The sequence below is a fragment of the Methylobacter sp. genome (assembly GCF_030680395.1).
Classification (GTDB): domain Bacteria; phylum Pseudomonadota; class Gammaproteobacteria; order Methylococcales; family Methylomonadaceae; genus Methylobacter_A.
Window position 1 is genome coordinate 1 of record NZ_JAUXVR010000042.1, and the last position, 57,093, is coordinate 57,093.

General features: G+C 47.0%; 58 protein-coding genes, 1 pseudogene and 2 riboswitches (1 of these 61 only partly in view). Of the genes and pseudogenes, 29 read left to right on the plus strand and 30 right to left on the minus strand.

All coding sequences use genetic code 11. From position 1 onward, the window contains the following. Positions 1–469: pseudogene (locus Q8L79_RS16940) on the plus strand (hypothetical protein); the annotation flags it as partial. Positions 470–516: 47 nt separating this feature from the next. Here the strand turns inward: Q8L79_RS16940 and Q8L79_RS16945 are convergent. Further along, complete coding sequence (locus tag Q8L79_RS16945) at positions 517–1,104, minus strand: hypothetical protein (RefSeq protein WP_305273663.1); 588 nt, start codon at positions 1,102–1,104, stop codon at positions 517–519. A 169-nt stretch (positions 1,105–1,273) separates the two neighbouring features. Here Q8L79_RS16945 and Q8L79_RS16950 point away from each other — a divergent pair, with 169 nt between their 5' ends. From Q8L79_RS16950 to Q8L79_RS16960, 3 genes are all read left to right on the plus strand, one after another. Further along, positions 1,274–1,423, plus strand: coding sequence for a hypothetical protein (locus Q8L79_RS16950; RefSeq protein ID WP_305273664.1), 150 nt, complete (start codon positions 1,274–1,276; stop codon positions 1,421–1,423). A gap of 200 nt (positions 1,424–1,623) precedes the next feature. Continuing rightward, positions 1,624–3,075 (plus strand): sensor histidine kinase, encoded by a 1,452-nt coding sequence (locus Q8L79_RS16955; protein ID WP_305273666.1) that lies wholly within the window; start codon positions 1,624–1,626, stop codon positions 3,073–3,075. Further along, the gene (locus Q8L79_RS16960; RefSeq protein WP_305273668.1) at positions 3,072–4,502 is read left to right on the plus strand and encodes a sigma-54 dependent transcriptional regulator; all 1,431 of its coding nucleotides are present in this window, start codon (positions 3,072–3,074) and stop codon (positions 4,500–4,502) included. The genes Q8L79_RS16955 and Q8L79_RS16960 overlap by 4 nt, the downstream gene beginning before the upstream one ends. Before the next feature lie 5 nt (positions 4,503–4,507). Here Q8L79_RS16960 and Q8L79_RS16965 read toward each other — a convergent pair whose 3' ends face one another. After that, a complete protein-coding gene (locus Q8L79_RS16965) occupies positions 4,508–4,891 on the minus strand; it encodes a VanZ family protein (protein ID WP_305273670.1) in 384 nt (127 codons plus the stop codon). Between the two features lie 20 nt (positions 4,892–4,911). On the opposite strand from Q8L79_RS16965, the gene Q8L79_RS16970 reads away from it, so the two are divergent. The 9 genes from Q8L79_RS16970 (at position 4,912) to rsfS (ending at position 12,722) form a co-directional block, all read left to right on the plus strand. Further along, on the plus strand, positions 4,912–5,706 hold the full coding sequence (locus tag Q8L79_RS16970; RefSeq protein ID WP_305273672.1) for a ferritin-like domain-containing protein: 795 nt from the start codon (positions 4,912–4,914) through the stop codon (positions 5,704–5,706). Between the two features lie 40 nt (positions 5,707–5,746). Further along, positions 5,747–6,886 carry an ABC transporter permease gene (locus Q8L79_RS16975; protein WP_305273674.1) on the plus strand — a complete coding sequence of 380 codons (1,140 nt, stop codon included), beginning with the start codon at positions 5,747–5,749 and terminating at the stop codon, positions 6,884–6,886. Continuing rightward, positions 6,883–7,680 (plus strand): ABC transporter ATP-binding protein, encoded by a 798-nt coding sequence (locus tag Q8L79_RS16980; RefSeq protein WP_305273676.1) that lies wholly within the window; start codon positions 6,883–6,885, stop codon positions 7,678–7,680. Before Q8L79_RS16975 ends, Q8L79_RS16980 begins: the two co-directional genes overlap by 4 nt. After that, positions 7,673–8,587, plus strand: coding sequence for an MlaD family protein (locus Q8L79_RS16985; protein ID WP_305273678.1), 915 nt, complete (start codon positions 7,673–7,675; stop codon positions 8,585–8,587). Before Q8L79_RS16980 ends, Q8L79_RS16985 begins: the two co-directional genes overlap by 8 nt. Continuing rightward, entirely contained in the window at positions 8,584–9,129 is a 546-nt protein-coding gene (locus Q8L79_RS16990; protein ID WP_305273680.1) for a hypothetical protein, read from the plus strand. The genes Q8L79_RS16985 and Q8L79_RS16990 overlap by 4 nt, the downstream gene beginning before the upstream one ends. Before the next feature lie 660 nt (positions 9,130–9,789). Further along, positions 9,790–10,137: a small metal-binding protein SmbP gene (gene smbP / locus Q8L79_RS16995; protein ID WP_305273682.1), complete on the plus strand. Its 348-nt coding sequence runs from the start codon at positions 9,790–9,792 to the stop codon at positions 10,135–10,137. Between the two features lie 324 nt (positions 10,138–10,461). Then, complete coding sequence (locus Q8L79_RS17000) at positions 10,462–11,700, plus strand: glutamate-5-semialdehyde dehydrogenase (protein ID WP_305273880.1); 1,239 nt, start codon at positions 10,462–10,464, stop codon at positions 11,698–11,700. Then, a complete protein-coding gene (gene nadD / locus Q8L79_RS17005) occupies positions 11,701–12,333 on the plus strand; it encodes a nicotinate-nucleotide adenylyltransferase (protein WP_305273684.1) in 633 nt (210 codons plus the stop codon). It abuts the gene before it with no gap. Positions 12,334–12,359: 26 nt separating this feature from the next. Next, complete coding sequence (gene rsfS, locus Q8L79_RS17010; RefSeq protein WP_305273686.1) at positions 12,360–12,722, plus strand: ribosome silencing factor; 363 nt, start codon at positions 12,360–12,362, stop codon at positions 12,720–12,722. Positions 12,723–12,861: 139 nt separating this feature from the next. On the opposite strand, the gene Q8L79_RS17015 is transcribed toward rsfS, so the two are convergent. The 3 genes from Q8L79_RS17015 to Q8L79_RS17025 form a co-directional block, all read right to left on the minus strand. After that, complete coding sequence (locus tag Q8L79_RS17015; RefSeq protein WP_305273688.1) at positions 12,862–13,452, minus strand: hypothetical protein; 591 nt, start codon at positions 13,450–13,452, stop codon at positions 12,862–12,864. A gap of 18 nt (positions 13,453–13,470) precedes the next feature. Then, positions 13,471–15,303, minus strand: a complete 1,833-nt coding sequence (locus tag Q8L79_RS17020; protein WP_305273690.1) for a TonB-dependent receptor domain-containing protein — start codon at positions 15,301–15,303, stop codon at positions 13,471–13,473. Positions 15,304–15,415: 112 nt separating this feature from the next. Continuing rightward, positions 15,416–15,628, minus strand: a riboswitch (cobalamin riboswitch). Between the two features lie 48 nt (positions 15,629–15,676). Then, entirely contained in the window at positions 15,677–17,743 is a 2,067-nt protein-coding gene (locus tag Q8L79_RS17025; RefSeq protein WP_305273692.1) for a TonB-dependent receptor, read from the minus strand. Between the two features lie 113 nt (positions 17,744–17,856). Beyond that, a riboswitch (cobalamin riboswitch) is annotated at positions 17,857–18,069 on the minus strand. 196 nt (positions 18,070–18,265) lie between these two features. Here Q8L79_RS17025 and Q8L79_RS17030 point away from each other — a divergent pair. Beyond that, complete coding sequence (locus Q8L79_RS17030) at positions 18,266–19,039, plus strand: hypothetical protein (RefSeq protein WP_305273693.1); 774 nt, start codon at positions 18,266–18,268, stop codon at positions 19,037–19,039. 222 nt (positions 19,040–19,261) lie between these two features. Further along, the gene (locus tag Q8L79_RS17035) at positions 19,262–19,621 is read left to right on the plus strand and encodes a DUF805 domain-containing protein (RefSeq protein ID WP_305273694.1); all 360 of its coding nucleotides are present in this window, start codon (positions 19,262–19,264) and stop codon (positions 19,619–19,621) included. A 120-nt stretch (positions 19,622–19,741) separates the two neighbouring features. Here the strand turns inward: Q8L79_RS17035 and Q8L79_RS17040 are convergent, their stop codons facing one another. From Q8L79_RS17040 to Q8L79_RS17055, 4 genes are all read right to left on the minus strand, one after another. Beyond that, a complete protein-coding gene (locus Q8L79_RS17040; RefSeq protein WP_305273695.1) occupies positions 19,742–21,553 on the minus strand; it encodes a GspE/PulE family protein in 1,812 nt (603 codons plus the stop codon). A 70-nt stretch (positions 21,554–21,623) separates the two neighbouring features. Beyond that, positions 21,624–22,214: a CDP-alcohol phosphatidyltransferase family protein gene (locus tag Q8L79_RS17045; protein WP_305273697.1), complete on the minus strand. Its 591-nt coding sequence runs from the start codon at positions 22,212–22,214 to the stop codon at positions 21,624–21,626. Then, positions 22,211–22,960 (minus strand): endonuclease/exonuclease/phosphatase family protein, encoded by a 750-nt coding sequence (locus tag Q8L79_RS17050; protein WP_305273699.1) that lies wholly within the window; start codon positions 22,958–22,960, stop codon positions 22,211–22,213. The genes Q8L79_RS17045 and Q8L79_RS17050 overlap by 4 nt, the downstream gene beginning before the upstream one ends. A 24-nt stretch (positions 22,961–22,984) precedes the next feature. Beyond that, on the minus strand, positions 22,985–23,488 hold the full coding sequence (locus tag Q8L79_RS17055) for a CDP-archaeol synthase (protein ID WP_305273700.1): 504 nt from the start codon (positions 23,486–23,488) through the stop codon (positions 22,985–22,987). Between the two features lie 201 nt (positions 23,489–23,689). Here Q8L79_RS17055 and Q8L79_RS17060 point away from each other — a divergent pair, with 201 nt between their 5' ends. The 7 genes from Q8L79_RS17060 (at position 23,690) to recJ (ending at position 30,702) form a co-directional block, all read left to right on the plus strand. Continuing rightward, positions 23,690–23,881 (plus strand): Trm112 family protein, encoded by a 192-nt coding sequence (locus tag Q8L79_RS17060; RefSeq protein ID WP_305273882.1) that lies wholly within the window; start codon positions 23,690–23,692, stop codon positions 23,879–23,881. Further along, positions 23,878–24,648: a 3-deoxy-manno-octulosonate cytidylyltransferase gene (gene kdsB, locus Q8L79_RS17065; protein WP_305273703.1), complete on the plus strand. Its 771-nt coding sequence runs from the start codon at positions 23,878–23,880 to the stop codon at positions 24,646–24,648. Before Q8L79_RS17060 ends, kdsB begins: the two co-directional genes overlap by 4 nt. 102 nt (positions 24,649–24,750) lie before the next feature. Further along, entirely contained in the window at positions 24,751–25,935 is a 1,185-nt protein-coding gene (gene alaC / locus Q8L79_RS17070) for an alanine transaminase (protein WP_305273705.1), read from the plus strand. 71 nt (positions 25,936–26,006) lie between these two features. Next, positions 26,007–27,317 (plus strand): homoserine dehydrogenase, encoded by a 1,311-nt coding sequence (locus tag Q8L79_RS17075; RefSeq protein WP_305273706.1) that lies wholly within the window; start codon positions 26,007–26,009, stop codon positions 27,315–27,317. An 8-nt stretch (positions 27,318–27,325) separates the two neighbouring features. After that, complete coding sequence (gene thrC, locus Q8L79_RS17080; RefSeq protein ID WP_305273708.1) at positions 27,326–28,405, plus strand: threonine synthase; 1,080 nt, start codon at positions 27,326–27,328, stop codon at positions 28,403–28,405. A gap of 66 nt (positions 28,406–28,471) precedes the next feature. Further along, on the plus strand, positions 28,472–28,858 hold the full coding sequence (locus Q8L79_RS17085) for a cyclic nucleotide-binding/CBS domain-containing protein (protein ID WP_305273710.1): 387 nt from the start codon (positions 28,472–28,474) through the stop codon (positions 28,856–28,858). 98 nt (positions 28,859–28,956) lie between these two features. Then, positions 28,957–30,702 carry a single-stranded-DNA-specific exonuclease RecJ gene (recJ, locus tag Q8L79_RS17090; RefSeq protein WP_305273713.1) on the plus strand — a complete coding sequence of 582 codons (1,746 nt, stop codon included), beginning with the start codon at positions 28,957–28,959 and terminating at the stop codon, positions 30,700–30,702. Positions 30,703–30,744: 42 nt separating this feature from the next. On the opposite strand, the gene Q8L79_RS17095 is transcribed toward recJ, so the two are convergent. The 5 genes from Q8L79_RS17095 to Q8L79_RS17115 are packed head-to-tail and all read right to left on the minus strand — an operon-like array spanning position 30,745 to position 33,221. Further along, positions 30,745–31,749 (minus strand): peptidylprolyl isomerase, encoded by a 1,005-nt coding sequence (locus tag Q8L79_RS17095; protein ID WP_305273714.1) that lies wholly within the window; start codon positions 31,747–31,749, stop codon positions 30,745–30,747. Beyond that, positions 31,750–32,028: a BolA family transcriptional regulator gene (locus Q8L79_RS17100; protein WP_104428150.1), complete on the minus strand. Its 279-nt coding sequence runs from the start codon at positions 32,026–32,028 to the stop codon at positions 31,750–31,752. It lies immediately after the preceding gene. Continuing rightward, positions 32,025–32,327 (minus strand): YciI family protein, encoded by a 303-nt coding sequence (locus tag Q8L79_RS17105; protein WP_305273715.1) that lies wholly within the window; start codon positions 32,325–32,327, stop codon positions 32,025–32,027. The genes Q8L79_RS17100 and Q8L79_RS17105 overlap by 4 nt, the downstream gene beginning before the upstream one ends. Before the next feature lie 3 nt (positions 32,328–32,330). Next, positions 32,331–32,867: a septation protein A gene (locus Q8L79_RS17110; RefSeq protein WP_305273716.1), complete on the minus strand. Its 537-nt coding sequence runs from the start codon at positions 32,865–32,867 to the stop codon at positions 32,331–32,333. Positions 32,868–32,888: 21 nt separating this feature from the next. Next, complete coding sequence (locus Q8L79_RS17115; RefSeq protein WP_305273717.1) at positions 32,889–33,221, minus strand: hypothetical protein; 333 nt, start codon at positions 33,219–33,221, stop codon at positions 32,889–32,891. Positions 33,222–33,338: 117 nt separating this feature from the next. On the opposite strand from Q8L79_RS17115, the gene Q8L79_RS17120 reads away from it, so the two are divergent. The 3 genes from Q8L79_RS17120 to Q8L79_RS17130 are packed head-to-tail and all read left to right on the plus strand — an operon-like array spanning position 33,339 to position 35,631. Further along, positions 33,339–33,638: a DUF1244 domain-containing protein gene (locus tag Q8L79_RS17120; RefSeq protein ID WP_305273718.1), complete on the plus strand. Its 300-nt coding sequence runs from the start codon at positions 33,339–33,341 to the stop codon at positions 33,636–33,638. After that, the gene (locus tag Q8L79_RS17125) at positions 33,638–34,378 is read left to right on the plus strand and encodes a class I SAM-dependent methyltransferase (protein WP_305273719.1); all 741 of its coding nucleotides are present in this window, start codon (positions 33,638–33,640) and stop codon (positions 34,376–34,378) included. Before Q8L79_RS17120 ends, Q8L79_RS17125 begins: the two co-directional genes overlap by 1 nt. Positions 34,379–34,386: 8 nt before the next feature. Beyond that, a complete protein-coding gene (locus Q8L79_RS17130; RefSeq protein ID WP_305273720.1) occupies positions 34,387–35,631 on the plus strand; it encodes a hypothetical protein in 1,245 nt (414 codons plus the stop codon). A 175-nt stretch (positions 35,632–35,806) separates the two neighbouring features. On the opposite strand, the gene Q8L79_RS17135 is transcribed toward Q8L79_RS17130, so the two are convergent. Then, positions 35,807–36,262, minus strand: coding sequence for a hypothetical protein (locus Q8L79_RS17135; RefSeq protein WP_305273721.1), 456 nt, complete (start codon positions 36,260–36,262; stop codon positions 35,807–35,809). A gap of 639 nt (positions 36,263–36,901) precedes the next feature. Here Q8L79_RS17135 and Q8L79_RS17140 point away from each other — a divergent pair. Then, positions 36,902–37,408 carry a hypothetical protein gene (locus tag Q8L79_RS17140; RefSeq protein ID WP_305273722.1) on the plus strand — a complete coding sequence of 169 codons (507 nt, stop codon included), beginning with the start codon at positions 36,902–36,904 and terminating at the stop codon, positions 37,406–37,408. A gap of 160 nt (positions 37,409–37,568) precedes the next feature. Here Q8L79_RS17140 and Q8L79_RS17145 read toward each other — a convergent pair whose 3' ends face one another. The 9 genes from Q8L79_RS17145 to Q8L79_RS17185 all read right to left on the minus strand — a co-directional run bounded on the left by Q8L79_RS17145 (position 37,569) and on the right by Q8L79_RS17185 (position 48,585). Beyond that, positions 37,569–38,276, minus strand: a complete 708-nt coding sequence (locus tag Q8L79_RS17145) for a DUF2490 domain-containing protein (RefSeq protein ID WP_305273723.1) — start codon at positions 38,274–38,276, stop codon at positions 37,569–37,571. A 93-nt stretch (positions 38,277–38,369) separates the two neighbouring features. Continuing rightward, positions 38,370–38,885 (minus strand): NADH-quinone oxidoreductase subunit B family protein, encoded by a 516-nt coding sequence (locus Q8L79_RS17150; RefSeq protein ID WP_305273724.1) that lies wholly within the window; start codon positions 38,883–38,885, stop codon positions 38,370–38,372. A 9-nt stretch (positions 38,886–38,894) separates the two neighbouring features. Beyond that, positions 38,895–40,469, minus strand: a complete 1,575-nt coding sequence (locus Q8L79_RS17155; RefSeq protein ID WP_305273726.1) for an NADH-quinone oxidoreductase subunit C — start codon at positions 40,467–40,469, stop codon at positions 38,895–38,897. After that, positions 40,466–41,929, minus strand: a complete 1,464-nt coding sequence (locus Q8L79_RS17160; protein WP_305273728.1) for a hydrogenase 4 subunit F — start codon at positions 41,927–41,929, stop codon at positions 40,466–40,468. The genes Q8L79_RS17155 and Q8L79_RS17160 overlap by 4 nt, the downstream gene beginning before the upstream one ends. Then, positions 41,926–42,603 (minus strand): formate hydrogenlyase, encoded by a 678-nt coding sequence (locus Q8L79_RS17165; RefSeq protein WP_305273730.1) that lies wholly within the window; start codon positions 42,601–42,603, stop codon positions 41,926–41,928. Before Q8L79_RS17165 ends, Q8L79_RS17160 begins: the two co-directional genes overlap by 4 nt. Positions 42,604–42,704: 101 nt before the next feature. Further along, positions 42,705–43,649, minus strand: a complete 945-nt coding sequence (locus Q8L79_RS17170; RefSeq protein WP_305273732.1) for a respiratory chain complex I subunit 1 family protein — start codon at positions 43,647–43,649, stop codon at positions 42,705–42,707. Beyond that, positions 43,649–45,775 carry a hydrogenase 4 subunit B gene (hyfB, locus tag Q8L79_RS17175; RefSeq protein WP_305273734.1) on the minus strand — a complete coding sequence of 709 codons (2,127 nt, stop codon included), beginning with the start codon at positions 45,773–45,775 and terminating at the stop codon, positions 43,649–43,651. Before hyfB ends, Q8L79_RS17170 begins: the two co-directional genes overlap by 1 nt. Before the next feature lie 39 nt (positions 45,776–45,814). Next, positions 45,815–47,500, minus strand: coding sequence for a SulP family inorganic anion transporter (locus tag Q8L79_RS17180; RefSeq protein WP_305273736.1), 1,686 nt, complete (start codon positions 47,498–47,500; stop codon positions 45,815–45,817). Positions 47,501–48,078: 578 nt separating this feature from the next. Next, positions 48,079–48,585, minus strand: coding sequence for a hypothetical protein (locus tag Q8L79_RS17185; RefSeq protein ID WP_305273737.1), 507 nt, complete (start codon positions 48,583–48,585; stop codon positions 48,079–48,081). Positions 48,586–48,814: 229 nt separating this feature from the next. Between Q8L79_RS17185 and Q8L79_RS17190 the strand changes: the two genes are divergently transcribed. Further along, positions 48,815–50,149 (plus strand): hypothetical protein, encoded by a 1,335-nt coding sequence (locus tag Q8L79_RS17190; protein ID WP_305273739.1) that lies wholly within the window; start codon positions 48,815–48,817, stop codon positions 50,147–50,149. Here Q8L79_RS17190 and galU read toward each other — a convergent pair. The 6 genes from galU to htpX all read right to left on the minus strand — a co-directional run bounded on the left by galU (position 50,146) and on the right by htpX (position 55,390). Further along, on the minus strand, positions 50,146–51,027 hold the full coding sequence (gene galU, locus Q8L79_RS17195) for a UTP--glucose-1-phosphate uridylyltransferase GalU (protein ID WP_305273741.1): 882 nt from the start codon (positions 51,025–51,027) through the stop codon (positions 50,146–50,148). The two genes, Q8L79_RS17190 and galU, sit on opposite strands and share 4 nt — an antisense overlap. Positions 51,028–51,270: 243 nt before the next feature. Continuing rightward, complete coding sequence (locus Q8L79_RS17200; protein ID WP_305273743.1) at positions 51,271–52,047, minus strand: alpha/beta fold hydrolase; 777 nt, start codon at positions 52,045–52,047, stop codon at positions 51,271–51,273. Then, entirely contained in the window at positions 52,047–52,772 is a 726-nt protein-coding gene (locus Q8L79_RS17205) for a DUF445 domain-containing protein (RefSeq protein WP_305273745.1), read from the minus strand. Before Q8L79_RS17205 ends, Q8L79_RS17200 begins: the two co-directional genes overlap by 1 nt. Beyond that, on the minus strand, positions 52,769–54,178 hold the full coding sequence (lpdA, locus tag Q8L79_RS17210) for a dihydrolipoyl dehydrogenase (RefSeq protein ID WP_305273747.1): 1,410 nt from the start codon (positions 54,176–54,178) through the stop codon (positions 52,769–52,771). Before lpdA ends, Q8L79_RS17205 begins: the two co-directional genes overlap by 4 nt. A 60-nt stretch (positions 54,179–54,238) precedes the next feature. Further along, a complete protein-coding gene (locus tag Q8L79_RS17215; RefSeq protein ID WP_305273748.1) occupies positions 54,239–54,469 on the minus strand; it encodes a DUF2835 domain-containing protein in 231 nt (76 codons plus the stop codon). A gap of 45 nt (positions 54,470–54,514) precedes the next feature. Further along, complete coding sequence (htpX, locus tag Q8L79_RS17220) at positions 54,515–55,390, minus strand: protease HtpX (RefSeq protein ID WP_305273750.1); 876 nt, start codon at positions 55,388–55,390, stop codon at positions 54,515–54,517. A 113-nt stretch (positions 55,391–55,503) separates the two neighbouring features. Here htpX and Q8L79_RS17225 point away from each other — a divergent pair, with 113 nt between their 5' ends. Together Q8L79_RS17225 and Q8L79_RS17230 are read left to right on the plus strand one after the other, a co-directional pair. Further along, positions 55,504–56,631, plus strand: a complete 1,128-nt coding sequence (locus Q8L79_RS17225) for a sorbosone dehydrogenase family protein (protein ID WP_305273753.1) — start codon at positions 55,504–55,506, stop codon at positions 56,629–56,631. Continuing rightward, a protein-coding gene (locus Q8L79_RS17230) for an NUDIX domain-containing protein (RefSeq protein ID WP_305273755.1) crosses the window boundary here: on the plus strand, positions 56,624–57,093 show its 5' portion. Its footprint extends 154 nt past the window's final position; the window shows 470 of its 624 coding nt (coding positions 1–470); the start codon lies at positions 56,624–56,626; the stop codon falls past the right edge of the window. The genes Q8L79_RS17225 and Q8L79_RS17230 overlap by 8 nt, the downstream gene beginning before the upstream one ends.

The following is a 57,093-nucleotide window of genomic DNA, read 5'->3' on the forward strand; positions in this document are numbered from 1 at the left end:
TTTATTCGATCAACGGCTTTTTCCATGCCCCTGCGTGGTCGATCTTTATTATCGTCGTTGGGCTATCGAGAACCACTACCGCGACGAAAAAGTCGGTTTCGAGATCGAACGATTTCACAGTAAAACCGTTAATGGCATCCCGCAAGAACTGTTTGCCATTCTCATCGTTTGCGTCATCGCCAGTGTAGTGACCGCACTGTTTGTCTCCTCCGAAGCGCTGGAAACCGAACATTGCAACCAAGCTCCGCAACTTAAAAACGCCGCTAAAGCCTTTGCTCGCGAAGCGGCCATTCTGACGGCCATGAATCCGGACCGTGCCTTTGCCATTTTTCAAGAATTATTAGACGATATTCGACGGGTCAAATATTACCAACCCCATGAGCCTAAGCCCTCAACGCCACGTATTAATAAAGCCTCAGCTAATAAATGGCAAGGGCGCCGATCTCAAAAAATAACAGTGGCGGCTTAAGTCAACAGCATTGACCTCAGAGTATGACCCCATTGATTCTCCATTGATTACTCATCCGTCTTTTGTGTTCTCACCCACAGCGCAAAAGTCATCATAGCCCAACCGCGGATAGCTATTTCGATATTTAGGCATAGGGATATAAACCAGCCTTCCCCGGTAGGCCATTGCTTCCAGATTAAAAGTCCCATGATGATCGATATTAATCCGCCGAACGAGGTAACTAAGATATGGGATAACTGCAAAGCATGAGCCAAGGTGATTCGCACAATACCGCGTACGATTAAAAATGTCGCGATCATCATGCTTAGCCGGGCGGGTTCTTCGGTCACACTGAGGATAATCAGGCCGCCGATAACCGCATCCAGCACCCCGACTTGCAGGTTTTGGAGGAAATCGCGCGTCTCCTTGGCTAAAGCAGCATCAAGACATTCCAGCAAGCCGAGCGATAAAATCACCATGCCGCTGACCGGAAGCCAGGAAAGATGCCGCGCGGTCATCACAACAGCAGTAGGGTTGAGTGCGCTGGCTATTGCCAGAGTAGCGCCGGTCAGTATGATAAGTGCGCCTTGTACCAGCAAACGCCGCCAATCCATTTCGAAGCGTTCGTAAGAAAATAGTTTTTCAAGTAAATTCATGCGGCTTTTCCTCCTAAATAAAGGGGTTGCTGTCGGTTTAATTATGTGCCGATTTTTTATGGCGCTCCATTAAACCATATTGCTTATTTAAATTCGTTAACATCCAATTAATCTATAATGCTTCATTCACTCTAATTCAATTTAAAGTCATTGAACACGGAAATAACTTATGCGTATTGTCTGTATTCTTGCCCTTGCGATTCTCTCAATTCTTGAGATTAGCCCCATTCCCATCACTCCGATATTGTTGATTTACGTCGTGGTGTTTCGTCCGGTATGGTTTTATGAGTTGGTTCTCAAGCTCTATGGCAAACATTAAAATCAGCGACAATGTAAAAAAACACCGCCTTTTCTGAGTTGGAATCCGCCAATATAGGGACGTGTTAACAGCTTTACTCCAAAGCCGGGCTTAGCTGATCGATCCTGAAGATGGTAGGATTAGAGCGTAAAATCTCCGCCCGGCAGAATTTGGAAATAGTAAACTTTCCAATATCTTGAAGTAACTTATATGAATTTAAAATGAAACCGATTTTTTACCGTCCTGCTCAGCTGCGCGGCTTGGCTTTTTTGGGCTTATTGTTGCTGGCTCTGGCCATACTCGGCGGCATGATCTGGCGAAATGTACATCACTTTGAAACGGTTTTTTCTTATGTTAACTATTCGCATCGCATCCAGAATGTATCGGTGGGCCTACAGCAATCGCTGATTGAATATCTGACCGAAACCGCGTCGGATACACATCCCGAGGCGTTAACCAAGACCCTGAATGACATGGATGTTTTGATGACTGATAAACGTTATTTGTCGCCGGAAACCAGAACGAGCCTGGAAACGGTCAGAAATATGTTGGCCGATTTGTCCGCACTAAAAAAAGAAGAAAAACACAATCGATTGTTAACGGCGCTTAAATTGATGAGCGAAACGCTGGATAACGAGGCATTGCAGCGTGAAGAATCGCTGGAGGACATCAGCCGGAATACCCAAACCGAATTGTATATGGCTCTGGCTATATTCACGGCGATATTGTTTGTAGCGGCATTATTTTTACGCTTTAGAATCCTGCACCCGCTTAATGATTTGAGAGAACTGCTGCAACGTTTGACCGAAGAAAACTTCACCCCGATCACTACTGATCATCTTGATCCGCTGCTATTGCCGGTGTTTAACAGCTATAACGAGATGGTCAAACATCTTGCCGAACTCGAAGATGTCAACCGCCTACATGCGCAATCGTTGCAACATGAAGTCAGGTTAGCCACGCAAGCCTTGCTGGAACAGCAATACAGCTTGGCGAAAACCGACCGGTTGGCGGCAATAGGTGAAGTGGCAGCGGAATTAGCGCATGAGATACGTAACCCGCTGGCCGGAATTCAAATGGCATTTAATAATTTACGTCGCGAAATTGAGGACAGAGATCAGCTGGAAAGACTGGATTTGATTAATGCCGAACTGAAACGGATGGCAAGATTGCTTAACGACATGCTCGATCAAAGTCGTCATTCGCCGGAAGTGGCTACCGCTTTTGATGTGCGGACGTTAATTCGTGATTTGGTGGCGCTGACCCGTTACCAGATTGCCGGATCGATACATTTGGAAATAGAGGCTCCCTGTGCGTTGCCGGTACATCTGCCTGAGAGCGGGGTGCGACAAGCTTTGTTGAACCTGATACTGAATGCGGCCGATGCGCTTGAAGGCAATCCCGGTACTATCCGTATCAAGGCTCGAACTGACAAACAGGGATTACGTATCGACGTGCAGGATGACGGCATCGGTTTTTCTCAGGATATACTGGAACATGGCATCCTCCCATTTCGTACCAGCCGTCAACGCGGTACCGGGCTTGGATTGGCGATGGTGCAACGTTTTGTAAAGGATGTCGGCGGCACGATCAGTCTTACTAATCAACCGACTCATGGCGCATGCGTCTCCATATTACTGCCCAATGACTGCATTATTAGAGATAAATTATGATAGAAACCCTGCTCATCATTGAAGATGAAAAGTTGTTAGGTTCGGAGCTGTCCCGTCATTATCGACAGTCCGGCTGGGAAGTGGCGCTGGCTAACAATCTGAGTGAAGCCAGGGAATTATTGCTGAAGAAGAAAGTAGAGCCGTTACTGATTCTTTCCGATATGAATTTGCCTGATGGTAATGCGCTGGATTTCATGGAAAAGATCAAGAAGGATATTAGCTATACCGACGCCGCCAAGGATGGCACAGGTAAGACAATGCCGGGTGCCTATGCCGAATGGCTGTTTTTAACCGGCTACGGCAATGTGCCGGATTCGGTCAGAGCCTTACGGCTGGGCGCTTACGATTTTCTGGAAAAGCCTTGCGATCTGGACCGCCTTGACCTGATAGTCGCCAGCGCCGCTCGCAGCGCATCCATTCAGCGACGGGTTGCCGATCAAACCAAGCACCGGCACCGGCGTTATTCGCCGGATGCTTATGTCGGCCATAGTCAGCAAGCGCAGGGCATACGACAGTTACTGGCAAAATTGACGCAAGTGCCGTTCAGCGCCCTGATTATCGGCGGCGAGAGCGGCACCGGCAAAGGCCTGGCGGCGCGGATATTGCATTACGGCGGCTCGCGCGCCCAGCAGCCGATGATTGAAGTGAACTGTGCGGCATTGCCGCGGGAGTTGCTGGAATCGGAATTATTCGGTCACGAACCCGGCGCCTTTACCGGAGCCGCAGGACGGCATCGCGGTTTGCTCGAACAGGCCGATGGCGGCACCCTGTTCATGGATGAAATCGGTGAAATGCCGCTGGATTTGCAGGCAAAATTGCTCAAAGTGATTGAAGACCACAAAGTCCGGCGCTTGGGCGGGGAAAAGGAAATTCAGGTCGATGTGCAGATAGTCGCCGCCAGCAACCGTGATCTGGAAAAAATGGCGCAGGACGGTAGTTTTCGCGCCGATTTATATCATCGCTTAAGTGTGTTCAAATTGATTTTGCCGCCGCTACGCGAGGCGGTAGAAGATCTGGACGAGCTGGTGCCGTTATTCGTTGCCGAATACAACGCTAAAGCCGGACGGCAGGTTAAAGATATCCCCGATACCGTATGGAACAAACTGAAAGCGCATTATTGGCCGGGCAATGTCAGGGAGTTGCGTAACGTCATTGAGCGTTGCGTATTATTCTCCGACGGGCCGACATTTCCCGGGCAATGGCTGCAATTGCCCGGGCAGCCTGCCGTCGAGGCGTTACAAACCGAACAAGGCATTTGGTTGCCGTTGGATGGCAGCATGGCGCTGGACGATATGGATTGTTTTATTATCAAGACTGCTCTGGAGCGGGCGGACAACAATTTAACCGCAGCGGCCAGAGCGCTGGGGGCTACCCGCGAAACGCTACGCTACCGGGTGCGGAAATATAATCTGAAAACAGCTGATTGATGAATTCACCGCGAAAAAACACGAAGAGCAACGTGTTTGCTATCACGCAACCGATACAGCAAAAATACCGCCAACCCCGCGCCGCTGGTATCGGCAATCCAATCGGCGGCATCAGAAAAGCGACCCTCAACAAAAGACTGATGCCATTCATCGGATATGCCGTATAAACTGCAAAAGGTAATGCTGAACAAAGCAAGTATAATAGATCCATTAAGCAGGTATTTGAAACTGCGCCATGCCAATACCCCCATTATAAAATAGGCGCCGGCATGAAGGATCTTGTCCTGCTGGGAAAACAAGCCCGGAACCGGCAGGGTAGGTTGGTCGGAAAGCCAGTAAATAAACAGGCAATAGAGAAACAGCGACGTGAAATCTAAAATCTTGGTCATAGCTTTACAATTAATGAGTAATGAAAAATTTATTTGAATTTGCCGAGGCGTTTTTTGGTCAGGCCAATGTCGATGACAAATTGGCGCTGACACATCAGGCTTGGCAAGCTTACATTGCCGGAGAATTAACGTTTACCTCGGACCGGCCTGTATTGCCGATAGAGCGGGTAACGTTTCCCGAGAGGCCGGAGTTATTGGCTCCCCGCCAGATGCCCCGGAGAAAATTGACCACGCCTGGCGGTGTAGCCGCTTTTTTTCATGCTATTGCCCATGTTGAATTTGTCGCCATTTATCTGGCCTGGGATATTTTGTATCGTTTTCGCGGCATGCCCGAACGATTTTATCAGGATTGGCTGCGCGTTGCCGATGAAGAAGCTCAGCATTTTGCATTAATCAGGACGCATTTACTGGCTATGCAGGTTGATTACGGCGATTTACCTGCGCACAGCGGTTTATGGGATCATGCCAAAGATACTGCCGATGATTTGCCGGGCAGGTTGGCGATGGTTCCTCGCTGTATGGAAGCGCGGGGATTGGATGTAACGCCTGCGCTTATTGAAAAATTCAGGATACTGGATGATGGTGCAAGCGTGGCAATTTTAACGCGTATTTTAAACGATGAAGTAGGGCATGTAGAGCTGGGGTCTTACTGGTTTAAGTTTGTTTGTCAGCAACGCGGCTTTGAATCCGAAGCCAAATACCGGGAATTAATCGATCAATATTATGTGGGCGGCAAGCCTAAAGGACCGTTTAACAGGGAATTGCGCAAAATTGCCGGTTTTTCGGATGCCGAGATAGATTGGCTGGAATGTTAATGACGTCAGCCTCCAAGGTGAAAACAATACAATTATCCCTATGACTGATACCTCAACCATTCAGGATGTACCGCCTACAGTGGAAGTCGTCGAGCAGAGCGACGGACGACGTTGCGTTAAACTGACGGGTAGCTGGAATCTTCGCAGTCTGGTAACAGCAACCGATCTGAACCGGAAAATCAGCTCGTACGCAGCTAATAAAAACATTCAGTGGGATATGAGCTCGATTGACGTGCTCGATAGCGCCGGCGCCTTGATTCTCTGGAAAGCCTGGGAAAAAACGATACCGGTTGCGTTGCAGATGAAGCCTGAACATCAACGTTTATTCGAGCGCTGGGACGCCCAGAAAGTTCCTGAACCCGAACCGTCGAGTTCCCGATCAAACCTGATCATCAAATACGTCCGGCAACTGCTTGCCAGCTTTTGGGTACAGTTGCTGGAACTGGTGACTTTATTAGGTCAACTGGTTCTGGATATAGGTTATCTGTTGCTGCATCCGGGCGGTATTCCCTGGTCTGAAATTTCCATCACGATTTATGAATCCGGAGTTCGGGCTCTGGGTATCACCGCTCTGGTGGGCTTTTTGATCGGCATTGTGCTCAGCTATCTGTCGGCGTTGCAACTGAAGATTTTCGGGGCGGAGATTTATATCATCGATATTCTGGGTTTGAGCGTCATACGCGAGTTAGGGCCTTTGCTGGCAGCTATTCTGGTTGCGGGTCGTTCAGGTTCGGCAATGACGGCGCAAATCGGCATCATGCGGGTGACAGAGGAACTCGATGCCCTATCGGCCATGGGCATATCTCATTCATTGCGCCTGATTCTGCCCAAGGTGGTGGCGTTGACCATCGTTTTACCGCTGATAAGCGTATGGACCAGTGCCCTGGCGCTGATAGGCGGCATGGTTTCGGCGCAAAATACGCTGGACATCAGTTACCAGCAATTTTTCCTTAAATTGCCTGATGTGGTGCCGCTGATTAACGTTTTTATCGGTCTGGGGAAAAGCGCGGTTTTCGGTTTGATGATTGCGCTGATTGCCTGTCATTTTGGTTTCAGGATCAAGCCGAATACAGAAAGCCTGGGCAATGAAACCACTAATTCCGTGGTGGCGGCCATTACCGTGGTGATTATGGTCGATGCGGTATTCGCTATTTTGTTTATGAATGTTGGAATGCCATGAGTAATTCATACGCAATACAGCTGGAACATGTCTGGACCAGTTTCGGCGATCCCGACAAGGGCGGCAAAATTGTTCATAAAGATATTAGTCTTTCTCTGGAACATGGCGAGATTTTGGGATTGGTCGGCGCATCGGGTTGCGGCAAGACCACATTACTGCGCGAAATCATCGGTCTGCAAATACCCACTCAGGGTGAGGTGTTTGTGATGGGGCAATCTTTAAAAAACGCTGATTCCGGTCATGGCCAGCGACTGCGTAACAATTGCGGCGTACTGTTTCAGAAAGGCGCGTTATTTAGCGTTTTAAATGTTTTTGATAATATTGCCTTTCCACTACGGGAGCTGGGCTTTCGTGATGAGGAATTGATTACGCGCATCGTGTTTATGAAACTGGCAATGGTCGGCTTGGCTGACAGTGACGCGTGGTTAAAACCGGCCGATTTGTCGGGCGGCATGACCAAGCGGGTCGCGCTCGCCCGCACTATGGTTCTGGAGCCCGGGCTGTTATTGCTTGATGAGCCGACCTCGGGTCTTGATCCTATTTCCGGCGAGGACTTTGTCAGTTTGTTATCCGAATTGCATAAGGATCTTCATTTTACGGTAGTTATGGTGACCCATGATTTGGATATATTGCGGGATTTGTGCACCAAGGTTGCCGTGTTGGCGGATAATCAGTTGGTTGCTTTTGGAACACTGGCTTCCGTTTTAAACTGCAAGCATCCTTTTGTGGAGAAATTCTTTCACAATAAACGCGCTGAACGGGTATTTCAATATCAGGAGACTGCTCATGAGTAGAGAAAATCATGCACTGATTACCGGCCTGTTTCTGATTGCTTTGGTAACGGCATCGACGGCGATTATTTTCTGGATTGGCACCATCAATCAGGAGCGCAATCACTATGTTATTTCGACACGGGCATCAGTTTCCGGCCTTAATCCGGAGTCCACGGTTTTTTACCGGGGCATTGCGGTGGGAAAGGTGCTTAATGTTCAGTTTGATCCTTTGGATTCCGGCACTATTCTTGTTCCCATTGAGGTCGATAAAGGTATCGTGCTGAATAAAGGTGTTTACGCAACCTTGCGCTTAAAAGGCGTGACCGGATTGACCCAGATTCAGCTGGAAGATTCCGGCACTGTAACCGAACCGTTGCCGCCGGGGGATAATCCTTTGTCGCGAATTCCTTTAGTACCATCAATGACCGATAAACTGATGGACTCGGGAGAAGAACTTTTGCATAAAGCCGATCATTTAATGCAGCGGCTTAGTTCGCTATTAAATGATGAAAATGAAAAGAATATCGGCGGTATTTTAAGCAACCTGAAAACATTAACCGACAAGCTTTCCGAATTACAAAAGAGCGTTGACAAGGCGCTTGCCGGGATACCTGCATTGAGCACGGATGCCCGAAAAACCCTAACGAATATTGATGCATTAACTAATGATTTACAGGGTTTATCCAAGGAAATGCAAAACCTCAGCGTAAAAACGGCGAGTCTTGTCGATAGCGGTAAAGCCACTGGCGATGCTTTGGCGCAGACCACATTCCCGAAAGTTAACAAGCTACTGACTGAGTTACAGGCGACAACGCAACAGGTAAAAAGAGTTGCCACGATGCTGGAGAACAATCCGCAGGAATTATTATGGGGACCCAGCCAACAGAATGCAGGGCCGGGTGAGCCGGGCTATAAGGAACCACAATGAAATATTTATTAATCGGATGGTTAATATTTGCAAGCATGGGTTGTAGCGTTACTGCCAGACAGCCTGCACTGCATGACTTCGGTTTGGCCATGTCAGCAGCGGCTCATCAGGGCAAAAGGCCAATTAGCATCAATGCTCCGACTTGGCTTTGGGATAACCGTATCCGCTATCGATTGCTTTATTCCTCACCTTCTCAAGTAAGGTTCTACGGTTTGGATCGCTGGATTGCTTCACCGCCCGAGATGTTTGAGCAGTTATTGAATTTCAGCGGCAAGGATCAGGATTATGCATTGATAATCCGACTACAGGATTTTGAACAGCAATTTGATGCGCCGGATCGGGCACGTGTGGTATTGCGTTTCTCCGCAGATGTTTATTTTAACGATAACAAACAGAAAACGAGTACACAGGAATTTTATTTGCAACAACCCACTAAAACCCCTGATGCGGCTGGCGCAATAATTGGTTTTATTGATTTGGCACACAAGGCTAATGAAAGAATCGATAATTGGGTCACCGGATTATCGGATCGCCAAGAGTAGGCAGTTTGCATGCATTAGGCAAAAAAAACCTCCCAATGCCAAGGGCAAAGGGAGGAAAAATGTACAGATACTGGATAGCTCTGAACTTTCACACTACGAGGAGGTACATGAAACTATTAGAGATAAGCTATTAAGCTTTGATCTCACGGCAAGACTGAAAATAAAAAGGCTTGCAAAAAAACGGTCGAAATAAAATACGTAATAAATAAAATCGCCGATATTCCAGAGAATATCGCTATAAATCAATTAAGGTAGTTTATTTCCCAATGACTAAAGATTATACGTATGTAACTGTATGTGCACAATACGGCTGTAAATTAATAGATTGTTTCTATTTTGTTGATAGTGACTAAAAAACAAGCACTTTTAGAATAAAAATTTAATGTCTTTGCTCAATAAATTTTATTATCTATCGATAAACCTGTTATTGAGTTGAATACCTTATATATTCAAAGCGTTAGGTATTATCTAATATTAGGTAATTTTACTAATTGTATAAATAATTCGCCTCCCTTATTCTGTAATTGCTTTAAACGTACAACTAAATTTTTAGGTTGAACTGGTTAGGCGTGCAATTGACAAGAGGTTTGGGCTTCCATGCTTTTGTCGTTGGTTTCTTTTTATAAGGATTATCACCTACACTTTAATGAGGACAAAATCATGAAAAAATCAATATTTGCATTTGCAAGTTTATTACTATTATTAGGTACATTTCTAAGTACTGCCGTTTTCGCCGAAGAACATGCCTACGCTGCAATAGAACACACTAGTGCCGCAATAGCACAAGGCAAGGCAGGCAAAGCGCCGGCATTAGTCGAGCATGCAGAAAAAGCGCTGGAACATGCAAAAATGGCCGAGAATGTGGCATTAGGCCATTCAAAAACCCAAATGCAATCCGCCGTGAAAGCACTGGAAAAAGCTATTAATGTCGGTAAGACAGGTGATGCAAAAACGGCTACCGAATCTACCGAAGAAGCCTTGGGGTTTCTTCAAGCCGGAAACAAATAACGCCAATATTCTGGAAAAAGGGCGGAGTATTCCGCCCTTTTTCTATTCCGGATTCAGCGTATATTTAATAGTCACGGTTGCACTTTAACGCTTGCGGGGAGTTTATTAGCGCCCAAAATCTGCGTTGAGTCACAATGCCAAAATACCTCCAATTAGTCGATTGCAACTTAAGCCGATCGCTATTTTTCTATTAAGTTATCCCATAAAACTGTTTACTATCCGATAGTTGTTACATTTAAAGACTGTCAAAAAATCTTATTAAACGATATAATTATATATATCAATCATCCAGTTAATGAGAATAGAGTGGATATTAAAGAATACATGAAAACACTTGGCCAGCAGGCCAGGAAAGCGGGACGGGAAATAAGCCGTACCGAGTCGGGAAAAAAAAATCTGGCTTTGCTAAAAATCGCCGAAGCCATTGAAAACAGTCAAGAACTGTTGATAGCTGAAAACCGCAAGGATTTGGATGCAGGCAAAAATAATGGCTTGGATGCAGCTTTGCTGGACAGACTGGAATTGAAGCCCGCCGGTATTCAGGCGATGGTTGAAGGTTTAAAACAGGTTGCAGCGTTACCCGATCCGGTCGGCGAAATCAGCGATTTAAGCTATCGGCCTAGTGGCATCCAAGTAGGTCAAATGCGTGTGCCTTTGGGCGTGATCGGCATTATTTATGAATCCCGCCCCAATGTGACTGTTGATGCGGCGGCCTTGTGTCTTAAATCCGGCAATGCCTGTATTTTAAGAGGCGGTTCGGAAGCCATCCATTCCAATCAAGCAATTGCATCCTGCATATCTCAAGGTCTGGAAGCGGCAGGTTTGCCGGTTGAAGCCGTGCAAATCGTGGCTACGGCGGATCGTGCGGCGGTAGGCGAATTAATCACGATGGATCAATACGTCGATGTGATCGTACCGCGCGGCGGCAAAAGCTTGATCGAACGCATTTCCACAGACGCAACGATTCCGGTCATCAAGCATCTGGACGGTATTTGCCATGTTTATATCGATGACAAGGCTGATATAGACAAGGCTATCAAGGTTGCCGTTAATGCCAAAACCCATCGTTACGGCGTTTGTAACGCAATGGAAACCTTGCTGGTTGCCGAGAGCATCGCCGCAAAAGTTCTGCCGCTGTTGGCTGAAAAATATAGAGAAAAAGGCGTCGAATTACGCGGCTGCCTTAAAACCTGTTCCTTGATTCCAAACTGCATCAGAGCGACCGAGGAAGACTGGGATACAGAATATCTGGCGCCGATTTTATCGATCAGGATAGTCGATGGCATCGATCAAGCGATGGAACATATCAATCAGCATAGTTCAGGACATACCGAAGCGATTGTGACCGAAGACTATACCTTGGCCCGCCGCTTTTTGCGGGAAGTCGACTCCAGCTCGGTGATGGTGAATGCCTCAACACGCTTTGCTGACGGCTTTGAATACGGGCTGGGTGCCGAAATCGGCATCAGCACCGACAAGCTGCATGCGCGCGGCCCGGTAGGCTTAAAAGGGCTGACTTCATTAAAATACATCGTTCTGGGTGACGGCCATATCCGGCAATAAATGATCGGTATCTTCGGCGGCACTTTCAACCCGGTTCATTACGGGCATTTACGTTCGGCGCTTGAAGTTAAGGACATCTTCGGACTTGAAGAAGTCCGGTTGATTCCCTGCGCTAATCCACCGCATCGCGAACAGCCTGCCGTAACGGTCGAAATGCGCTTGCAAATGCTGGAGCTGGCGATAAAAAACCAGCCGGGGCTGAAAATCGATACCAGGGAACTGGATAGATACGATTTGCATCAAGCGCCGTCGTATATGGTCGACACATTGGAGTCTTTAAGACAGGAGTTTCCAGCCGAACCTTTATTGTTGTTTATCGGCACTGACGCGTTCAAACATTTAACCGGCTGGCATCAATGGCGGCGGTTATTCGATTATGCGCATATTGTGGTGATGACCCGGCCGGGCTTTGAAACACAGCAGCTTGATGACTTTTTTAAAGCCAGATTGGCTGGAGCAAAGGAGTTGGCGCAAGCTATCGCAGGAAAATTATGTTTTCAGCAAGTCACCCAATTGGATATTTCGGCAACAGCTATCAGGGACATGATTGCAGATAAACATAATCCGGGTTTTTTATTACCCGATGCTGTCATAGAATACATCAAGCAACACAAGCTTTACGAGACACATTGATCTCATTATTTACACTAGGAATTTGAATGCAAGCAGAACAAATATTGAAAATTGTCCAGGATGTTTTGGATGAGCGCAAAGGGCAAAACATAACGACACTCGATGTTCGGGGCAAAACCAGTTTTACAGATTATATGGTCGTGGTAACCGGTACTTCGGACCGCCACCTGAAATCTTTATGTGAGTATGTAGCAGAAAAGGTAAAAGAAAACGGCGTTAAACCTTTAGGCATGGAAGGTGACTTGGGTTCAGACTGGGTGTTACTGGATTTGGGCGATGTGATTGTCCATGCGATGAACGCCCAGGCGCGTGGGTTTTATCAGCTTGAAAAACTATGGTCGGTTGAGGGTTCTGACGACTTTAAAGAAAGCGATCAAAAAACGGGTTAAGAACGTAAGTTTTGCCGGTCGGGCAACAGTGTTTTCGTTGCCCGATATTTCGTGCCTGATGATAGAGCAGCGGTAAGCAAACCCGAAGACTATTTCCATATTGAAATGCCGGAATGTCGGGCATAAAAGCATGCCCGACTTACATAGATTTTAGCCTTGCACCAAGTTTATTTATATTTCTTGCCAAAGCAGGCAATGACTTGACCAGCGTCATGATGCCGTATCCCAATGCCATATAAAGCAGGGCGGAACTGACATAAGGCGGATAATACTGGGCTACCCGTGCAATATATTGTCCCCAGGATAAATCAGGATAACGGCCTGAAAATAAATAGAAGCTGCCGTTGGAAATGGCAAATGCAGCCGATGTTGCCAGCGTCACCACACCAAACTGCATTGCCAGTTCAGTCATTTTCAGCGATTTAAATGCCGAACAGTAGCGGCCTGCAAACCACATTGCCGCATAGGTAGGAATCAGGAAAACATAGGCGGGCGATACGCACCAGCTGCTGGTGCCGTTTGCGATGGCGATGGTGTCAATCAATCCAGCCATAACCAGCAAGAAGACAAACAGCGCCTTTTTGCGGTAAAAACCGGCAAAGAAAAAAACCGCTAACGAGGCATCGGGCAGATGCAATACATCGCCAAAGTGATGAAAGCGCGTCAGCACCATCAGCGCGATCAACGGAATAGGTAAATACTCGATTTGGAGCCATTGTTTTATGTTCATGATGTTGTTTCCCTTTGGTTAGTTGTTGTAGTGGATTGAAAGAAAGAAATTCCGGTCTGCGGTATTGTAGGTATTGATGGTTTGATACTGTTTATCCAAGAGATTATTTAATTTTGCGCTTAGCATCCAGTTCTTATTTAAATGATAGGCTGTGCGTAAATCAACGGTTACATAACCGGCAACCTTGGTTCTGTTCAGCGCGTCATCAAAACGGTCGGATTGAGCCAGCACGTTAGCGCCCAGATCAAAATATCCGATTGAGCGCGATAAATCATAAGATAAGGTTTTTTCAGCCCGGCGCGGCAGTTGCTCATTAGTTTCCCGGTTTTTTGGGCTTAGCAGGTTCATGTTCAACTTGCTGTTCCAACCCATCAGCTGAGTTCCGATTTCAGCTTCAATGCCGTCGATTTGCGCCTTGCCGACGTTTTCCGCGCTGGATAGAAAGGTAGTGGGGTTCGTTACCGTCACGATTAAATTGTCGATATTGGTATGATAGCCGCGAAGTTCCCATTGCAGCCAATCATGGTCACCGGCCACCCCCGCTTCAAAAGACGTTGATTGTTCGGCTTTCAGAGAGGGATTACCGAATCCCGGAAAATAAAGCTGGTTAAATGTCGGTGCTTTAAACGCATTGCCAAAGCTGGCAAAAGGGCTGATATCGTGGTTTCCGTTATAACGCCAACCGAAATTACCGGTCAGCTGATCTCCAAATGCCTCGTTTTTATCTCCGCGTACCGATGCGTTAATAAAGTGGTCATCCAGAATGCGGCTGTGCAATTCGGTAAAAATGCCCGCATCATAACGGGAAGTTTCATTGTAAATGGTTGAGCTATCCACTTGATCCAGTCGATAATCCGAGCCGATAATTAACTGATGATCGTCAGACAACGCAACTTCATTCAGCCAACTGGCGTTCCAGCGGGTACTGCTAAAGCGGCTGGCAAATGTTCCGTCAGGCGCAAAGTTATCACCCTCGTCGCGGCTTTGTCCCAAGCGCAGTAGTGAACGCCAGTTATCAAGAATATTCATGCCGGCTGTAGTGCCGACGGTTTGTTCGACAAATTCGGTTTTATTTTGGAAGTTGCCGTCAAACTCGGATTTGCCCTCAGCCCGCATAAAAAAAGCTTCAACTTCGGCCTTGTTGTCAAAACGGTGACCTAGGCGGGCATTCAGCGCCGTGTTCAGGTAACCGTCCTTGTCAGGCTGATTAACGCCGAAGCGTCCCGGAATAGGCTGCCTGGAATTGAAACCCTGAGAACCGAATTGCGATGAAGCCAAGGTATACCAGCTGTTTTCCCATTTACCGCTAACAGAACCGGAAGCGCGGTAAGTATCATAAGAGCCGCCGCCTGCATCCAGAGTCACACTGGGCTTATCCTCCCGTCCGCCTTTGCGAGTAAAAATCTGGATAACCCCGCCTATCGCTTCCGAACCGTAAAGGCTCGATTGAGGGCCGCGGATAATTTCCACCCGTTCGACCTGATCGATCGGAATAAATTGAAAGGGTGTGGTGCCTGAGGTGACAGAGCCGATTTTAATGCCGTCAATCAACACCAGTACATGATCGGAATTGGTTCCGCGCATGTAAATATTGGTATCTTTTCCGTAGCCGCCGCTTTGCACTATATCGATTCCAGTGGTGCCGCTTAACAGTTCCGGCAGGGTTTTAGCCTGCAGGCGTTCAATGTCTTTTCGGGTATAAACAGTCGCCGCAGCCGCCAGCTGATTTTTAGCCGTCTCTGTTCGGGTTGCGGTAACAACCAGATCGGGAAGATTTTGCGGAGTTTCCTGCGCGTGTAATTGGGCATTAAAACCCGTGAGCAATAATGAGCCGAAGATGAATTTTTGCATGTGTGTCCTCTGCGCCGCCCGCGCATGATGGTTGATTTACACAACAGAGGACAAAAGAAAACGAGAGATGACGTGGAGCTAGACTGTCATTTTCGCTGACAGCCCTCCGCTGTACCGAATTAAACTTTCGGGCCGGTCTCCGGGCTTATAAGTGGCGTTAACCTGAATCATCACCTTCCCATGCGTGAACACAGTGGCATCTCGATGAAACTTTTACTTATATACCGTTGCGGGGGCAGCGTCGGATTTGGCCTAAACCTTACCGACTTCCCGTTTAACCATTGGGTTTGAAAAACCCTCCGGAACCTGAAAGCAAGGCGCAATTATAGGGAGTTAAATCGATAAAGCAAATTTACGGCTGCCGTAAACAAGATTAAAATCTTACCGAAGCCGTCAGCCTTAACATACGCGGTTCCACCGGATGCTTGAGTATGCCATCCACTCCTTCGGCGGCTTCTCCCGGCAAACGCGACGTATAGGCATAAGCCGTGTCGTTGCTCTTGGAACCCAGCACGTTGAACAGATCGAGTTCAAACTTCAAATCCTTATGCTGATAGCCAAGTCCCCAGTTAACCAGCGTCGTATCGCCGGCGGTCAGGCTGCCTGTGTCATTAAGCGGGATGTCGCCAAAATGACGCAAGCGCAACGTCGTAAAGGTATGAAAGGGAAGTTGTACTACGGCTCCAGCGCTGATGACCCGGCCTACCGAATTGGAGATATGATTAACTTCGCGCGGCACGCCGACATAACGCGCTTTTGAAAAAGACAGGTCCGCATCCAGGGTCAGGGTATCGTTGACTTGGTAATAGTTGCTCCATTCCACGCCGTGACGTTCGCTACGTCCGCTGGGCTCGGTGCTGCTCGCATCGCCGACGAAAATCAGTTCGGAATTGACCTGCATCCACCACAGCGCCACCGTGGAATTCAGCCCCGGAATAAACTGGTTACGCACGCCGATTTCACCGCCGCGCGACCGTACTAACGGCGAGACCGAACCGGCTGGATCGCCGCTGACCGGGTTAACCCGCAAGGTAGCGCCGCGTGCGTCATTGGAGTGATGGCCGTAGCCCAGATTAACAAACACTTCGTTATCAACCCAAGGGCCGAAAATCAGGCTGAGTTTGGGGCTCAACAGCGATGCGTTTCGTTGACCGGAATTGGCTGCGAGTGTCCTGCTGTTAACATTCATATCCAAAAAGTCGGCACGTAATCCGGAAATAGTGCGGAACTTTTCCAACCACTGAACTTGATTTTTCAGGTAAACCGCTACGCTGGTTTCGCTAATGTCGTCCTGGCGCACCGTCTGGAAAATCCGGCGCTGTTCGGTGCGATTTAACGCCGCGCCGATGACCTCATCATGGCGAATTTGCAGCCCCAAGCTGTTGTCGACCTCCATCCCGAACCATTTGGCAAACCAGGTTTGTTCGCCGTTGCCGCCGGTGACCACGCGGCGCTCGGTTTGATGCACTTGGTCGCCTTGCTCGGGGTTGTCAAGAAAACCGGTAGGGTTGGAATACAGGTTGAGGTCGTAATAAACAACGTAGGCATTAAAATCGTTTTTGTAGTTGTCGCCCCGGCTCCAAAGGTTGCTGGACAGGCTGTAACGACTGCTGTCGCCGCCATCGGATGGGTCCATGCTGCCGTACAAATCGAGCGTACCGCTATCGATAGCCCGTTCCGGAATCTGGTTGGTTGCGTTCCAGCTGGAGTGATAGGCTTTGGCGTTGACCGACAAGCCCCAATCTTTGTTGTCCAGCGTGTAGCGCAACATGCCGTTGTATTTGCCCAAATCTTCCGGTTGTTTCCATACGCCGTTATAAGCATTGAATTCGCCCGCAGCCAGCAACTCGCCCGCGCCGATTTTTTTGGAATCCGCCAATAGGGCGCGGTAATAGCCGAACTCGCCGCCGGTAAATTGGAACAGTCCTTTGGGTAAATTATGCATCGTGTGCATCCGCGCATAACCGGCGGAAGAAAAGTCACCGGCATCGGCGTAATAAGGCCCTTTTCCGTAGTCGATATGGTCAACCAGCTCGGGAATGACGCTGTTCAAGTCCAGATAACCTTGCCCGTGCGCATGGCTGGGCATATTCATCGGCACGCCGTCCACCATCACCGAAAAGTCGGTGCCGTGATCCAGGTTAAAGCCGCGCAAATAAAACTGATTGGCTTTACCCGAACCGCTGTGCTGAGTTGCCAGCGCGCCGGGTACCACTTCAACCAACTCACCGGCTCGCGCCAAAGGCCGATAAGCCAACTCACGTTGTCCGACTACGCCCTGCGATGCCGATGCAGCTATGCCCAATAAATCGGTTGCCCGGCCTTTGACCTCCATCGCGTCCAGCGTAACAGTTTTTGCTTCATCGGTAGATGAGGCTTGCGAGGGTTGAGTCTGGATAAATCCGACGATTATTAATGAGCTGAAGATGAGTTTTTGCATGTGTGTCCTCCGCGCCGCCCGCGCATGGAAAGTTGTTTTACACAACAGAGGACAAAAGAAAACGAGAGATGACGCGGAGCTTTACTGTCACTTTCGCAGACAGCCCTCCGCTGTACCGAATTAAACTTTCGGGCCGGTCTCCGGGCTTATAAGTGGCGTTAACCTGAATCATCACCTTCCCATGCATACACACAGTGGCATCTCGATGAAACTTTTACTTATATACCGTTGCGGGGGCAGCGTCGGATTTGGCGTGAGCCTTACCGACTTCCCGTTTAACCATTGGGTCTGAAAAACCCTTTGGAACCTGAAAGCAGGGATGATTATAAGGGGTGGGGGGGATAAAGCAAATTTGCCGGATTAGGGGATAGGCTTTGTGTAATTAGTTTTTTATCTAGGGTTTAAGTGTTTATACTTAGGCCGTGATAAAGAACAGGGCAGTGATATGTGCTGTTCAGGATTCTGATACACGCCTATTGTAGGTGTCTACTTAACGTTATGTCTCTTGAGCCTCGGTGCAACATGGATAAAGTAAGAATTAAGGTTGTAACTATCGGCCATCTACCTCTGCACTTAAACTTGAAGGGAGTTACGGGCTGGTATTCTGAAGTTTTTCAGCTAGCTGGTGGCATAGAAAATTTTGCGCTCCGCTGCGACGCAGATAGCGACGGGTGGGTATTCTCGGATTCTCTTTTGAAGGCTCAACTTTCAAAGAATTTCGATGCAGATTTTCTTATCGCAATAGTCAACGTCCCCATTGAGGATAACTGGTATTCAAGAAGGCTTGGCGACAATCAAATTGTCTTCACGTTTAGTCAAATTAAAGACTTCCTTACATGGGAAAACATACCACTTGAGAATGCAATCCTTCGGGTTTTGTATGCCTATACTTTGCTCTATCGGCGTTCCGGCAACAAGATCCCTGGCTTTGGTGAAGCGCGTAGCTTTACGCATGATGAAACACGTGGTTGTCTTTTCGATATGAACGGAGTCAAGTCGGATTTAGTTGAATCGTGCGATACACCTTTAGTATGCAGCGAGTGTGAAGAGCGCCTTAGAAACGAGCACGTATCAACACAAACGATTAAGTCCACTCAGCAGGAAATTAAGAAAATACGGAAACCACTCTATTTCAGAGCCTTAGATTTTGTTAAGGCACACTCGATAACTGCCTTGGTCATGTCCAGCGTCTTTGCCTTAGCGCTTGGTGTTACTGGTTCATTGATTGCATCGTTTGTATACGACGGGATTAAGGCTCAACCAAGAGAAGACATAACAAGCGGGGTAGCCCCGTAGTCCTGTAGGCCGGAATAAGCCGGTTCGAGCGGTAGCGAGAACTGGCGTTTCCGGCAAACACCATCCAAATTCGCCGGAAACGCCATCTCGCGCTATGCGTTTGGATGGCCTTATTCCGGCCTACGCCTGTCCATAGCTGAGACAACATCAATATCTTAGCTGACTGCATCACCCCGGCAGTCGGCTAACAAATTCAACGGGGCAAACCGGAAGGAAAAGATCATGAATTGGTATCTGGAAGTTTTGAAAAAATATGCAGAGTTCAACGGGAGAGCCAGCCGGCAAGAGTATTGGTTCTTTATGTTGTTCAATATTATTATCAGCGCCTTTTTTGCGACTATTGATTTTTTTAGCGGTACTTTTAATGCTGAAACCGGCGTCGGGCTGTTAAGTGGTCTTTACTCATTGGCCGTCCTGATTCCCGGCATAGCGGTAACGGTTCGGAGGCTTCACGACACTGACCGTAGCGGTTGGTGGTTGTTGATTCCGTTGATTCCGGTCATCGGCGGTATCGTGCTTTTTATCTTTATGGTTCAAGACAGCACGTCCGGCGACAATCAATATGGGCCGAATCCAAAGTAGCATTGTAGAATGGGTAGAGCAACGCGAAATCCATCATGATCAAGCGTCTGTGCGATGGGTTTCGGCTACGGCCTCTACCCATCCTGCCAAGTTTTATGTAGCCGTATTTTTACAGCCACATCAATCCTCGATATTTTCAGGGGTGACTCTTAACATTTCATCAACACTGGTTATTCCCGAGGCTACTTTTTCGGCTGCACTCAGGCGCAAGGGTCTCATGCCTTCAAGCATGGCCTGCTTTTGCAGCACACCACTGTCGCAACCGCTGACCATGAGTTTTTTTAGCGCCGGTGAGTTACTGAATATTTCATAAATGCCGATTCTGCCCGAATATCCGGTGTATCTGCATTCTTTACATCCTACTGCTTCGTATATATAGGAAGGCGTTGCCGCCTTATAAGGCGTAATTAATCGAGACCACTGCGCATCGTCTATGCCGGTCTGCTTTTTACAGTTTCTGCATAAAACGCGCACCAGGCGTTGCGCCATCACGCCTAGTAAAGTCAGTTGAATCAAGTAAGCGGGCACGCCAATATCCAGCAAGCGAACCACCGCCGAGGGCGCATTATTGGTATGCAAGGTGGAAAACACCAAATGTCCGGTAAGAGAAGCCTGAATTGCCATTTCCGCAGTTTCCAGGTCGCGAATTTCACCCACCATAATTATATCGGGGTCCTGGCGCATTAAAGCGCGAATGCCGCTGGCAAACGTAAGCCCGATATTGGCTTTAACTTGCAGCTGGTTAAAGCTGGGCTCGATCTGTTCAATCGGGTCCTCGACGGTGCAGAGGTTGACTTCGGGTGTAGCCAGATGTTTCAGAGTTGAGTACAGCGTGGTGGTTTTTCCTGAGCCTGTAGGTCCTGTGACCAGAATAATGCCGTGCGAGTGTTGAATCAATCGGTTCCAGATTGTCTTTTCATGGTTGTTAAAACCCAGCTGTTTATAATCGCGTGTCAGCACCTCCGGATCAAAGACGCGCATAACCATTTTTTCGCCGAAAGCGCTGGGCATCGTCGAAAGCCGCAACTCAATTTCTTTTTTTCCGGATATGTGCGTTTTAATGCGACCATCTTGCGGTAATCTTTTCTCAGCAATATTCATTCGGCCGAGAATTTTTAACCGGCTCATCACCGGATTCATAACGGCGGCGGGTAACTGATAGACATCGTGCAAAATACCGTCGATTCTAAAGCGCACATTGCCTTGATTACGACGAGGTTCGATATGAATATCGCTGGCACGCTGATCAAACGCATATTGCATCAGCCAGTTGACCAAGTTAACAATATGCTGATTTTCCGCATCAAGATTACTGATCTGACCCAGCTCAACCAATTGTTCAAAATTATATAGAGTGTTGGCTGACTGATTGGCGGAGTTATCTGTTGCTCCTTTTAAAGATTTTGCAAATGCGTAAAACTCGCTTAAATAGCGTTTAATTTCATCCGGATTAGCCAGTACACGGGTTATCCGGCCCCGTTGGATTTTTTTAAGATCCGCCTCCCAAGCGCGAATATAAGGCTCTGCGGTAGCAATGACGGCTTCGTCTTTGCTCACTTTAATCGGCAGGATATTATAATTTGCCGCATAAGCGTGACTGTAAATTAAGGTCACGGAAGGGATGTCGATTTTTAGGGGATCAATGTAGTAATAGGGCAGATTTACTTTTTTTGCCAACCACTGGGTTAAATTCTCAAGCGTTAAAGGCTTCCCAAGTTGGGTTTGGTCGGTTACGCCGCATTCGATCAGAATATTGAGTGGATGCTTGACTTGGCTGGCAGAAGATCTTCCGTATACCCGGCACTTTTCCAGGTCCGCGTCTGAAATCACCCCGTCTTCTTGCAACCAAAACAATACCTGCTCAAGCGTTAATTTGGCCTCTTGCGGCTCTTTGTGATTAGCTTGCGGTAGGTTTAGCAATTGTGTAGACATTAAATGACAAGGTTATGATTTGCGGATTGCTTGTAGGTAATTGTAGCAGTCGATGGAAATTTAGAGGTGGCTATGGTTTGCGATTATTCCGCGCAGAACGCTTTAACACATCCCAGACCGAACGCAGATTGGATTCAGGTTCAGGTAACAATAGCGTGATTACTATTTCTTCAATAGCGGCGAGTATGCATATTATCGCAGCGATTCGAAACGGCCATGGCGGCCCATCCAGAAACAGCACATACAAGGTCAAGCCCATAGACGCAGCGGCGATTTTAACTCCCCAAGTATGATAGCTGGTAAAACGTCCGAACTTGAGAATACCTGCCAGCGCAGGTAGCAGGCAACTGGCGACAATCAGGCCGACATAAAGCAATTCTCTAGTCACCACCTCGGGCCACAGCCACCAGCAACACAATGCTATGGTCAGATAAGTAATGACATCCGCCCAGCTGTCGAGGGTGGCGCCAAACTGGGTAACTTGCCCGGTCAGTCGGGCCGCCATGCCATCGAGCAAGTCGCTAAGAAAGGTAATCGCTAACAGCACCATAAAGGCAATTCCATGTCCATTCCATGCTAACCACAGCAATATCGGTGCGGCCACAAAACGAAATCCGGTCAGCAGGTTAGGTAAAGTCAGTTTGGACGGTGTGCTGTTCATAAGGCAAACGAGGCTGTTAAGGGCGCATGGTCTGAAAGCGTATGCCACGGCGCGTGGGCTAGCCGTTCACACGACACCGGGATTAAACCGCGATAATAAATGCGATCCATCGGTAAAAAAGGCAACCAGGACGGAAAGCTTCGCGCATAGCGGCCATGAGTTTCGCGAAAAATCTCCTGCAAGCCCAAGTTATCATGAAAGAATCGATCGGCCTGTCCGAGCCAGTCGTTAAAGTCACCGGCTATGATTAACGGCGCATTATGCGGTACATGACTGTCGATGCGCGCAGATAATTTACTAATCTGAAGGCGGCGCTCTTTGCCCGTCAACCCGAAATGAATGCAAACAATATGCAGATCCTGACTGCTTCCCGGCAATCGGATGACGCCATGCAACAGGCTGCGACTGGCCCAGGGAAAAGGTGATACATTAATGTTTTCCCAGCGCTCGAACGGATGTTTGCTCAGGATGGCATTGCCGTGATGACCGGCATTGTAAATCGCATTTTTGCCGTAGGCGTGGAAAGGCCAGGTGTTTTCAGCGAGAAACTCAAGCTGGGATAAAACCGGCCAATCGGCTATTTTTTTCTGATGACTCAGGTGTTCGCCCTGCATTTCCTGTAAGAACATCAAATCGGCATCGGCGGCTATCAATGCATCCCGAATCTGGTGCAGCACAAATCGTCGATTACCCACATTAAAACCTTTATGGATGTTGTAGGTTAATATTCGTAATCCTTTGCTCATATGTACTTTATTGGTCAAGTTAGTTTAATAAGGCCGTTTGCGGATATGCAGCCGGTAAAGAACCGGCGAGATCAGTTCCTCAATCAGGAAAAAAAGCGCGACAATCAGGACAATGTCGATCCAACTCAGCGTTAGCGGCTCTTTTAACAGTAATATCGGTAATAATGATTCAGGTACGGTATCAAGGCCTCTCGCCCGACTGCTTTCAGCGCATCCCATTCGGCGCTTGATAAAGCTTGTCAGTAAATCTCCGGCCATTGCTAAGGTGCCGAATAATACACCGGTCAAAAGATCTATTCCGCTTAAAATTGCTGCTAAGGTTGTAAAGAGAATAGCCGAGCATAAGCCTCGCCAAGTTTTTGTGCCGCCAAACAAGCGTCGGCCGTCGCGTAGTTTCAGGCCATTATCCACCGGCCATGCCCAATGCGTACTCAACGTTTTGTTAATCAGTACCGGTGTGCCGTTCGCGACAACAAGCAATGCGATAGCCTGGATCATGCAATATAAACACAACGATAGCGCAGTCATGTGAAAACCTCGGTTGCTCAGAATAGCCAATCTTATTTGATCATAGTTAGCAATTACTGTCGATTCAGAGTAGGTGTGATTTGGGCGTCGATTGAGTGCGTAAAACAGGCTGCTTAAAAATGCTGTAAAATGCTGTAAAATATCCAAAAGGCAAAAATCATTCCCTTTTGCCGCTTCCTATAATTTAAGAGAAACCTAATGATAGATAAAAAACTGCTTGATATTCTGGCCTGTCCTTTATGCAAGAGTCCGTTGATTTATGACAAGTCCAAGCAGGAACTTATCTGCAAAGCCGACCGAATCGCTTTTCCTATCCGTGACGATATTCCGGTCATGCTTGAAGATGAAGCCCGCGAATTAACCAACGATGAAGTCGACGCATTAAAAAAATGAGTGTGCGTTTTAAAGTCGTCATCCCGGCAAGATACGGCTCAACAAGATTGCCGGGTAAGCCGTTGCTGGATATTGCAGGCAAGCCGATGATTGCGCATGTCTGTGAGCGTGCTCAGGAAGCCGATGCCGATGAAATCATTGTTGCCACCGACGATGAGCGGATTTTTCAAGCTGTCATTGCTTTAGGAATTAAAGCGGTCATGACGCGGGCGGATCATCAAAGCGGTACCGAAAGAATCGCTGAGGTCGCTAGGCTTTGCGGCTGGGCCGGTGATGAAATCATCGTGAATCTGCAAGGCGACGAACCGCTGATTCCACCTGCTTATATTCGTGAGACGGCTAAAGCATTGGCCGGTCAGCAGCAAGCGGGTATCGCTACACTGGCTGCCAAAATCGCCGATCCCGAAGAAATTTTCAATCCCAACGCCGTCAAAGTGGTTTTAAACCATGCCGGTTACGCGCTTTATTTTAGCCGCGCGCCGATTCCTTGGGAAAGGGATACGTTTACCCGGTCTGACGGTGAGCCCTCCGGAAGATTGCCCCATCTCAGACATATCGGTATGTATGCTTACACGGTTGATTTTTTAAATCGGTATTGTCTATGGGATGCTTCATTGCTTGAGTCGGTTGAGTCCCTGGAACAGCTGAGAATACTGTGGTACGGAGAGGCTATTAAAGTGCATATCGTAGATAAAACACCGGCCGCCGGTGTCGATACAAAAGAAGATTTGCTACGCGTGGAACAAGTATTGCGCTTGAATCACTAGCCTGTCCGGGTACTGTTTCCATTTGACATAGCGTTTTAATAACAGTACTTTGGGCAACATTTTTTAACTTTCACTTAAACACCGGTTTTTCAAGAGCTGTCAATGGAACAATTTCACAGAATAAGTCGTTTACCTCCGTACGTTTTTAACATTGTTAACGATTTAAAAGCCAAGGCTCGCGCGGCGGGAGAAGATATTATCGATTTTGGTATGGGTAATCCCGATCAGGCCACGCCTGATCATATCGTCAATAAATTGATTGAGTCGGCTCAACGTCCCGATACGCATCGTTATTCGGTTTCCAAGGGCATACCCCGGCTAAGAAAAGCCATTTGTACCTGGTATAAAAATCGCTTTGATGTCGATTTGGATCCGGAAACTGAAGCCATTGTGACCATAGGCTCAAAAGAAGGCTTGGCGCATTTGGCTTTGGCGACTTTAGGACCTGGGGATGTGGTGTTGGTGCCTAATCCCGCTTATCCGATACATCCTTATGGCGTGGTGATTGCAGGTGCCGATCTTAGGCATGTGCCGATGGTTCCGGGGAGTGATTTCTTTGAAGAGCTGCAAAAAGCCATTATCGATTCATGGCCCAAGCCGAAAATGCTGATTCTTAATTTTCCCGGCAATCCGACCAGTCAGTGTGTGGAACTGGATTTTTTTGAAAAAATTATCGCCGTCGCTAAAGAGCATAACATCTGGGTGGTACAGGATATTGCTTATGCGGACATTGTTTTCGACGGCTACAAGGCACCGTCGATTCTTCAAGTCAAAGGCGCAAAAGACATTGCGGTAGAGTTTTTCTCATTGTCTAAAAGTTACAACATGCCGGGCTGGCGTGTGGGCTTTATGTGCGGCAACAAAGAACTGGTTTCCGCTTTGGCGCGAATCAAATCTTATCTGGATTACGGCACCTTTACGCCGATTCAAATTGCCGCGATTGCAGCCCTCGAAGGCCCTCAGGAATGCGTTAGTGAAATTGCCGAGATGTACCGAAAAAGACGTGACGTACTGTGCGATGGCTTGGTAGCAGCAGGATGGCCGGTTGAAAAACCCAAAGCTACCATGTTCGTCTGGGCTCGCATTCCCGAAGCGTATCAACACATGGGGTCGCTTGAGTTTTCCAAAAAACTGCTGGCAGAAGCCAAGGTGGCCGTTTCTCCGGGTATTGGTTTCGGCCAGCATGGCGATGATCATGTCAGGTTCGGCCTGATTGAGAATGAACACCGAACCCGTCAGGCGGTTCGCGGCATTCGCAATATGATGAAGAAAGACAAAGTTGTATAAATTGTGACGTGGAGGCGATTTTAGCTGCCTCCATACAATTGGAATGTAATATTTTTTAACTGGAGTTTGATTTGAAACCGGTAAAAGTGGGTGTATTAGGATTAGGTACTGTCGGTGGCGGTACAGTTAATGTGTTGAAGCGAAATGCGGCAGAAATTGCCCGCAGGGCTGGTCGTGAAATCATCATCACTCGTGCTTCGGCTAAGGATTTAAGCAAGCAGCGTATTTGCGATACGCAAGGCATCGCCTTAACGACCGATCCTTTTGAAATCATCAATGATCCCGAAATTGAAATCATTCTGGAATTAATCGGCGGGGCAGGGCAGGTCAAAGATATGGTGTTAAAAGCCATAGAAAACGGCAAGCATGTCGTTACCGCCAACAAGTCGCTTATTGCGTTGCATGGCAACGAGATTTTCGCCAAAGCCAGCGAAAAAGGCGTAATCGTGGCCTTTGAAGCCGCTGTTGCCGGCGGTATCCCCATCATCAAAGCCATACGCGAAGGTTTAAGCGGCAACCAGATCGAATGGCTGGCGGGCATCATCAACGGCACGGGCAATTTCATCCTGACTGAAATGCGCGATAAAGGCCGTGATTTTGCAGACGTATTAGCCGAAGCGCAAGCCTTGGGCTACGCAGAAGCCGATCCTACTTTCGATGTGGAAGGCATAGACGCAGGTCATAAGCTAACCATTCTGGCTTCGATTGCATTTGGCATTCCGTTGCAGTTTGACAAGGTTTTTACCGAAGGCATTACCAAAATTACCCGTACAGATGTCGAGTACGCGGAGCAGTTGGGTTACCGTATTAAACATTTGGGTATCGCCCGTAAGACGCCGGAAGGTATTGAACTAAGAGTGCATCCGACCTTGATTCCTGAGCGTCGTCTTATCGCCAACGTCAACGGGGTCATGAATGCCATTTTAGTCAAAGGCGATGCAGTTGGTCCCACGCTTTATTATGGTGCCGGCGCCGGAGCCGAACCTACTGCGTCCTCGGTAGTTGCCGATGTGATCGATGTGGTCAGAGCCTTAACCAGCGACCCCGAAAACCGCGTACCACATTTGGCATTTCAGGCCGATGCATTAGCCGACATACCGGTATTGTCTGCGGACATGTTCCACACGGCGTATTATTTAAGGTTGAATGCGGAAGACAAACCGGGAGTTTTGGCTGAAGTAACCCGTATTTTGGCCGAGCATCAAATAAGCATTGAAGCGATTAGCCAAAAAGTACCGCAGGATAATGAAACGTCGGTACCGATTATCATACTGACCCAGGTCACCCTGGAAAAAGAAATGAACGCGGCTATCGCAGAAATTGAAGCATTAAAAACCGTTACCGGTAAAGTCAATCGCATCCGTTTGGAAACTTTAGGATAAATAAAAACATGTCTACGCACAAACACTACACCGGTTTAATTGAACGTTACAGAGATCGTCTGCCCGTCAGTGAAACCACTCGCATCATCAGCTTGAACGAAGGCAATACGCCGCTGATTCAATTGCAAAATATCCCACGATTGATCGGCAAATCGGTTGATATTTACGTCAAGTTCGAAGGCTTGAACCCGACCGGTTCGTTTAAAGATCGCGGCATGACCATGGCGGTCACCAAGGCCGTAGAAGCAGGCAGTCAGGCCATCATCTGCGCCTCAACCGGCAATACCTCGGCCGCTGCCGCAGCGTACGCGGCGCGCGCAGGCATTAAAGCTTTCGTGTTAATACCCGACGGTAAAATCGCCTTGGGCAAGCTGGCGCAAACCCTGATGTACGGTGCAGAAATTATCCAGATCAACGGCAACTTCGATAAAGGCATGGCGCTGGTAAAAGAAGTCGCCGAACATGCGCCGGTCACCATCGTTAACTCGATCAATCCGTTCAGAATCGACGGACAAAAAACCGCCGCCTTTGAAATTGTCGACGAGCTTGGTTTCGCTCCCGATTATCATTGTTTGCCGGTCGGCAATGCCGGAAATATCACGGCCTACTGGAAAGGCTATACTGAATATGCCGCCAGTCGCGTGTGCAGTACCCGCCCGGTCATGTGCGGTTATCAAGCTGCCGGGGCTGCACCGTTTTTAGCCGGTCACATGATCGATGAACCGGAAACCATTGCTACAGCCATACGCATCGGTCACCCGCAATCCTGGGATTTTGCCTGGGCTGCACAAAAAGAATCCGGCGGCTGGTTCGACAAGTTTACCGACGAACAGATTTTAGCTGCTCACAAAATGCTGTCCCAGTTTGAAGGCATCTTTTGCGAACCTGCCTCGGCGACTTCTTTAGCCGGAGCCTTATCTGACATCGGTTCCGGGAAAATTCCCGAAGGCAGTAAAATTGTCTGCACCTTAACCGGTAACGGCTTAAAAGATCCCGATACGGCTATCTCGCAATGTGCTGCCGCACATCCGGTGACGATTGACGCCAGTCTGGAGGCGGTTAAGAAAGCTATTTTGGATAGCTTATAATTAGAATATCGTAACGTGAACCATTAATAACTGATATTACGCAACAGTGAAGAGAGGTGAGTTAAGATGGACAAGCCCATATCATCATTAATGGATAAGCACGTTACAACGGTAGACTTTAACGATACCATCTTCAAAGTTGAAGAGATAATGAATTCACGCAAACTATCGTTTGTCGTCGTGATTGACTCGAATGGGAGTTGTTTTGGTGTAATTAGTTATCCGGATATCTTGCATTTTCATGTGAAAAACAGAAACCCAAAAATCGAGCGTGCTTGGGAATTATGTACACATAAAGTTATTGAAGTAAGTTCGGATACGTCTTCCAGAGAAACAGCCAAGCTAATGATAAAGAATAAAATTCATCACATTGTCATAACTGAGAATGAATCCATCGTAGGCATTGTTTCATCAAACGATTTTGTAACGGAATACTTGAAGCAAAATCCTTAACTACTAAACTAGTCCGTTGCGCTGATTCCCAAGCTTGAGCTTGGGAATCAGCAAATAATGCAAAGCCGACTTTTGTCGGCTTTTTTATTGAGAATCCCATGTATTATCAAGGCGTAAAAAAAACCATAATTACCCGTCCCGTCCCGAAAAAGCGCTCTAACTTGGGTGAGATGCATCCGGTATTGGAACGTATCTTTTTAGCCAGAGGGTTAACTTCGGAAACAGAATTGGACAGGACACTGGCAAAACTCCCGTCGCCGTGGCTGTTATCGGGTATGGAAGCTTTGGTGGGGCATTTGATCACTGCGATCAATGAGCAACAGCGGATTTGCATTGTGGCCGACTTCGATGCCGACGGTGCAACCAGTTGTGCGGTAGCTATCAAAGGCTTGCAATTATTGGGGGCAGGGGAGGTTTCATTTGTCGTGCCAAACCGGTTTGAATACGGTTACGGCTTGACGCCTGAAATTGTCGATCTGGTTAAGCTGCAAAACCCTGATGTCATTATTACCGTTGATAACGGTATATCGAGCATAGACGGGGTTAGGGTAGCCAAAGAGATGGGTATAAAAGTCCTGATTACCGATCATCATTTGCCGGCCCATGAATTACCTGCTGCCGATGCTATCGTAAATCCCAATCTGGTCGATGATAAATTCCCTAGCGGCGCACTTGCCGGTGTCGGCGTTATTTTCTATGTATTAATGGCTTTAAGGAGCCGGTTAAGAGAAAAAAACTGGTTCGAACAGCACCAGGTTCAAGAACCCAATCTCGCTCAGCTGCTTGATTATGTCGCATTGGGTACGGTCGCCGACGTGGTGGCACTGGATCAAATCAACCGGGTTCTGGTTCATCAAGGTTTATTGAGAATACGCACGGGACGCTCGCATCCCGGGATAAATGCGCTTATCGAAGTATCTGGCAGAAGGCCTGAAGCCATTTTTGCTACCGATTTGGGCTTTGCGCTGGGGCCAAGGCTTAATGCGGCAGGACGCATGGATGACATGTCGTTGGGGATTCAATGCCTGTTAACCGAAGATCCGACGCTGGCAAAAACAATGGCGCTGCAACTCGATGAGCTGAACAATGACCGACGGGAAATCGAAGGGCAAATGAAAAACGAAGCGATGGCTTTGTTAAGTGAAATGAAAAAGCTTGATGAACACCATTTGCCAGCGGGGGTTTGCTTGTTTGACGCAAACTGGCATCAAGGTGTTATCGGTATTTTGGCATCGCGGATTAAGGATCAGTTGCATCGCCCCGTTATCGCTTTTGCGCCTGCCGGGAAAGACGAGATAAAAGGTTCCGCGCGCTCAATTCCCGGCGTGCATATTCGTGATGTCTTAAGCGATATTGCAGCGCTGCACCCTAAATTGCTGAGCAAATTCGGCGGTCACGCAATGGCTGCGGGCATGAGTATAAAAATGCACGACTATCCGCCTTTTGCGTTGGCTTTTGGTGCTTTGGTCAGGAAGCGTCTAGCGACTATCGACTTGGAGCAGAAAATCTATTCCGATGGCGAGTTAACCGAACAGGAAATGACTATTGAGTTTGCCGATTTACTCCAAAACGCCGGCACTTGGGGGCAGGAATTTCCGGAACCCGTATTTGACGGGGTTTTTGATGTTATTCAATCGCGCATAGTCGGGCAACGTCACCTTAAATTAGTGCTGAGAAAACCGTTCGGCGACTTGTTAATCGATGCGATTGCTTTTTATGTGGATAAGCCGGAGAGCTGGTTGGGTTTGCGGCACATTAAGGCGGCTTACAAACTGGACATCAATGAATTCAGGGGTAATCGCAGTGTGCAGTTTATAGTGCAGTATCTGGAAAAAATCACATAAAAAAAGGGCGGATAAACCGCCCTTTTTTGTATAACGTAAATCTTATTTGTTTGTTTCTGCCGGTGCTGCAGGTGCAGGTTCCTCAGCTTTGGCGGGTGGTTCTTCGGCTTTGACAGGCTCAGCCGCTGCGGGTGCTTCTTCAGCAGTTGGAGTTGCGGGCTCTGCAGGAACAGCAGCTCCAGTTTTTGGTTCTTCAGTCAGCGGAACTAATATTTCTACTTTTGCCTGTTTACGCAATGTTTCTATCATATCCTGAACTTTTTTACGTTGCAGGAAAGGCGTAAGTTGCTCTTTAACCGCTTCCAATGATGGCGGTGTTACCGGACGAGAATCTTCTTTCAAAATTACATGATAGCCAAACTGGGTCTTAACAGGTTCTTTGGTGTATTTGCCTTTTTCAAGTGCGGCCACCGCTTCAGAGAAAGGAGGAACCATTTGTGCGGCAGAAAACCAGCCTAAATCGCCGCCATTTTGTGATTCTTTAGCGTCTAATGAATTCTTGTTGGCTAATTTGGCAAAATCTGCACCTTTGTTCAACTCGGCAATCAGTTTTTTAGCTTCTGCTTCGGTTTTAACCAGGATATGGCGTGCTTTAAATTCGATTCCCTTTTCAGCAGCTACTTTACTATCGTATTCAGCTTTGATTTCCGCATCGGTTACCGGATTAGCTTTGATGAAGTTTTGCAGGCCGGCTTGAGTTAATAATGCCTTTCTAGCGGCATCAAGCTGCGCGGTGAATTCAGGTGATTTGTCCAGTTGCTTTTGCATTGCATCCTGAACCAGTAATTCGCGCTGAACGAGTTCTTCAACCAGTTTTTCCTTAGGAAAGGTTTGTCCGTGGCTACGCTCGGCGATTTCTTTTTCCAGCGTTTCCAGTGTCGACTTGGCGATATATTGGCCGTTGACAACAGCAACAGCATCGGCTTTATCAACCGCAGGTGCAGCGGTTGTAGCAGGAGCGCTGCCGGCATTAGTGGCTTTTTCTTGATTACAGCCGGCAATCAATGCTGTGCCGACAACAAGTAGAGGGATGAATTTTTTTTTCATTTATAATCTTCCTTTGGTTTCTTCAGAGGGTGAGAGAGCATTTATGCCTAAGGCATGAATTTGTTGTTTCATCATGTCGCCCAACGCATTATAAATAAGCTGATGTCGCTGAACTAAAGATCTGCCTTCAAAAATTTCAGCGACAATGGAGACATGATAGTGTCCGCCGCCGCTACGTGCACCGGCATGTCCGGCATGAGCCGCACTGTTATCAATAATTTCCAGAAGTTCAGGTTTAAAGGCATCATTTAACAGTTGTTTAATTAGCTCGGATGTCATTGTGGAAAGACCTTTTTAAATGGTTTAACGGTAACCTTGGCATAAACCCCGGCATCGATATAGGGATCGACGTCCGCCCATTGTTGGGCAGACGTCAGACTGTCAAATTCGGCAACCACCAGACTGCCGGTAAAACCGGCTGCGCCGGGATTGTCACTGTCAATTGAGGGATGGGGACCTGCCAAGGCCAGTCGTCCGGCATCCTGTAGTTCTTGCAGTCGCTTAAGATGCGCCGGGCGTACGGATAGTCTTTTTTCAAGGCTATCAGCTACATCTTCACTGATAATGGCGTATAACACGTTTTATTTCTCGGTATCGGGGATATGTTTATATAAAAAAACCATTTGCAGCAAGATAAAAACAACCATTAAAGCCGGTACGCCAAATGTTTTAAAGGTAACCCAATCATCAGTATTGTAATTGTACATCACATAAAGGTTGATAAAGCCTACACTGATAAAAAAGAAGCCCCACATGGCGTTTAACCGTTTCCAGATTAATGCGGGTAAGGTTAAGCTGCCGGACAGCATTTTTTCAATGAAAGGTTTTTTACCGACAAACTGGCTACCCAAAAAGGCAGCGCCAAATAGCCATTCTATAATGGATAATTTCCATTTGATAAATTGCTCGTCCTGCAAATAAAGAGTTGCGCCTCCCATCACCAGAATCAACCCCAAGGTAATCCATTGCATGGTTTCAACCTTGCGGTGTTTAAACCAGGCGTAGGCCACTTGAATAATCGTTGCCGCAATAACAACGGCGGTAGCGACATAAATATCGTAAAGCTTAAACGCAATAAAAAATAAAAGAATAGGGAAAAATTCGAAAAGCTGTTTCATAGTAACTGAAGGTAGGGGTGATCAGGCGTAAGCATCTATTCCTGTTATCAATTGAGCACGTTGATCTTGCAGCGGTGCATTGAATGCCTGATTATAGGCAGAAAGTGCTCTTAAGGTTCGTGAGTCGGTTGGTTTAATAATATTGTCTTGGCCTGACAAATCAATGGCTAAGCTAACATTATCCAGTGTTTTTTTAATCTCTTCAGGTGAAGAGGGTTGATTGAATTTTTTATTTTGAGCGTCTTTTGCGACAGATAGTTCATTTTCATCTTTATTTTGCGCACTATTATTCCTACCGACTTTCTGGTTAAGGCCTATGGGCGAAAAAGTTAATGATGAATTATGAACTCTCATATTTAAAGCGGGTTGCTACGCAAATTTAACACAGTTCATTGTAAAATCTTTAATGAGGAATGTACATGCTTGAATAGTTGTTTCTGCTAGAATGAGCATTATTTTTGGAGTAAATCAGTGGATAAAAGCACACAAACACAATTAGAAGCGGCTGCATTCAGACGCTTAGTCAGTCATTTACAAAAAAACACCGACGTTCAAAATATCGAGTTAATGATATTGGCGGATTTTTGCAGAAACTGCCTAGCTAAATGGTATATGGCGGAAGCGATAGAGCAGGGCATAGCAATGGATTACGAGCAGGCTAGAGAAATCATTTACGGCATGCCTTATAAAGAGTGGAAAGATAAATTCCAAACCGAAGCTACAGCCGAACAGTTGGCTGCCTTCGACTGTAAACAACAAGCCAAATTATAATGACTGACAAATCACAATACGACGCCATATTTTCCGGCGTGATCGGACAGGATTATGAACTGCTCAATTTAATCTGCCCCTTAGCAACCCAAATGAGCCGCCTGGTAGGTGTCGCAGCCTCTGAGTATGCCGCTCAAGCGGCCGACAATCTGACTGTTGTAGAGCTAGGCGGCGGCACCGGTATTACCACCTTATCATTATTAACCGCGTCAGATAAACTCAATATCCTAAGTATTGATAACGAACCGGTTATGCAGGAACAGGCCAAAAAACATCTGCACAAATGGGCGGCAGAAGGCAAACTGGCTTTTTGCGGCGATGACGCCTTGACAGCGCTAAAAACCATAACGACTGACAGCGTCGATATAGTGGCTTCGGCCTATACCTTGCACAACTTTCTCGATACTTATCGCGAAGAAGCCATACAAGAGATTTTCAGGGTTTTAAAGCCCGGCGGTCAATTCATTAACGGCGATCGGTATGGTCTGGACGATGTTTCCAAGCATACGCGCACTATACAGCAGGAAGTTAGCGGTTACTTCAAGGTGTTAACCCGAATTAACAAACTGGACGTGCTGGAGCATTGGATAGTGCATTTGTTTAACGATGAATCGGAAAATCACGTTATGCGCGAATCGGTAGCATTAGAGCAGCTACGCGATACTGGATTTTCAAGCATCACTCTTAGTCACAGACTTGAAGTCAATGCGCTGGTGACAGCCATAAAACCCGGTTTATAAAATTATCCATGAAACATATAATCAATTACTTCCTGCTGCTTATTGCCACAGTTCAACTAAACGGCTGTGTAAGCTTGGGCAAAGGTGTCGCTGAAGCCTTTCTGGAAAATCAGCAATCGGTTGATACGCGTCTTTGCGAAATATGGGGAAAACCATTTAAAGGAATCTCGCCGTTTCTGGACAACAAGCAAGGCAAAATGAAAGTTCTCATGGTGCATGGGGTAGGGGATCACTTACCGGGCTACTCCACACAGTTTTTAGAAAAATTGGCAACAGAATTGAATTTGCCTGTAATGTCAAAAGAATACAAAAACATTACCCTGACTACCCCTGGGCCTGATACCAGCAAAAATCTGGGCAACTTAAGAATTCACCGTTTATTAAGTAAAGACAGAAGCAGAGAATTATTGTTTTATGAATTAACGTGGTCTGTCATTACCGCTAAACAGAAAGAAGTACTCGCTTATGATAATTCGGGAGAATATTCCTTCCGGAGAACCGAAGCAAATAATCTGCTTAAAAAGTTCACTAACGATGCAGGTCCCGACTCTATTATGTATCTGGGCGCAAGCAAGGAGGACATATTAGTGTCCTTCAGTCAATCTTTGTGCTGGATGACCAAGAGCAATTGGGATAGCTTGCCTGACAATATGACGCAAGCCTGCTCCTTTAATGATGACACTGCAGCAGCGAATATTCGTATTGATCAATATGCTTTTGTTTCACACAGCCTGGGTAGTCGTATTATCATTGATGGCATGCAGCACATTGCTACCTTAATGGACAAGCGCGATGCTGATTTCACTGAAGCTTTAAAAAATAAAGAAATCCCTATTTATATGTTGTCCAATCAACTGCCCATGCTGCAGTTAGGCTGTAAATTACCGGATATAAGCAATCAGAAAGATGCATATTGCCAGTCGAGTGGCAGTCAGTATAACCAACGCATGTTAAGTAAAATGCCCATCATTGCCTTCAGTGATCCTAACGATGTGTTAAGTTATGCGATTCCGCATGGTTTTGTAGATAAGTATTTTGACTCAAGGCTATGTATTGATGTGACTAATATCAATATCAATATAGCAACCATCTTTGACGCATTCAGCATAGGCAAACTGGCCAATCCTGTTGATGCGCACATAGGCTATGACACTGATGATCGAGTGGTTGCGCTTATTGCTAAAGGCATTGGTAACAAGAATGCCGCCAAGATTGTGAATGATCGTTGTCGGTGGATTGAAACGATAGAGTAGAAATGAAAAATCAATAACTGCAATACTATAAAAGCTGACTCATACTGGATAGGTTTCAGCTTTTGGTTGCGCATGAAGTTCTTGACGTTGGTTTGTTTGTCGGCGGTAAAGCGAATTGATTCAATAGGGAGGTTATTATCGCCGCTAAAGCCAGCGGATTAAAAACCTGATGGTGTTAATTTTCTTGCTGATTCCCGTTTAAGAAGGTTAATTGACCTATTTTATGCTCGTTTTCATCCCACATAACAAGTAATCCATTTTTCTTCCCATTTCTATAATTTGTTTCAATATATTTCTTTTTATTTGAGTGATATTCTCGATGTTTGCCAGTGAAAGGTTCATCTTCCTTAGCAATATAAGCAAGATCATTTCTAATCTCCAGCTCTTCTGAAGTAACTATTTCTTTCGGCTTTGCATCTTTTAAAACATTGGTTTTATCTTTGACTGTTTCTTTCGGCTTTATATATTTTAAGATATTATTTTCAGCGTTAACTCTTTTCTTCAGCTTCTTATTTTTCAAAATTTTAGACTTGGCGTTTGCTTGCGATATTATTTCCGCTAAAACTCTAGCGTCAGCACTACAATCTGAAATAAAAAAGGCTATAACTAATATAAATATTATGTTTTTCATTTAAATAATCTGGCTTTAGACTTATTTATAATACTTGTGTAGTGCATCTTTTCAAATTTCTGAAAATGACAATTACCAGCTAGAAAGCTGATAAGTCTATCATAGCCCCATGGCAGCTTAGAACAAGCATAATGATAGACATGGTATTAATTTAACATAATATACATTATGCGAAGTCTTTTGTGCCCATATCAGAAAGCGACTGGCGGCCTATTTATTGCGTTAGAAGCGCTTTTCTTCGCAATCCACTTACCAAGCCAAATACCGCACACGTTTAAGAAAATGCATGATAGACCGGAATGCATTGAAGCCCCGAACGGCAATTTGACGCATTGATAGTTTGCTAGTTGGTATCGTGCTGGGGTCGTCAATCGGGAAATCCGGATCTTGCCTATGTATTTGGTGATATAGCCGGTGCAACCGTAGTTACATAGCCAGCGGCGATCGTGGTAGATACGAGCCATCCGTTGAACGACTACAAGCCGCGTAGCTACGAGCAACTCGTCATCCTGACAGTAATTACAGTGATATGACCAGCATTGATACCTATTGTCCCTACCTCCAATTCATGATAGCTTTTTTATGGGTTAATATTAAAAATAAAATGATTTATTACAACTCAAAATCAGGAGAGCTATTATGAAGATTGCACTTGGAATTGTATCCGGACTTATTGTTTTGCTGGGAGTAATGTTCATTTTAAATAGACGAAAAAAATGCTCATCATGTTCATCAAAAGAGACATTGACAAGTAAGCAAAAAGCCCTTGAACAGGAAAAGCAACGGCCGAAAATCAAGTCAGCCGCCAAAATCGCAGTTAATGTTGAGCCTACCTCTGTAAATGATCATGAGTCCGTCAATAAGCCCATAAGCAATGCTGGGGCTTTAGTAAAACCCCAAGCAAAAGAAACGGAGGCTGTACCTGCACAAAATAACAGTAGTGGATTCCCTCAAGATTCAATACAGAGACGGCATTACTTAACGCACTTATGCATGATGATTGAAGCGCTTGCTCCTCAGTGTCCTACAGACTCTGTTTTATGCCGTCATTACTATATGATGTTGATTACCAAAATAGATCAATGCTTAAACGATAAAAAGGTAATGGAGAAGCTGATTTACGATTATGAGAATCTCAATGCATAGAATGCGCTGAGCGCAGTGAAGCGCATCAATTCACTATTACGAGCGATGCGCTTCATATTTCGGCACACAGCCATAACCCACATGGATGCGGGAAATACAGATATTGCCGGAGCAAATCCTGGCCATGCAGTCGTCTTCACTCAAGGGAGAATGGGTAGGATTAAAAGTTGATAAATAAAGACCCCATAATCAAGTGATGCATAGTGTTATTGGTATGGGTGGCATCATCCAGATATTGGTTAAGATACCCCGCTTCAGCTCGGAAGCTTTTATTAAAGGTCCAGCCTAGGCCCGCAAACGCACGATTCTGATCGAAACCGGACTGGCCGCCGAATTTGGTTGAATTGACCCGGATGAAAAATTCGTCCCAGGTAATCAGGCTTAAACGCGGCTCGAACGCCAGCGGATGCATAAATCGCAGCATCTGGCGAGGCCTGAAACGAACATCATCGCCTTGTATGAAGTTGCTTTCAAATAGGGTTCTAAAGCTGAAAGTTCCCATATCGGTCGGTAAGACATAACGAAACGCCGGCCAGACATCTTGCTGAGAAACGTAGCTCTTGCCGACATTTTGAGTCGGCAACCACGTATAGCCTGCCCAGATAGTGGCTCGATCGCTGAGTGAATAGCCCAGCGCCGCACGTGCCATACCCTGATACCAATGATTCCAATCGTCGTCGAAACGGGATTGACCTTCCAGCCAGATACGCCCTTTTTCCAACTTGGGATCCACGACTTTCAAACTGCCCTCGCCTATTATTTGCAGCCAGCTACCGGCATCCTGAAACAAGTCATCTGCCATAGAGGCCATGCTGAAAGAACTCAGAATTACGGCGGCGATTCCCCATAGCTTCATTTTTTTAATCATATTGCTTACCTATTGTAGTTTGGACGGGGTTCCAATAGCCGCCCTTCCCCATTTGCTGACCTCATCAATATTGAGTAGATTCTATGAACTTTTTTATTTTTCAGCGGTAATCAAACCCAATAATCCCCTCATCAACGCCAAAGGCGTAGGCGGGCAACCGGGAACCACCGCATCGACCGGAATGACGTTGGATACCGCGCCGCAACTGGCGTAAGACACGCCGAATTCGCCGCCGCAGGCCGCGCAGTCACCGGCTGCAACCACCCATTTCGGGTTCGGTGTCGCCTCGTAAGTGCGCAGTAACGCGGTCTGCATATGTCTTGAAACCGGCCCTGTGACCAGCAGCACGTCGGCGTGCCGCGGCGAGGCGACAAAATGGACGCCGAAACGTTCAATATCGTAAAAAGGATTATTCAGTGCATGAATTTCCAGCTCGCAGCCGTTACAGGAACCTGCATCGACCTGGCGTATTGCTATGCTGCCGGAAAACTTCTTGTCTATGTATCTTTTAATCTCAATGCCAAGTTGCTCAAGCTCTTCATCTTTTGGAACTTTAAATTGTTCTGTGACAACACCCGTGGTCAGGATTTTTTTAAAAATTCTCAGCATGTTCCCTTCCTATAAATCATTGCCTGAATAAGAGCCATTCAGGGATTTGTTGCACACAGGAAAATCCGGCACGATATTATTCAACACCAGTTTTTCCAGCGCAGGCCAGTTTAATTGACTGGGGTCGCGCGGATAAAAACGGGCGATGTTGTTATCGGCATCAAAACGAATGTAGCTGATAATTTCGCCTCGCCAGCCTTCAACAATGCCCAGACCTTCACTACCTGCGACAGGTGTTTGCCATTCGGCGCGTAGTTCCCCGGCAACAAGCCGGTCGATAAAATTTTCTATCAGCCGTAAAGCTGTTCTGATTTCCTTGTACCTGACCCATAATCTGGAGGCAATATCGCCCTGTGTTTCCAGTGTGACTTTAACCGTAACTTGATCATAGGGCGCATAGGGCGCATCGCGACGCACATCCTTATCCTGTCCGCTGGCCCGTCCGACGTAGCCTACGGTTCCAAATGCGGCGGCAATTTCTTCAGACAAAAAACCGGCCGTATACAGCCGGTCTTCCAATGAAGAATTGAGATCCAGCGCGAGTATGACTTCCGTCAGCTCTTTTCTTAATTCGGTTATCTCCTTCTTGATCAGAGCGCAGGACTCATCCGACAGATCACATACCACACCGCCGGGAATAATTTTATCCATCAACAGGCGATGACCGAAAACCGTTGCATTGGTGCGCTGCCAGAGTTCGCGCAAACGGCTAAACTGCATTTGCGCGAACACAAAAGCGACGTCATTACAGATTGCGCCTATATCGCCCATGTGGTTGGCGACGCGTTCCCGTTCGGCCAGAATGCCGCGAATTAAGGCGGCTCGAGGCGGAATTATCACACCCGCCGCTTGCTCCATTGCCATGCAGGCGGCCCAACAATGCCCGACAGTGGTATCGCCGGAGACACGCCCGGCCAGCCTGGCTAAAGACTCTGGTTCTCTACCCTCGGCAATTTTTTCTATGCCTTTATGTACGTAGCCCAAACGTTCTTCCAGATTCAGGATCAATTCGCCGACGGCCTGAAACCGGAAATGTCCGGGCTCAATGATTCCGGCATGCACCGGTCCTACCGGAATTTCATACGTACCGGCACCGTGGGATTTAATAAACGGATAATGCATGTCAGGCGGCGTGATGCCTACTGGAGTGCCCTGAACAGGAAAATCTTTTCGTAACGGATAGTTTTTTTCAATCCAGGCCTGATGCCGCGTCCAACGCCTGTCATCCGGATGCCCGACAAATTTGATCCCGAACATGTCTTGCGTATGACGTTCACTGCGGTTGGCGGCGGGATAAACCGTCGCCTGGCTAGGTAGTTCAGGATTTGAAGCATCAATGATCGTGCGCAGAAGAAGGTATTCACCCTGTTTTTCAAAGCAGGTGTTGATGAAAAACCGGTGCTCAATATGTTCCGCCCATCCGGCAGCCCAACGCAGGTTTTGCTGCACGGCCAATTCTGCAAATTGTTGCCATGCGTGGCTTTCTATTTGCCACAGTGTTACCGAGGATATATCGATCTGGGTAACAGTAATATCCGTACTCAGTCGGCTTAAAAAATCCGCAGTCCAGTTTGAAGAACTCATAACGGCGTACTCCCGGAAATTAACAGTGTAGCCTGTGAAAACCAATTAGCCAGAAAACCGGGGATAGCCAGGCCCAGCCAAAGCACCAAGGCCAAATGTATCGTGACCGGCCATAAGTTCGCGGCAATCGGATTTTGACCTTCGGGCCTGTCGCCGTAAACCATCGGCTGGATATGCCTGAACAATCCAGCAAAGGCGATGCCAATACCCAGCAACAGCAATGGCGCTAACCAGGGATAACTGTGCATGGTAGCCAGCAGCACCAGAAACTCACTGGTAAACACGCCGAACGGCGGAAACCCGGCAATGGCAATAGTGCCGATCAATAATCCCCAGCCGACCTTGGGTTGAGTTTTAATCAAGCCGCGGATCTGATCTATACGCTGGGTTCCGGCAAGCTGAGCTGCATGGCCTACTGTCACAAAAATGGCCGATTTGGTCAACGAATGCACGGTCATGTGCAACAGCGCGGCAAAAGTGGCTAGCGGGCCGCCGATGCCGAACGCAAACGTCATCAGTCCCATGTGCTCAATAGATGAGTAACTGAACAGTCTTTTAATATCTTTCTGCCGATGCAGCAATATCGCGGCAACCAGAAACGACAGCATACCGAAGCCCATCATAAGAAAACCCGCCATATTGGAATCGGTCGCACCATCCACCAGCATTTTATTACGCACCACGGCGTATAGGGCATCGTTTAACAGCAATCCCGACAACACTGCAGACATGGGCGTCGGACCTTCGGAATGAGCGTCGGGTAACCAGTTATGCAACGGCACCAAACCAATTTTGGTGCCGTAACCAATCAGTAAAAAAACAAAGGCAATTTCCAGGATTTCCGGATTTAATTTGTCGGCATTTTCATAAAGTACCGACCACAGCAAAGCATTTTCCCCATCGCCGATCTGCACCGCCGCGTAATACAGCAAAATGGTGCCGAACAAAGCTTGGGCAATACCTACGCCACAGAGGATGAAGTATTTCCACGCCGCCTCAATAGACTCCGGGGTACGATACAAACTGACCAGCAACACCGTTGCCAGCGTTGCGCCTTCCATCGCCACCCACATAATGCCCATATTATTGGTGGTCAACACCAGGTACATGGCCAGCATAAAACCCTGAAACATCGAGTGATACAGCTTTAAGCGCCGGTCATTGAGCTTGCCGATTTCCTTTTCATGCGCCATATAGGGCGAGGAAAATATCGACGTGGTAAAGCCGACAAAAGCGGTCAACACAATCAAATACACATTAAACGGATCGATTAAAAAAGCCTTGCCCGATGAAATAATCGTACCCTGATTGAGCACGTTGATCGCCAGCCAGATAGTCGCCAGCAAACAAATGCCGTTAAACCGGACATTAACTTTTCCGGTGTCTGCTCTGTGTCCCGCCAACGCAAAATAGAATATGCCGACTAACGGTATTAATAAGACCAAATAGGCGGCAATCATTTGTCCACCTCGTGTAACTTGTTTAACAGATCGACATCCAGCGAATCAATACTGGTGCGAATGTGTAAGAAAAAGATGCCGAACAGCACCGCAGCCACCAGTACGTCGAACGCCACGCCCAGTTCAACCACCATCGGCATGCCATTGGTGGCGACGATAGCCGCGAAGAACAAGCCGTTTTCTATCGACATAAAGCCAACTACATGAGCGATAGCCTGCCGATGCGAAATCATCAGCAACATGCCCAGCAGCATCACTGACAAACTAACCGCCAGAGCATTCACCATAACCACCGATGAGGATTGCACAATCGGATGTAGCACGTAATAACTGAATACCATCAAACTGGCGCCGCCCAGCATCACGGCAGTATTGTTTTTTAATGCTTCAACATCGCGATGCATATTCATTCGCAGAACCTCCCGTCTTAACATCCACGGAATAAAAACAACTTTCAGCACTAAAGTCAGCACGGCTGAAATATAGAGATGATGATTATTCAAGCTGTATGCCGCCAATGCTGTGGTCAAGGTTAATAAAAAACCCTGCATCGCAAACACAAAGATCAGCCTAAGTAATCTCCCCTGCCCTAACATAAGAAACGAGGTAAGTCCCACCAATGCGGCCATCGATAAAATGGCCTGGGTATAAAAATCTAATTGTTCAATATTCATGAGTAAGATCCAAAAAGGCAAAGGGCGAAGGGCGAATGGCAAAGGGCTAAAGGCTAGACTTGATGCGATTTTCGTCTTTTGCCTTTTGCCCTTCGCCTTCCTTAACGTGACGCCTCCAAAATAATGTGGCTCAACAATCCAAGCAGCCCCAACAAATAAGCAAAACTAAGATATTCTTGCACTCGAAACAGGCGCATTTTGGCAAACAGCGTCTCCGCAACCGCCAGGAATATTGCCAACACCGCAAGCTTGCCCATAATAGCCAGCAAGCCGTAGCCTAACGCTTGAACGTCAAACGTTTCGGCGATACCCCAGGGAAAAAAGATATTGGCGATCAATACGCCATACAGCATCAGCTTCAATTGACTGGCCCATTCAATCAACGCCAGATGACGGCCGCTGTATTCAAGAATCATCGCTTCATGAATCATGGTCAGCTCCAGATGCGTCGACGGATTATCTACCGGAATGCGCCCTGTTTCGGCGATGGCAACCAGAGTCAAGGCCGCTAAGGCAAAGACAAACGAAGGCCTTAAAACCAAGCCTTCATTGAGCACATGGGAGATGGCAAACGATAAATTAGTCGTTGAGGCGGTCATGGTCAGGGTAAAAATAGCCATCAACATCGCAGGTTCTGCCAGCGATGAAATAGTCATTTCCCTCGACGAGCCCATACCACCGAATGCGGTACCAACGTCCAATCCGGCCAGCGCCAGAAAAAACCGGGCAAAAGCAAAAAAACCTACCATCACAATCACATCGGCACTGGCCGAAGTCGGTAAATCAACGGCAATCAACGGCACAACCGTTGCTGCCAGCACTGTTGCTGAAAAAATAATATAGGGCGCTTTAATAAATAACCATGAAGCTTGTTCCGAGACTACCGGTTGTTTGTGAGTCAATTTAATTAAATCCCGATAAGGCTGAAATAAAGACGGGGCTTTACGATTTTGTAATCGACATTTGCAGCATTTAATCCAGCCTGCCAGCAGCGGCGCCAATGCGACAAACAATAGTGTTTGTAAAATAGCTATTAACCAGTTCATCAGCTGATCACCCATAACATAATAATTAACGTCACAAACGAATAGCCCAGATAAACCCGGATATTGCCTGTTTGAATGCGGCCCACCACTTTGGCTAATTTGTTTATCCCGTGTTCAATCGGATGATATAAACGCGGCCAGCTATGATCCTGAATCTGCAAGTGATAATGAACTGCAGCAACATCCTGGTTCATTGCGCCTTGCATGTCTTTATCGATCTGCTCGTCAATAATCCAGACTTTGGCGAAAATCCGCCGGAACGGCATGGTAAAAGCGCTGCTGCTGTATTGCATGCGCGGCCTTAGTCCGCCAAAACCGCAATCCCAGGTTTCAGAGATACGCAATGCCGTTGCGGGATTGCGCCGCAAATACCAAAAACTGATGCAACCGGCAATCAGCGCACCGATCAAAACCAATGGCGGAGCGTAAGAAGATTGACTGGTAGAAACCGGCGCCAGCCACAACCAGCCTAAAGCGGCGTCATTTGGCAAGGTTTCGCCTAATAATTGCCCTGCAACACTGTTGATCAGACTGATGACCGGGCCGGGGAAAATTCCGAATAAGAAACACAAACCGGCCAGCAGCGCAGGACCCGCCAGCATGCCTTTGTCCTGGACTTCATGGGCTTTCTCGCAATGATGAGAACGCGGCTGTCCCAAAAAAATCAAGCCGAATACTTTGACAAAACAGGCTGCCGCCAATGCCGCTGTCAAGGCTAATGCGGCAGCGGCTACCGGTATCAAACTGCGCAATACGCCATTGTTTAGCACATCGACCTGCAATGCGGTCTGAAAAGCCAGCCATTCCGAAACAAAGCCGTTAAACAACGGTAATGACGAAATACTCATGCAACCGATCAAAAACAACATACTGGTTTTCGGCATCTTTTTAATCAGCCCTCCCATCATGTCAATATTTAACTGGTGGGTTTGATGATGAATCATACCGGCCCCAAGAAACAGCAGGTTCTTGAACAACGCATGATTGAAGGCATGAAACAGCGCCGCCAAAAAGCCCAGCGCAGCCAGTTGCGGATGGCCGTTTGCCATAAAAATCATCGACAGCCCCAGCACCATAAAGATAATGCCGATGTTTTCGACCGAACTGTAGGCCAAAAGGCGTTTTAAATTGGTCTGCATCATCGCATACAAAATACCGCCCAGCGCCGAGACGGTACCCAATACCAGCAATACCACACCCCATTGCCAATGCACATCGCCCAGCAAATCAAAGCAAAAACGGATTAATCCGTAGAGTGCGACTTTAAGCATCACACCGCTCATCAATGCGGAAATATGCGAAGGCGCCACCGGATGCGCTTCCGGCAGCCAGACATGCACAGGGACGATCCCGGCTTTCATACCGAAACCCAGCAAGGCAAGCATAAAAGCGATGCTGGCCCAGGTTGACGACAAGTGCGCCTCACGCAAGGCGCCAAAGGTAAAACCGTCAGAAAAACTAGCCAGTACGCCAAAGCCCAGAATAATGGCTAATGCACCGACTTCAGCCATCAGTAAATAAAGAAAAGCGGCGCGGCGATTGGCTGAGTTTTCATGCTGGAACGCCACCAGAAAGTAACTGGCAACCGACATCAACTCCCAGGCAATCATGAAAAAGAAGGCGTCATCAGCCAACAACACCAGCAACATCCCGGCAACAAACAGCCCGGTAAATAAGCCCAAGACTGCAAAAGGATGCTGGCTTTCATCGTAACTATTCACATAGCCAGGCCCATATAAACTGACCGCACTTGTGGCAATACCGACGATTAAAAAGAAAAAACCGGATAAGCAATCAAAACGAACATGCCAAGGCACCCAAGGCAATCCTAAGCTAAGTTGATCGGTAATCACCTCTTTACCGATCAATACGCCTAACCCCGCCAATATCGCGAAAACACCGGACAAGCCCAGTAAAACAAACACCGCTTGCCGCAATAAAAAAGGAAAGTGTTTTTCTTCAAGACTATTGGCAATTGCCGATTGAGAACAGTCATTCCCATGCGGGGATTTTTTAAACCAGTGCTGGCTAAATTCCAGTACATGCAGGCGCTGATTCATCAGCAAGGCCAGTAAACCGGAAAAAAAACTGAGGAGAACAGCGCCATAAGCTAATGCAAGGATCATGAAATCCTCCTATTCGATAAGGTGAAAACCATTGTTTGTTTATACGCCGTAATGATCGCTTTTACGACGACTCATGTTATTTCGCTTCATTCTGCGTACTGCCAAAGGGTGTTCTGAAAAGGTATCATGATGTTCCATACCGAAAAACCGACATTGCCCTCCCTGCCTTTCATAGTTATGCTGAAAATCATGAATAAACTCCATCACGGTATGATCGATTAAGTATGCATTGTTTAATTGAAAGATAACCGTTTTGCCGTAATCCAGACTGGCTAAAGCAGTCTTCAATGACATAAAGTTAGAAAAAATCGCAGCGCCGACTATCGAAACCACAACAGAATCGGCATTTTTCGGTTCAATAACAAAATGAATCTTAAACAGATTATTCGGTCTGACGCCGCGCAGCATATGGATAACAAACTTGGTTAGAATGCCGATACCGACACCTATTAATAAATCGGTCGCCAATACACCGATAATTGTCACGACGAACATAAATAACTGTTCTTTACCAACTCCCATGACCTTGGCGAATTCTCTAGGCGAGGCCAGACGAAAACCGGTATAAACTAACAATGCTGCCAATGCAGCCAATGGAATACTATGAATCAGCCGTGGAAACAGCACCACAAACAACAACATAAAAGTGCCGTGAAAAAAGTTGGCCCACTGGGTTTTTGCCCCATTATTCACATTAGCCGAACTACGTACGATCTCGGCAATCATCGGTAAGCCGCCGACTAAACCGGCCAACAAATTACCGACACCAACGGCTGCCAAGTCGCGATCAAGATTAGAATGACGTTTATACGGATCAAGTTTGTCGACTGCCATAGTGCTAAGCAAGCTCTCCAGACTGCCGACCAAGCTGATACTGACAACAGCTTCCCAGAACCCTAGCTTGGTGACTTTCGAAAAATCCGGAAAATAAAAACCGGACATAAAGTTTTCAGAAATCGCAACCAAAAACTTCGGTCCGATGGTTTCTTCATGATGCGGTAAAAAATGTGCATCCGGCAGAAACAAATACATATGCTCATGTTCCAGATCAAAATATCGCGCCAGGCCCATCCCTGCCAATACCACAATAAGCGGTGCCGGAATCATCTTTAAGGTTGGGTTTTTCACCATTGACCAAATAATCAATATCACCAACCCGGTAAAACCGATAATGGCTATTTCATGATTAGGGTTCAGAAGGCTGTGCGGAATTTGCGCGATGGTCGAAAACAGGCTGCTGTCTTTTTCCGGCATAGCGCCAAGCATGACATGGATCTGTTTAGCCATAATAATGATACCGATAGCCGCCAACATGCCATGTACCACCGATGCCGGAAAAAACGAACTGAGCCGCCCGGCTTTAAACACCCCCATTAAGATTTGCATGACACTGGCAACCACAATAGCTGCCAAGGCATAACGATAACCTGCCATCGCATCGCCTTCGCCCAATTCTTGTACCGCACTGAGCACCACCACGATCAACCCGGCAGCCGGGCCATTAATGGTTATAAACGACCCGTTGACACGAGAAACCAGTATCCCGCCGATAATAGCAGTAATAATACCGGCCGATGGAGGAAACCCGGAAGCCATCGAAATACCCAGGCACAGCGGCAAGGCAATAAGAAAAACCAGAAAACCGGACAGCAAATCACTACGCCAGTTTTCTTTTAAACCGGCTAAACCGGACTTTGGTAACACTGACAGCGATAGTTCACTCATGCAAATCCTCGTAATTATAAGAAGGTTTTAACACGTCATACGCGATAATCGTGCCAACCTGCTTTGTTCTTATAACTGCATGATTTTAAGTATTAGTTTTTATTGTCAGGTTGTAAATAAAGAACCATGCGGTGCAAAACAACCGATCAGTTGTTGTTTTGCACCGGTGCCGAAAAAACTGTCTGATGTTTTGGCTTGTCAATCCAGGTTAAATTCCTACTGGCTATAGTGTTCAGCTTTTTTGTAGATTGGTAGGCCGATTAGGAAGCCGTTGACGGAGAATAACGAGAAGCCGGCCAGTGAATTCTTATTTTCAGGGAGATTTTCGAAAACAGTTTATTGAAGTATATTTGGAAGGTTTATAAACATCTCCAGAAAAATATACATAGCAGTATTATCGATACTGTATGCGAAGACTTTTTCTCTCAGCCATGCCGTTGATCTCTTGAAAAGATGATTATTTGAGAAAAGCTAACGGTGATTGGATAGCACCTGACACCCCCTACCAACCCAGAAGCTGCTTGCTTGGGCCGTGATGCCCAAGCAAGCTATTAAGCAATAGCGACTTCGCAAGTCAATTAAGGCAATGCCGCTGTAGCCGCCTGCATCTTTTTCCAATCAAAGCCTTTGGCCATTGTCATCGCTTCTTGGGCGCTTATGCCGGTATAATCCACGCTAAACAATGCGCTGTTTTTCTCGTCACGACCGCCTAAAATAACGACGACAGCGCCGCTATTTTGAGCTTTTTCATGATTTTGGTGCACCCGGAAACCATCAATCGTAGTGGTACTCATGACCGCTTCGTCGGTTTCCATGTTCATCGTCATCTGCATGGACGCCCCCATAGCGCCCGGCATTAGACCCACCTGAACATTAAGGCTCTGTGCTTCGCCGCGTTGATAGTGACGACTGACGGTGACCATCTTCATACCCTCCATGTCCATACTGGCGCCTTCCGCCGCTTCGCCGGTCCAGCCCGGCACATCGCCTAGCAACGGCTTAAGCGCTTCATAACTTGCAGCATCAGCCACCAGACTCCAGCCAACCAATACCAGACCGCACAGCAATATACGAATTACCCGCATTATTCATTCTCCTTAGCAAAGTTGTTATTTGAGGCCAACCAGGGGCCAGTTCTAATACAAAATGAGTATCTGATAAAAATCACTTAAAGACAAGTGTCCCCATTGCCCGGCCCACTTACAAATAAGCCGAGCACTATCGACTTACACTGCTCTACAAAACAGGGCTTTTCTGTAATAATCTGTCGGCTAGTCACGTCAATATAGCAGTCCAACAACATATAAAATTTTAATGACCTTACTTCCCCAAACCACCACCGAGCATGAATCCACCCAATGGGTCGATCAAGGCAACGCCGAATGCCGTTACGTTTCACTCGACAGGGAAGCTATGCGTAAAGCATTACGGCAACAACTGGATGATGAGTTGTTGTACCGCATGCTCATTGAAGAGCGTCCACACCAATTCGCCGAAGCTTTGGTTTTTGTCGCCGAAAGCACTATACGCAGGCAACGTGACATTATTGCCGCCATAGAAAGTGTTATCGCCATGCCCGCTTATCAGCAACGCGTTCTGGCTTATGCACCCAATACGGCACAATTTATTCCCGAAGCGCACGGGATTTTTTTCGGCTATGACTTTCATTTAAGCGCCAAAGGTCCGCAATTAATTGAGATAAACAGTAATGCCGGAGGCGCATTGCTTAATGCCATTCTGATTCGGGCGCAAGCAGCCTGTTGTGATTCGGCAGGGATAAATGCCACCACGGTTCAGAATCCGGAACAGGCATTTATGGCGATGTTTCTTGAAGAATGGCAAGCCGAACGCGGTCAACAACCCTTACATTCAATCGCTATCGTCGATGTAAATCCGCCGACCCAATTCATGCTGCCGGAATTTTTATTATTCAAAAAACTGTTCGAGAAAAATAATATCAATACCGTTATTTGCGATCCTTCCGAGCTTGATTACCGGGATGGGTCACTTTGGTATGGCGATATGTCTATTGATCTCGTTTATAACCGCTTGACCGATTTCGGCCTGGAAGCTGGATCGCTAAAATCGTTTCTTGAGGCCTATCTGGCTAAATCCGTTATCGTCACCCCCCACCCAAGAGCTCATGCGCTATACGCAGATAAAAGAAATTTGGCGATATTGACTGACGAAACCGCGCTGCTGGAGTTGGGCGTTACCGCTGAAACCAGGGCTCTACTTCTTGGCGGTATTGCCCACACGGATTGTGTACATAAAGAAGACTCAGAAGCCTTGTGGGCCGCGCGCAAACAGCTGTTTTTTAAACCGGCCAAAGGCTACGGCAGCAAAGCCGCATACCGGGGCGACGGGGTGACCAAGCGAGTCTTCGGTGAGATTATTTTACAGGGCAATTATGTAGCTCAAGCCTTGGTGCGACCTACCGAACGGCAATTGAGAGTGGAAAATGAAATGGTCGACCTTAAACTTGATCTGAGACAGTATGTTTACAAGGGGCAGGAGCAGTTGACCAGCGCTCGTTTATATCAGGGACAGACCACCAATTTTCGCACACCAGGCAGCGGATTTGCCGGGGTTGTGGTGATTCCGGCTGATGACAAGGGCGACCGGTCGGCCGCCCTTGCGCTCACTTAATCGAGAGCCAGGTTCTTTAAATAATTCCGGAAATCGTCTTTCAACTCGCCATGCTCCAGACCGTATTCAACAGTAGCCTGCAAATAACCGAGTTTTGATCCGCAATCATAGCGTTTGCCTTCAAACTCATACGCTAACACCTGCTCATCAGTCATCAGTGCGGCAATAGCATCGGTCAGCTGAATTTCGCCGCCTGCGCCGCGCTCTGTTGTTTCTATCTTTTCAAAAATCGCAGGTGTTAAAATATAGCGGCCCACTACCCCGAGATTTGACGGAGCGTGCTCAGGAGCAGGCTTTTCAATAATCAGTTCAACCCGGCCTACCGATGGGGATACTTCGTTGGTTTTGACAATGCCGTATTTATCGGTTTCCTGTGGATTTACTCTCTCTACGCCTAATATACTGCACTGATTTTTATCGTATTGTTCGACCATTTGAGTTATGCAGCCATTGCCTTTACGATTAGCGATCAAGTCGTCGGCCAGGATAACGGCAAACGGTTCATCGCCAACGACAGACTTGGCGCAAAGCACTGCATGACCCAGTCCCAATGCCTCTGGCTGACGAATAAACACAAACGACACGTTCGGCGGCATCATCTCCCGAACCATTTTCAATATTTCGGTCTTGCCACGGGTAGTCAGTTCATTTTCCAGCTCATAAGCTTTGTCAAAGTGATCCATAATGACGTTCTTGGTCCTGCCCGTTACAAATATGATCGTATCAATACCCGCAGCTACAGCCTCTTCAACGCAGTACTGAATCAAGGGTTTGTCCACAACCGGTAACATTTCCTTTGGGCTGGCTTTGGTGGCGGGTAAAAAACGAGTTCCGAGACCCGCAACCGGAAAAACTGCTTTTCTTATTTTTTTATTCATTTAAAACTCCGACAATACATATCATTAAAAATCAAATGCTGTGCGCAGTATTTGATTATCCCTGCCCTTCTAAAAGAGCGATTGTAACTACTCAGGTGATTTCCAGGAAAGCATATCCGGAGTTATGCATTTTATTCACCACGAAGATGCAAAGTTTATGTTTTTCTTTGTATCTTCGTGGTGAATAAAAAAGCCGATATGCATCGGTATATTATTTACCGGATATCGCCTAAGTAATTATGTTTATTCAAGATCTAAAAAATCTTCAACCAGTACAGTAAAAGCATCCGGTTGTTGTACGTGCAGCCAATGTCCGGCGTCGGCTATGGTGCTGAAAGCCGCCTCCGGGAATAATAAGTTTATATCTTCAGGCTTAACGAAGTCTGAATCGCTTCCTGCGATAAACAAGGCCTTGCCGGTAAATGGAGCTAAATGATCGGCATTGGGAAAAGCTGCGATATTGGGCGCCATGCGCTGAAAAATATCCAGATCGAGTCGCCAGCAATAGTTGCCGTCTTTTAGGATGAGATTTTGCAACAGAAACTGGCGATACCCCAGTTCGGGTATGTGCGCCGCCAGCAGCGTTTCGGCCTGTTTGCGGTTGCTGATTTCAGCCAGCGGCAGCGCTTTTAATGCCTGAACGGTGTTATCGAAACTGTGTTTGTAGCTGACCGGTGCAATATCGGCCACAATCAGTTTATGCACCCTGTCCGGATTTGTAAGCGCCAACCACATGGCTACTTTACCGCCCATGCTGTGCCCCAGAAAACTGGCTGTTTCCAAGCCGCGTTCCTCAATAAACCGCAATAGATCAGCAGTCATGGACGGATAGTCCATTAACGGATGATGCTCCGATGCGCCGTGATTGCGTATATCCGGCACGTAAACATGAAACCGTGCAGATAACCTTTGAGCTATTTGCCGCCAGTTACGCGACGAGGCAAAAAAACCATGCAGGATAATTAACGGACGGTTGTCCGGATTGCCGAATTCCTCAAAAGCCAATTGTATCGTTTCCATCAGGCGAAAATAAATAATGCGCCCATCAAACCGCCGAATATACCTCCCCAAACAACCAGCCAGCCAAGGTGCTGGCGGATGATAGCCTGAACCATTTCCTTGACCAGTTGCGGGGTTAATTCACTCAGGCGTTTATCGATGACTGTTTCAATTTTTCCGACAATATCGCTACCGATTTTGTGCGCATCCAGCCCCTGCTTTAATGCGGATTTAAATCGGTCGGACTCGACCATTTCGGTTAAGGTGATTTTCATTTTTTCGGTAAACGGCTCTTTTAACGGCGCCAACGCTTCTTCGCCGCCCATCATCATTAACATACCGCCAAAAGAAGACCCCATAATGGACGATACCAGTCCTTCGTAAACCTTGTCATAATCGACTGCATTCAACAAAGGCTCCAGGTTCAGCAGGTTTTTGCCTTGTTGTTCCTCGGTTTCAATAAACTGTTCAATGTTGTTGGCGGTAAAAAACTGCTCCATCATCAGCTGTTTGATCGACAGTTTAAACTCCTCAAACCGGGCCGGTATAACGCCGGAACCGTATAGATAAGGCACTCTCTCAAACAACATGTAAATAGCCAGCCAATTGGTAATGGCCCCTGACAGGGCAAAAAAACCGATGGATTTGATTAATTCCGGTTGCACCGGGCTAACATAGCCGATAGCAATGAGGACAACCGAGAGAAAATTGGTAACAAAGCTTTTATTTAATAGTTTTTCTTTCATCGTTTCTTGATAAATAAATCAGTGATAGTGCCTTCGATCATTTCCGCCGAAAAGCCCAGAGTTTCTGCCAAAGTTGGATGCGCATGCACCGTTAAGGCCAAGTCTTCAACGCCAGCCCCCATCTCCAAAGCCAATACGGCTTCGGCGATTAACTCACCGGCATTCGTGCCGACGATGCCTGCACCGAGAATACGGCCGGTTTGTTTGTCGCTAAGCAATTTAGTCACGCCTTCTTTACGACCTATGCTTAATGATCGTCCGCTGGCCGCCCAAGGGAATGCGGCTTTTTCGTAGGCTATGTCTTGCGCTTTGGCGGCATTTTCGGTCAAACCCATCCAGGCTATTTCCGGATCGGTATAAGCTACTGAAGGAATGGTCAATGCCCGCCACTCGGTTGACATCCCGGCAACCACTTCGGCCGCTATCTTGCCTTCGTGCGACGCTTTATGCGCCAGCATAGGGTTGCCTACTACATCACCAATCGCAAAGATATGTTTCACGTTGCTGCGCTGTTGTTTATCGACGCTGATAAATCCGCGCTCGTCGACATTAACCCCGGCTTTGTCGGCATCGATTGAATAACCGTTAGGCTGTCTGCCGACTGCGACAAGTACTTTATCGAATACATCGGTTTCGGGTGCGTCTTTGCCTCCAAAGCTGACTTTCAAGCCTTCCGGCAACGCTTCAATATTTTTTACTTGGGTTTCCAGGAAAATGTTGTCGTATTGTTTTTTGATCCGCTGCATCAACGGCCTGACCAGATCCTTGTCGCAGCCGGGGATAATCTGATCCTGCATTTCAACCACGGTGATTTTGCTGCCCAGCGCGTTATAAACGGTCGCCATTTCCAGGCCTATGATGCCGCCGCCGATAATCAACAGTTTTTTCGGGATGCTTTCAAGATTGAGTGCATCGGTGGAATCCATCAATCGGGGGTCGTCATTGGGAAACGATGGTACTTTTATCGGCTGTGAGCCGACAGCGATAATGGCCTGTTTAAACGCTATGGTTTGGGTATCGTCACCATCTTCAACCAATACCTGCGTGTCGGAAACAAATCGCCCGATGCCTTTAACAATCGTTACATTGCGCTGCTTTGCCAACGCCGCCAAGCCCGTAGTTAGCTGGGAACTGATGTTGTTTTTCCAGCTACGCAGTTTTTCCAAATCGATGTCAGGTTGAGCGAAACTGATCCCGGCAGGATTTAATTCTTTAGCTTCATTTAGCACCGCCGCCACATGCAGCAGGGTTTTTGAAGGAATGCAGCCGACATTCAAGCAAACCCCGCCTAAAACCGGATAGCGTTCAACTAATGTGACTTGTTTACCTAAATCGGCCGCACGAAATGCCGCCGTGTAACCTCCAGGGCCACCGCCCAGCACCAGAACTTCTGTTTTCAATTGCACACCTTCAATTAAAGTAATGAGGATTTATCGGTACCTGAAAGGCCGATAAAAAACGACGCTTTATTTCAGTTTTTTAATGCTGACGAATTTGTTTTCGGGCGTTAGCTCCATTTCAAAATAACCGTTGATGCCTTGTTTGGTCAAAAAAGTTTGAATCCTGCCCGCCGGAAAAGCGATTCTTCTGCCATCGTCGGCAATAACGGAAATGTTTTTGGCAATGCCTTGATAGACCTTAAAGTATTGGTCGTATGATAATTTTAGCGCAAAGCGGATGTATTGATGTTGGGTCATGATATGAAAGACAAGCCGGACATAGACTGTCCGGCATAGATTGAGTTAACGGTTATTTTGCAACGCGGCAATACGCTCTTCCAATGGCGGATGGCTCATAAACAACTTACTCACGCCACCGCCGTTAATGCCGAAAGCGGCCAATTGTCCCGGCAGGTCTTCCGCTTCGTGTCCGCGCTGTAAGGCACGCAGAGCGCCGATCATTTTTTCCCGTCCGGCCAGATTTGCGCCACCGGCATCTGCCTTGAATTCCCGGTAACGGGAGAACCACATGACCAGCATGGAAGCCAGAATTCCCAAAACGATTTGAGCCGCCATTTGGGTGATGTAATAAGCCGGACCGTAACCCCGTTCTGTTTTGAATACAACCCGGTCGATAAGGTGACCGATAATGGTCGCAAAAAAGTAAACAAAGGTATTTACCACACCCTGCATTAACGCCATCGTTACCATATCGCCGTTGGCAACATGACTGATTTCATGACCGACAACTGCTTCAACTTCATCGGCATTCATGTTTTGCAGTAAGCCGGTACTGACCGCGACCAACGCGCTGTTTTTGCTCATGCCGGTAGCAAAGGCGTTGGCATCAGGAGTCTGGAATATGCCGACTTCCGGCATGCCTATACCGGCTTGTCCGGCTTGTCTAGCCACGATGTCAAGCAACCATTGCTCGGTTTGATTTTGGGGTTGGTCGATAACGTGTACGCCCATTGCCCTTTTTGCCGACCATTTAGACATTGCCAAAGAAATAACGGAACCGGTCATACCGATTATTGCCGACATAACTAAAAGAGCGTTCAGGTTAAGGTCTATGCCTTGAGCATCCAGAGTGCTGCTCAAGCCTAAAACATTAAAAACAATACTGACCACAACCAATATCGCCGCATTGGTTGCAATAAAAAGAAAAATGCGCATCATATGTTTGAGCCTTTTGTAAGTTAAGATTTAATCGATATGGGGGTTGAATAACACATTCCAACCCTCCTAAGAATGCTAATATAACTTAAAGTTTATTAATGGAGGGTATTGTCATGAATATTATAAAAGTAATATTGTTTGCCTTGTTTTTAATTAATCCTTGTTTAACTTATGCGTTGCAAAAAAGTCATCAGGACATTTTAAAGAGACTGCATGTGCCCGCAGGCTTTACCCTGTCTGTTTTTGCCGATAACCTGCCCAATGCCCGCAGCTTGGCCTTGGGCGATAACGGCGTGGTGTTTGTAGGAACGGGATCTGAAGGCGCGATTTACGCCGTACAGGACAGCAATAACGATGGCGTAGCGGATCAGCGTTATGTCATCGCCCGCCATTTATTCATGCCTAATGGCGTTGCTTATAAGGACGGTTCTCTTTACGTGGCGGAGGTTAATCGCATTATTCGTTTTGACCGTATCACGCAGCAGTTAACTAAACCGCCTAAACCCGCTGTAGTTTACGATCAATTTCCATCAGAGCAGCATCACGGCTGGAAGTATCTGCGCTTTGGTCCCGACAATAAGCTGTACACTACCGTTGGAGCGCCGTGTAATATTTGCGAACCTGAAAAACCAATCTATTCTTCGCTGGTCAGGTTAAATGTCGACGGTAGCGGCTTTGAGATTCTTGCCAGAGGTATCAGAAGTTCGGTGGGTTTTGACTGGCAACCGGAAACCAATGTCTTGTTTTTTACCGATAATGGCCGCGATTACATGGGCGATGACCTACCGCCCGATGAGCTTAATCAATGGACTACTACCGGTGAACATTTTGGGTTTCCTTATTGTCATGGCGGTGATCTTCCTGATCCCGATCTTGCAGCAGATAAAACATGCCAACAATTTAGCGTTCCGGTATGGAAGTTTAAAGCGCATATGGCGCCGCTGGGACTGCGTTTTTATCGAGGCAAACAATTTCCTGCCGAGTTTAATAATCAGTTATTTGTAGCTCAGCACGGCTCATGGAACCGGTCTACACCGCAGGGCTATCGGGTTGCTTTGATAAAATTAAACCAAGGTAAACCCGTTTCGGAACAAGTTTTTATCGATGGCTGGTTAACCCGGGATTACGAGGTTCTTGGACGCCCTGTCGATATTCTGGACATGCCGGATGGCAGTTTGTTGATTAGCGATGATAAACTCGGAGTCATTTATAAAGTTGAATACAAAGGCAACCATGGATAAACAATTTGAAGTTCTAAACAAGGAAATCATTTATCAAGGGTTTTTCCGCGTGGAAAAATATCGCCTTAAACACACGATGTTTGGCGGAGGGTGGAGCTCTGAAATAACTCGCGAGTTATTCATGCGCGGCAGCTGCGTTGCGGTCTTGTTATATGATCCTCATGCCGACAAGGTGGTGCTGATCGAGCAGTTCAGAACAGGCGCAATTTTAAATCCTGATAAAGCCTGGCTTGTGGAGATTGTTGCAGGAGCAATTGAGGAGGGTGAATCTGCCGAGGAAGTCGCTTATCGGGAGTCTCTGGAAGAGGCGGGTTGCGAAATTCAGCAATTGATGGTCATCAATGAGTTTTATACCACGCCGGGCGGTTCATCGGAATGGATCACCCTGTTTTGCGGTAAAGTGGACAGCACTCAAGTAGGCGGCATTCATGGCTTAGACCATGAAGATGAAGATATATTGGT

Coding starts and splice junctions, on each gene's coding strand:
- Q8L79_RS16980 (WP_305273676.1), top strand. CDS start 6,883: ATGAGTAATTCATACGCAATACAGCTGGAACATGTCTGGACCAGTTTC.
- Q8L79_RS17085 (WP_305273710.1), top strand. CDS start 28,472: ATGGACAAGCCCATATCATCATTAATGGATAAGCACGTTACAACGGTA.
- hyfB (WP_305273734.1), bottom strand. CDS start 45,775: ATGATCCTTGCATTAGCTTATGGCGCTGTTCTCCTCAGTTTTTTTTCC.
- alaC (WP_305273705.1), top strand. CDS start 24,751: ATGGAACAATTTCACAGAATAAGTCGTTTACCTCCGTACGTTTTTAAC.
- recJ (WP_305273713.1), top strand. CDS start 28,957: ATGTATTATCAAGGCGTAAAAAAAACCATAATTACCCGTCCCGTCCCG.
- Q8L79_RS17040 (WP_305273695.1), bottom strand. CDS start 21,553: ATGTCTACACAATTGCTAAACCTACCGCAAGCTAATCACAAAGAGCCG.
- kdsB (WP_305273703.1), top strand. CDS start 23,878: ATGAGTGTGCGTTTTAAAGTCGTCATCCCGGCAAGATACGGCTCAACA.
- Q8L79_RS17035 (WP_305273694.1), top strand. CDS start 19,262: ATGAATTGGTATCTGGAAGTTTTGAAAAAATATGCAGAGTTCAACGGG.
- nadD (WP_305273684.1), top strand. CDS start 11,701: ATGATCGGTATCTTCGGCGGCACTTTCAACCCGGTTCATTACGGGCAT.
- Q8L79_RS17145 (WP_305273723.1), bottom strand. CDS start 38,276: ATGATTAAAAAAATGAAGCTATGGGGAATCGCCGCCGTAATTCTGAGT.
- Q8L79_RS17015 (WP_305273688.1), bottom strand. CDS start 13,452: ATGAACATAAAACAATGGCTCCAAATCGAGTATTTACCTATTCCGTTG.
- Q8L79_RS17020 (WP_305273690.1), bottom strand. CDS start 15,303: ATGCAAAAATTCATCTTCGGCTCATTATTGCTCACGGGTTTTAATGCC.
- Q8L79_RS17025 (WP_305273692.1), bottom strand. CDS start 17,743: ATGCAAAAACTCATCTTCAGCTCATTAATAATCGTCGGATTTATCCAG.
- Q8L79_RS17155 (WP_305273726.1), bottom strand. CDS start 40,469: ATGAGTTCTTCAAACTGGACTGCGGATTTTTTAAGCCGACTGAGTACG.
- Q8L79_RS17095 (WP_305273714.1), bottom strand. CDS start 31,749: ATGAAAAAAAAATTCATCCCTCTACTTGTTGTCGGCACAGCATTGATT.
- Q8L79_RS16990 (WP_305273680.1), top strand. CDS start 8,584: ATGAAATATTTATTAATCGGATGGTTAATATTTGCAAGCATGGGTTGT.
- Q8L79_RS16970 (WP_305273672.1), top strand. CDS start 4,912: ATGAAAAATTTATTTGAATTTGCCGAGGCGTTTTTTGGTCAGGCCAAT.
- Q8L79_RS17130 (WP_305273720.1), top strand. CDS start 34,387: ATGAAACATATAATCAATTACTTCCTGCTGCTTATTGCCACAGTTCAA.
- Q8L79_RS17055 (WP_305273700.1), bottom strand. CDS start 23,488: ATGACTGCGCTATCGTTGTGTTTATATTGCATGATCCAGGCTATCGCA.
- Q8L79_RS17205 (WP_305273745.1), bottom strand. CDS start 52,772: ATGAAAGAAAAACTATTAAATAAAAGCTTTGTTACCAATTTTCTCTCG.
- Q8L79_RS17125 (WP_305273719.1), top strand. CDS start 33,638: ATGACTGACAAATCACAATACGACGCCATATTTTCCGGCGTGATCGGA.
- Q8L79_RS17225 (WP_305273753.1), top strand. CDS start 55,504: ATGAATATTATAAAAGTAATATTGTTTGCCTTGTTTTTAATTAATCCT.
- Q8L79_RS17180 (WP_305273736.1), bottom strand. CDS start 47,500: ATGAGTGAACTATCGCTGTCAGTGTTACCAAAGTCCGGTTTAGCCGGT.
- Q8L79_RS17165 (WP_305273730.1), bottom strand. CDS start 42,603: ATGAATATTGAACAATTAGATTTTTATACCCAGGCCATTTTATCGATG.
- rsfS (WP_305273686.1), top strand. CDS start 12,360: ATGCAAGCAGAACAAATATTGAAAATTGTCCAGGATGTTTTGGATGAG.
- Q8L79_RS17185 (WP_305273737.1), bottom strand. CDS start 48,585: ATGCGGGTAATTCGTATATTGCTGTGCGGTCTGGTATTGGTTGGCTGG.
- Q8L79_RS16975 (WP_305273674.1), top strand. CDS start 5,747: ATGACTGATACCTCAACCATTCAGGATGTACCGCCTACAGTGGAAGTC.
- Q8L79_RS17135 (WP_305273721.1), bottom strand. CDS start 36,262: ATGAAAAACATAATATTTATATTAGTTATAGCCTTTTTTATTTCAGAT.
- Q8L79_RS16965 (WP_305273670.1), bottom strand. CDS start 4,891: ATGACCAAGATTTTAGATTTCACGTCGCTGTTTCTCTATTGCCTGTTT.
- galU (WP_305273741.1), bottom strand. CDS start 51,027: ATGAATAAAAAAATAAGAAAAGCAGTTTTTCCGGTTGCGGGTCTCGGA.
- Q8L79_RS16955 (WP_305273666.1), top strand. CDS start 1,624: ATGAAACCGATTTTTTACCGTCCTGCTCAGCTGCGCGGCTTGGCTTTT.
- Q8L79_RS17000 (WP_305273880.1), top strand. CDS start 10,462: ATGAAAACACTTGGCCAGCAGGCCAGGAAAGCGGGACGGGAAATAAGC.
- Q8L79_RS17150 (WP_305273724.1), bottom strand. CDS start 38,885: ATGCTGAGAATTTTTAAAAAAATCCTGACCACGGGTGTTGTCACAGAA.
- Q8L79_RS17110 (WP_305273716.1), bottom strand. CDS start 32,867: ATGAAACAGCTTTTCGAATTTTTCCCTATTCTTTTATTTTTTATTGCG.
- Q8L79_RS16945 (WP_305273663.1), bottom strand. CDS start 1,104: ATGAATTTACTTGAAAAACTATTTTCTTACGAACGCTTCGAAATGGAT.
- Q8L79_RS17140 (WP_305273722.1), top strand. CDS start 36,902: ATGAAGATTGCACTTGGAATTGTATCCGGACTTATTGTTTTGCTGGGA.
- Q8L79_RS17170 (WP_305273732.1), bottom strand. CDS start 43,649: ATGAACTGGTTAATAGCTATTTTACAAACACTATTGTTTGTCGCATTG.
- Q8L79_RS17050 (WP_305273699.1), bottom strand. CDS start 22,960: ATGAGCAAAGGATTACGAATATTAACCTACAACATCCATAAAGGTTTT.
- thrC (WP_305273708.1), top strand. CDS start 27,326: ATGTCTACGCACAAACACTACACCGGTTTAATTGAACGTTACAGAGAT.
- Q8L79_RS17215 (WP_305273748.1), bottom strand. CDS start 54,469: ATGACCCAACATCAATACATCCGCTTTGCGCTAAAATTATCATACGAC.
- Q8L79_RS16960 (WP_305273668.1), top strand. CDS start 3,072: ATGATAGAAACCCTGCTCATCATTGAAGATGAAAAGTTGTTAGGTTCG.
- Q8L79_RS16985 (WP_305273678.1), top strand. CDS start 7,673: ATGAGTAGAGAAAATCATGCACTGATTACCGGCCTGTTTCTGATTGCT.
- Q8L79_RS17100 (WP_104428150.1), bottom strand. CDS start 32,028: ATGACATCCGAGCTAATTAAACAACTGTTAAATGATGCCTTTAAACCT.
- Q8L79_RS17045 (WP_305273697.1), bottom strand. CDS start 22,214: ATGAACAGCACACCGTCCAAACTGACTTTACCTAACCTGCTGACCGGA.
- Q8L79_RS17030 (WP_305273693.1), top strand. CDS start 18,266: ATGGATAAAGTAAGAATTAAGGTTGTAACTATCGGCCATCTACCTCTG.
- htpX (WP_305273750.1), bottom strand. CDS start 55,390: ATGATGCGCATTTTTCTTTTTATTGCAACCAATGCGGCGATATTGGTT.
- Q8L79_RS17190 (WP_305273739.1), top strand. CDS start 48,815: ATGACCTTACTTCCCCAAACCACCACCGAGCATGAATCCACCCAATGG.
- Q8L79_RS16950 (WP_305273664.1), top strand. CDS start 1,274: ATGCGTATTGTCTGTATTCTTGCCCTTGCGATTCTCTCAATTCTTGAG.
- Q8L79_RS17160 (WP_305273728.1), bottom strand. CDS start 41,929: ATGATTGCCGCCTATTTGGTCTTATTAATACCGTTAGTCGGCATATTC.
- smbP (WP_305273682.1), top strand. CDS start 9,790: ATGAAAAAATCAATATTTGCATTTGCAAGTTTATTACTATTATTAGGT.
- Q8L79_RS17115 (WP_305273717.1), bottom strand. CDS start 33,221: ATGAGAGTTCATAATTCATCATTAACTTTTTCGCCCATAGGCCTTAAC.
- Q8L79_RS17200 (WP_305273743.1), bottom strand. CDS start 52,047: ATGGAAACGATACAATTGGCTTTTGAGGAATTCGGCAATCCGGACAAC.